General features: G+C 44.0%; 55 protein-coding genes (1 of these 55 cut by a window edge). 12 read left to right on the plus strand and 43 right to left on the minus strand.

Going from position 1 to position 57,671, the window contains the following annotated elements; translation table 11 throughout:
* The first annotated feature begins 199 nt into the window (after positions 1–199).
* Positions 200–1,477 (plus strand): sugar MFS transporter, encoded by a 1,278-nt coding sequence (locus SCB77_RS10025; protein ID WP_320186297.1) that lies wholly within the window; start codon positions 200–202, stop codon positions 1,475–1,477.
* A gap of 337 nt (positions 1,478–1,814) precedes the next feature.
* Here the strand turns inward: SCB77_RS10025 and SCB77_RS10030 are convergent, their stop codons facing one another.
* Together SCB77_RS10030 and SCB77_RS10035 are read right to left on the minus strand one after the other, a co-directional pair.
* Positions 1,815–2,492 (minus strand): hypothetical protein, encoded by a 678-nt coding sequence (locus SCB77_RS10030; RefSeq protein ID WP_320186298.1) that lies wholly within the window; start codon positions 2,490–2,492, stop codon positions 1,815–1,817.
* Between the two features lie 229 nt (positions 2,493–2,721).
* Positions 2,722–4,842: a carboxy terminal-processing peptidase gene (locus SCB77_RS10035; protein ID WP_320186299.1), complete on the minus strand. Its 2,121-nt coding sequence runs from the start codon at positions 4,840–4,842 to the stop codon at positions 2,722–2,724.
* Between the two features lie 384 nt (positions 4,843–5,226).
* Here SCB77_RS10035 and SCB77_RS10040 point away from each other — a divergent pair, with 384 nt between their 5' ends.
* Complete coding sequence (locus SCB77_RS10040; protein WP_320186300.1) at positions 5,227–6,339, plus strand: tetratricopeptide repeat protein; 1,113 nt, start codon at positions 5,227–5,229, stop codon at positions 6,337–6,339.
* Here SCB77_RS10040 and SCB77_RS10045 read toward each other — a convergent pair.
* Positions 6,329–6,976, minus strand: coding sequence for a 4'-phosphopantetheinyl transferase family protein (locus SCB77_RS10045; protein ID WP_320186301.1), 648 nt, complete (start codon positions 6,974–6,976; stop codon positions 6,329–6,331). The genes SCB77_RS10040 and SCB77_RS10045 overlap by 11 nt on opposite strands.
* 175 nt (positions 6,977–7,151) lie before the next feature.
* Between SCB77_RS10045 and dcd the strand changes: the two genes are divergently transcribed.
* Positions 7,152–7,688, plus strand: coding sequence for a dCTP deaminase (dcd, locus tag SCB77_RS10050; protein WP_320186302.1), 537 nt, complete (start codon positions 7,152–7,154; stop codon positions 7,686–7,688).
* Positions 7,689–7,751: 63 nt separating this feature from the next.
* Here dcd and prfB read toward each other — a convergent pair.
* A protein-coding gene (prfB, locus tag SCB77_RS10055; RefSeq protein WP_320186303.1) for a peptide chain release factor 2 occupies positions 7,752–8,835 on the minus strand; the annotation gives its coding sequence in 2 pieces (ribosomal slippage) (positions 7,752–8,774 and positions 8,776–8,835; 1,083 coding nt in all).
* A 133-nt stretch (positions 8,836–8,968) separates the two neighbouring features.
* Here prfB and pgi point away from each other — a divergent pair.
* On the plus strand, positions 8,969–10,615 hold the full coding sequence (gene pgi, locus SCB77_RS10060; RefSeq protein WP_320186304.1) for a glucose-6-phosphate isomerase: 1,647 nt from the start codon (positions 8,969–8,971) through the stop codon (positions 10,613–10,615).
* A gap of 247 nt (positions 10,616–10,862) precedes the next feature.
* Positions 10,863–12,443 (plus strand): M20/M25/M40 family metallo-hydrolase, encoded by a 1,581-nt coding sequence (locus SCB77_RS10065; RefSeq protein ID WP_320186305.1) that lies wholly within the window; start codon positions 10,863–10,865, stop codon positions 12,441–12,443.
* A gap of 5 nt (positions 12,444–12,448) precedes the next feature.
* Here SCB77_RS10065 and SCB77_RS10070 read toward each other — a convergent pair whose 3' ends face one another.
* The 25 genes from SCB77_RS10070 to SCB77_RS10190 form a co-directional block, all read right to left on the minus strand.
* Positions 12,449–13,492 carry an AI-2E family transporter gene (locus SCB77_RS10070; protein ID WP_320186306.1) on the minus strand — a complete coding sequence of 348 codons (1,044 nt, stop codon included), beginning with the start codon at positions 13,490–13,492 and terminating at the stop codon, positions 12,449–12,451.
* Positions 13,493–13,528: 36 nt separating this feature from the next.
* A complete protein-coding gene (locus SCB77_RS10075) occupies positions 13,529–14,305 on the minus strand; it encodes an enoyl-CoA hydratase-related protein (RefSeq protein WP_320186307.1) in 777 nt (258 codons plus the stop codon).
* A 4-nt stretch (positions 14,306–14,309) separates the two neighbouring features.
* Entirely contained in the window at positions 14,310–16,838 is a 2,529-nt protein-coding gene (locus tag SCB77_RS10080) for a DUF5686 family protein (protein ID WP_320186308.1), read from the minus strand.
* Positions 16,839–16,991: 153 nt separating this feature from the next.
* Complete coding sequence (locus SCB77_RS10085) at positions 16,992–18,377, minus strand: NADH-quinone oxidoreductase subunit N (RefSeq protein WP_320186309.1); 1,386 nt, start codon at positions 18,375–18,377, stop codon at positions 16,992–16,994.
* An 18-nt stretch (positions 18,378–18,395) separates the two neighbouring features.
* Positions 18,396–19,841 (minus strand): complex I subunit 4 family protein, encoded by a 1,446-nt coding sequence (locus tag SCB77_RS10090; RefSeq protein WP_320186310.1) that lies wholly within the window; start codon positions 19,839–19,841, stop codon positions 18,396–18,398.
* A gap of 63 nt (positions 19,842–19,904) precedes the next feature.
* Positions 19,905–21,824 carry an NADH-quinone oxidoreductase subunit L gene (nuoL, locus tag SCB77_RS10095; RefSeq protein WP_320186311.1) on the minus strand — a complete coding sequence of 640 codons (1,920 nt, stop codon included), beginning with the start codon at positions 21,822–21,824 and terminating at the stop codon, positions 19,905–19,907.
* Positions 21,825–21,858: 34 nt separating this feature from the next.
* Entirely contained in the window at positions 21,859–22,188 is a 330-nt protein-coding gene (gene nuoK / locus SCB77_RS10100; RefSeq protein ID WP_320186312.1) for an NADH-quinone oxidoreductase subunit NuoK, read from the minus strand.
* Positions 22,188–22,685, minus strand: coding sequence for an NADH-quinone oxidoreductase subunit J family protein (locus tag SCB77_RS10105; protein WP_320186313.1), 498 nt, complete (start codon positions 22,683–22,685; stop codon positions 22,188–22,190). Before SCB77_RS10105 ends, nuoK begins: the two co-directional genes overlap by 1 nt.
* Position 22,686: 1 nt before the next feature.
* Positions 22,687–23,211 carry a NuoI/complex I 23 kDa subunit family protein gene (locus tag SCB77_RS10110; protein ID WP_320186314.1) on the minus strand — a complete coding sequence of 175 codons (525 nt, stop codon included), beginning with the start codon at positions 23,209–23,211 and terminating at the stop codon, positions 22,687–22,689.
* A 74-nt stretch (positions 23,212–23,285) separates the two neighbouring features.
* On the minus strand, positions 23,286–24,326 hold the full coding sequence (gene nuoH / locus SCB77_RS10115; protein ID WP_320186315.1) for an NADH-quinone oxidoreductase subunit NuoH: 1,041 nt from the start codon (positions 24,324–24,326) through the stop codon (positions 23,286–23,288).
* A gap of 12 nt (positions 24,327–24,338) precedes the next feature.
* The gene (locus SCB77_RS10120; protein WP_320186316.1) at positions 24,339–25,352 is read right to left on the minus strand and encodes a 2Fe-2S iron-sulfur cluster-binding protein; all 1,014 of its coding nucleotides are present in this window, start codon (positions 25,350–25,352) and stop codon (positions 24,339–24,341) included.
* Positions 25,353–25,384: 32 nt separating this feature from the next.
* Positions 25,385–26,740, minus strand: a complete 1,356-nt coding sequence (gene nuoF / locus SCB77_RS10125; protein ID WP_320186317.1) for an NADH-quinone oxidoreductase subunit NuoF — start codon at positions 26,738–26,740, stop codon at positions 25,385–25,387.
* A gap of 2 nt (positions 26,741–26,742) precedes the next feature.
* Positions 26,743–27,267 (minus strand): NADH-quinone oxidoreductase subunit NuoE family protein, encoded by a 525-nt coding sequence (locus SCB77_RS10130; protein ID WP_320186318.1) that lies wholly within the window; start codon positions 27,265–27,267, stop codon positions 26,743–26,745.
* Positions 27,260–28,495, minus strand: coding sequence for an NADH-quinone oxidoreductase subunit D (locus SCB77_RS10135; RefSeq protein ID WP_320186319.1), 1,236 nt, complete (start codon positions 28,493–28,495; stop codon positions 27,260–27,262). Before SCB77_RS10135 ends, SCB77_RS10130 begins: the two co-directional genes overlap by 8 nt.
* 18 nt (positions 28,496–28,513) lie before the next feature.
* Positions 28,514–29,017: an NADH-quinone oxidoreductase subunit C gene (locus tag SCB77_RS10140; protein ID WP_320186320.1), complete on the minus strand. Its 504-nt coding sequence runs from the start codon at positions 29,015–29,017 to the stop codon at positions 28,514–28,516.
* A complete protein-coding gene (locus SCB77_RS10145; RefSeq protein WP_320186321.1) occupies positions 29,010–29,570 on the minus strand; it encodes an NADH-quinone oxidoreductase subunit B in 561 nt (186 codons plus the stop codon). The genes SCB77_RS10140 and SCB77_RS10145 overlap by 8 nt, the downstream gene beginning before the upstream one ends.
* Before the next feature lie 73 nt (positions 29,571–29,643).
* Complete coding sequence (locus SCB77_RS10150) at positions 29,644–30,024, minus strand: NADH-quinone oxidoreductase subunit A (RefSeq protein ID WP_320186322.1); 381 nt, start codon at positions 30,022–30,024, stop codon at positions 29,644–29,646.
* A 103-nt stretch (positions 30,025–30,127) separates the two neighbouring features.
* Positions 30,128–31,867 carry a tetratricopeptide repeat protein gene (locus SCB77_RS10155; RefSeq protein WP_320186323.1) on the minus strand — a complete coding sequence of 580 codons (1,740 nt, stop codon included), beginning with the start codon at positions 31,865–31,867 and terminating at the stop codon, positions 30,128–30,130.
* Positions 31,868–31,901: 34 nt separating this feature from the next.
* Positions 31,902–32,837, minus strand: coding sequence for a PstS family phosphate ABC transporter substrate-binding protein (locus SCB77_RS10160; RefSeq protein WP_320186324.1), 936 nt, complete (start codon positions 32,835–32,837; stop codon positions 31,902–31,904).
* A gap of 369 nt (positions 32,838–33,206) precedes the next feature.
* Positions 33,207–34,082 (minus strand): energy transducer TonB, encoded by an 876-nt coding sequence (locus tag SCB77_RS10165; protein WP_320186325.1) that lies wholly within the window; start codon positions 34,080–34,082, stop codon positions 33,207–33,209.
* 19 nt (positions 34,083–34,101) lie between these two features.
* Positions 34,102–34,653: an ExbD/TolR family protein gene (locus tag SCB77_RS10170; RefSeq protein WP_320186326.1), complete on the minus strand. Its 552-nt coding sequence runs from the start codon at positions 34,651–34,653 to the stop codon at positions 34,102–34,104.
* Positions 34,654–34,673: 20 nt separating this feature from the next.
* Positions 34,674–35,324 carry an ExbD/TolR family protein gene (locus SCB77_RS10175; RefSeq protein ID WP_320186327.1) on the minus strand — a complete coding sequence of 217 codons (651 nt, stop codon included), beginning with the start codon at positions 35,322–35,324 and terminating at the stop codon, positions 34,674–34,676.
* A 98-nt stretch (positions 35,325–35,422) separates the two neighbouring features.
* Entirely contained in the window at positions 35,423–36,253 is an 831-nt protein-coding gene (locus SCB77_RS10180) for a MotA/TolQ/ExbB proton channel family protein (protein WP_320186328.1), read from the minus strand.
* A 436-nt stretch (positions 36,254–36,689) separates the two neighbouring features.
* On the minus strand, positions 36,690–37,040 hold the full coding sequence (locus SCB77_RS10185; RefSeq protein ID WP_320186329.1) for a translation initiation factor: 351 nt from the start codon (positions 37,038–37,040) through the stop codon (positions 36,690–36,692).
* 2 nt (positions 37,041–37,042) lie between these two features.
* Positions 37,043–37,921: a diacylglycerol/lipid kinase family protein gene (locus SCB77_RS10190; RefSeq protein ID WP_320186330.1), complete on the minus strand. Its 879-nt coding sequence runs from the start codon at positions 37,919–37,921 to the stop codon at positions 37,043–37,045.
* Positions 37,922–38,276: 355 nt separating this feature from the next.
* On the opposite strand from SCB77_RS10190, the gene metK reads away from it, so the two are divergent.
* On the plus strand, positions 38,277–39,530 hold the full coding sequence (gene metK / locus SCB77_RS10195) for a methionine adenosyltransferase (protein ID WP_320186331.1): 1,254 nt from the start codon (positions 38,277–38,279) through the stop codon (positions 39,528–39,530).
* A gap of 84 nt (positions 39,531–39,614) precedes the next feature.
* Here metK and SCB77_RS10200 read toward each other — a convergent pair whose 3' ends face one another.
* The 6 genes from SCB77_RS10200 to SCB77_RS10225 form a co-directional block, all read right to left on the minus strand.
* Positions 39,615–40,799 (minus strand): DUF58 domain-containing protein, encoded by a 1,185-nt coding sequence (locus SCB77_RS10200; protein WP_320186332.1) that lies wholly within the window; start codon positions 40,797–40,799, stop codon positions 39,615–39,617.
* Positions 40,800–40,942: 143 nt separating this feature from the next.
* On the minus strand, positions 40,943–41,938 hold the full coding sequence (locus SCB77_RS10205) for an AAA family ATPase (RefSeq protein WP_320186333.1): 996 nt from the start codon (positions 41,936–41,938) through the stop codon (positions 40,943–40,945).
* Complete coding sequence (locus SCB77_RS10210; RefSeq protein ID WP_320186334.1) at positions 41,935–43,143, minus strand: DUF4350 domain-containing protein; 1,209 nt, start codon at positions 43,141–43,143, stop codon at positions 41,935–41,937. Before SCB77_RS10210 ends, SCB77_RS10205 begins: the two co-directional genes overlap by 4 nt.
* A complete protein-coding gene (locus SCB77_RS10215; RefSeq protein ID WP_320186335.1) occupies positions 43,140–43,973 on the minus strand; it encodes a hypothetical protein in 834 nt (277 codons plus the stop codon). The genes SCB77_RS10210 and SCB77_RS10215 overlap by 4 nt, the downstream gene beginning before the upstream one ends.
* The gene (locus tag SCB77_RS10220; protein ID WP_320186336.1) at positions 43,930–44,847 is read right to left on the minus strand and encodes an ABC transporter permease; all 918 of its coding nucleotides are present in this window, start codon (positions 44,845–44,847) and stop codon (positions 43,930–43,932) included. The genes SCB77_RS10215 and SCB77_RS10220 overlap by 44 nt, the downstream gene beginning before the upstream one ends.
* The gene (locus SCB77_RS10225; protein ID WP_320186337.1) at positions 44,838–45,800 is read right to left on the minus strand and encodes a stage II sporulation protein M; all 963 of its coding nucleotides are present in this window, start codon (positions 45,798–45,800) and stop codon (positions 44,838–44,840) included. Before SCB77_RS10225 ends, SCB77_RS10220 begins: the two co-directional genes overlap by 10 nt.
* 246 nt (positions 45,801–46,046) lie before the next feature.
* Between SCB77_RS10225 and SCB77_RS10230 the strand changes: the two genes are divergently transcribed.
* Positions 46,047–46,775 (plus strand): RDD family protein, encoded by a 729-nt coding sequence (locus SCB77_RS10230; protein WP_320186338.1) that lies wholly within the window; start codon positions 46,047–46,049, stop codon positions 46,773–46,775.
* A gap of 17 nt (positions 46,776–46,792) precedes the next feature.
* On the opposite strand, the gene trmB is transcribed toward SCB77_RS10230, so the two are convergent.
* Positions 46,793–47,443, minus strand: coding sequence for a tRNA (guanosine(46)-N7)-methyltransferase TrmB (gene trmB, locus SCB77_RS10235; RefSeq protein WP_320186339.1), 651 nt, complete (start codon positions 47,441–47,443; stop codon positions 46,793–46,795).
* Positions 47,444–47,500: 57 nt separating this feature from the next.
* Here trmB and fcl point away from each other — a divergent pair, with 57 nt between their 5' ends.
* Complete coding sequence (fcl, locus tag SCB77_RS10240) at positions 47,501–48,433, plus strand: GDP-L-fucose synthase (RefSeq protein ID WP_320186340.1); 933 nt, start codon at positions 47,501–47,503, stop codon at positions 48,431–48,433.
* Here fcl and SCB77_RS10245 read toward each other — a convergent pair.
* From SCB77_RS10245 to SCB77_RS10255, 3 genes are all read right to left on the minus strand, one after another.
* A complete protein-coding gene (locus SCB77_RS10245; RefSeq protein WP_320186341.1) occupies positions 48,430–48,945 on the minus strand; it encodes a hypothetical protein in 516 nt (171 codons plus the stop codon). The genes fcl and SCB77_RS10245 overlap by 4 nt on opposite strands.
* The gene (locus SCB77_RS10250; RefSeq protein WP_320186342.1) at positions 48,920–49,339 is read right to left on the minus strand and encodes a phage holin family protein; all 420 of its coding nucleotides are present in this window, start codon (positions 49,337–49,339) and stop codon (positions 48,920–48,922) included. The genes SCB77_RS10245 and SCB77_RS10250 overlap by 26 nt, the downstream gene beginning before the upstream one ends.
* A gap of 123 nt (positions 49,340–49,462) precedes the next feature.
* Positions 49,463–49,732 carry a YtxH domain-containing protein gene (locus SCB77_RS10255; RefSeq protein ID WP_320186343.1) on the minus strand — a complete coding sequence of 90 codons (270 nt, stop codon included), beginning with the start codon at positions 49,730–49,732 and terminating at the stop codon, positions 49,463–49,465.
* Positions 49,733–49,948: 216 nt separating this feature from the next.
* Here SCB77_RS10255 and SCB77_RS10260 point away from each other — a divergent pair, with 216 nt between their 5' ends.
* Positions 49,949–51,487, plus strand: coding sequence for a YifB family Mg chelatase-like AAA ATPase (locus tag SCB77_RS10260; RefSeq protein ID WP_320186344.1), 1,539 nt, complete (start codon positions 49,949–49,951; stop codon positions 51,485–51,487).
* A gap of 1 nt (position 51,488) precedes the next feature.
* On the opposite strand, the gene SCB77_RS10265 is transcribed toward SCB77_RS10260, so the two are convergent.
* From SCB77_RS10265 to rsfS, 4 genes are all read right to left on the minus strand, one after another.
* The gene (locus SCB77_RS10265) at positions 51,489–52,115 is read right to left on the minus strand and encodes a rhomboid family intramembrane serine protease (RefSeq protein WP_320186345.1); all 627 of its coding nucleotides are present in this window, start codon (positions 52,113–52,115) and stop codon (positions 51,489–51,491) included.
* A gap of 9 nt (positions 52,116–52,124) precedes the next feature.
* On the minus strand, positions 52,125–52,772 hold the full coding sequence (locus tag SCB77_RS10270) for a LutC/YkgG family protein (protein ID WP_320186346.1): 648 nt from the start codon (positions 52,770–52,772) through the stop codon (positions 52,125–52,127).
* A gap of 86 nt (positions 52,773–52,858) precedes the next feature.
* On the minus strand, positions 52,859–54,931 hold the full coding sequence (gene ftsH, locus SCB77_RS10275; RefSeq protein WP_320186347.1) for an ATP-dependent zinc metalloprotease FtsH: 2,073 nt from the start codon (positions 54,929–54,931) through the stop codon (positions 52,859–52,861).
* A 37-nt stretch (positions 54,932–54,968) separates the two neighbouring features.
* The gene (gene rsfS / locus SCB77_RS10280) at positions 54,969–55,343 is read right to left on the minus strand and encodes a ribosome silencing factor (RefSeq protein ID WP_320186348.1); all 375 of its coding nucleotides are present in this window, start codon (positions 55,341–55,343) and stop codon (positions 54,969–54,971) included.
* Between the two features lie 48 nt (positions 55,344–55,391).
* Here rsfS and SCB77_RS10285 point away from each other — a divergent pair, with 48 nt between their 5' ends.
* From SCB77_RS10285 to SCB77_RS10295, 3 genes are all read left to right on the plus strand, one after another.
* A complete protein-coding gene (locus SCB77_RS10285) occupies positions 55,392–56,165 on the plus strand; it encodes a biotin--[acetyl-CoA-carboxylase] ligase (protein WP_320186349.1) in 774 nt (257 codons plus the stop codon).
* A 114-nt stretch (positions 56,166–56,279) separates the two neighbouring features.
* The gene (locus SCB77_RS10290) at positions 56,280–56,729 is read left to right on the plus strand and encodes a protein-disulfide reductase DsbD domain-containing protein (RefSeq protein ID WP_320186350.1); all 450 of its coding nucleotides are present in this window, start codon (positions 56,280–56,282) and stop codon (positions 56,727–56,729) included.
* A gap of 78 nt (positions 56,730–56,807) precedes the next feature.
* Positions 56,808–57,671, plus strand: partial view of a protein-disulfide reductase DsbD family protein gene (locus tag SCB77_RS10295; protein ID WP_320186351.1) — the 5' portion only. 861 nt of this gene lie beyond the right edge of the window; only the first 864 of its 1,725 coding nucleotides appear in the window; the start codon lies at positions 56,808–56,810; its stop codon lies beyond the right edge, outside the window.

A 57,671-nucleotide genomic window follows, 5' to 3' on the forward strand; every position in this document is an offset into this window, starting at 1 on the left:
AATTGGTTTTATGATACGGTTTAGGTTTTAGCGAGACTCCGCCCAACGTAGTCTCGCTAACTTTTTACAGTAAGCAATCGTTTGATCCGCTTTTCCTGTTCAAAATGTCAATATATTTTATTAGTCTTGTATTACGATAGTAAAAGTGCAACTGCGCTCTCCGTATCCATAAACACAAAGACTAACAAATTAAAGAAAAATGACTTCAACACCAACTGGAAAAACAGAGTTTCGCCCCATGGCAATATGCTGCGCGCTATTCTTTATCCTCGGCTTTATCACATGGGCAAATGGAACACTTATTCCTTTCTTAAAAATTGCCTGTAACCTAGAAACTGATTTGCAAGCCTTTTTTGTCACCTTCGCTTCCTATATCGCTTACTTCTTCCTCGCCATCCCAAGCTCTTGGATACTGAAGAAAATAGGATTTCAAAATGGGTTGGTGGTCAGTCTAATAATTTTGGGATTAGGATCATTGGTTTTTATTCCCGCTGCTGATAACAGAAGCTATGGACTTTTTCTAGCGGGCATTTTCATTCAGGGTTCAGGCATGGCTTTACTCCAAACGGCAGTTAACCCGTATCTGAGTATTATAGGCCCTATTGATAGCGCAGCACAGCGTATATCGATTGCAGGATTTTTCAATAAGACGGCGGGTATTATCGTGCCGATACTTTTTGGTACGCTATTTTTAAAAGATGCAGGAAAGGTAACTGCACAGTTAGAAGCAGCCACGGATGTAAATGCTCAAAACGCAATTTTGGACGGCCTAATTGCTCGTGTGCACACTCCCTACATCTCTTTGGCTGTCATCTTTGTCGCGTTTGCGATTTTCTTGAAATTCACTAAACTGCCTGAAGTAGATGTCGATGCAGAAGATGAAAGCGATGCAACACAAGTTTTGGTACGTAAAACTAGCGTTTTTCAATTTCCACACTTATTCTTGGGCTCCTTAGCCATCTTCTTTTGCGTTGCCGTGGAGGTTATGGCCGGCGATATTATCGGTGTTTATGGTCGAGAATTAAATGTAAATAGCTTCTTTGTAACGTATGCGACCGCCTTTACATTACTATGTATGCTCTTTGGTTACATCGTTGGTATCATTGCCATTCCTAGATTTGTGTCGCAACAATTTGCGCTTCGAATATGCACTATCGTGGGATTACTCTTTACGACAATTTCTGTTTTTACGACAGGCACAACCTCTTTCATATTTGTTGCATTACTAGGCGTAGCAAACTCCCTGATGTGGCCAGCCATCTTCCCCCTTGGGATCAAAGGCTTAGGTCGTTTTACGAAAACTGGGTCAGCAATCATGATTATGGGTATTGCTGGTGGAGCTATTTGGCCTCTGATATACGGTTTATTAAAGGATACCTTGCATGTAGACTTTCAGCATGCCTTTCTTTATGCTATGATTCCGGCCTACCTCTACATCCTTTTCTTTGCTGTAAAAGGACACCGTTTAGGTAAATAGTTTTTTACGGTTCGACGAGAGTGACCTGATACAGGCGCTCGGAAAAGAATACTTTAAAGGCTTGTTCAGCTGCTTAATGCTAAGCGTTGAACAAGCCTTTTCTTTTTCCTTTACACAGCTATGTTGTTTGATTAGTCCGCCTCACTCCAACAGCGATAGCGTAGATTTCTCCAACAGGATCTCCCGATGCTCCCCTTCCCCTAGGTACAGAACGTTTATAAACAATCTAACTCTCGCTTTGTCTTATATGATCAAACATCCGGAAGAGAAAATCACCGTCGCTCAACTAACTGGCTGACGTAGCACAGCTCTCTCCATATCTTTTTTTCCGCAGCGCCTATGAAATGACACCACTGCAATACCTGACGTGCCCACGATTAAAGTAAGCTTCTTCGCTGTTAAAGAAGTCAACGAGCACGGTGGGCAACATCGTGCCCCAATTTGGCTTTGATAATGAGAGCGCTTTTATACATTTACTCAAAAGAATTTGGAATGACGCCAATAGCCTATCGGAGGGCGTTTGGAGAAAAGAACTCGAAAGCGAGTAAGTAAACAAGGGTTCTTGACGGGCCATAAAGGGTTCCTGACGAGCCGTAAAGGGTTCTTGACAGGCCATAAAGAGTTCCTGACGAGCCGTAAAGGGTTCCTGACGAGCCGTAAAGGGCTCTTGACGAGCCGTAAAGGGCTCTTGACGAGCCGTAAAGGGTTCCTGACGAGCCGTAAAGGGTTCCTGACGAACCGTAAAGGGTTCTTGATGAGCCGTAAAGGGTTCCTGACGAGCCGTAAAGGGTTCTTGACCAGCCGTAAAGGATTCTTGACCAGTCGTAAAGGGTTCTTGACCAGCCGTAAAGGATTCTTGACCAGCCGTAAAGGATTCTTGACCAGCCGTAAAGGATTCTTGACCAGCCGTAAAGGATTCTTGACCAGTCGTAAAGGGTTCTTGACCAGCCGTAAAGGATTCTTGACCAGTCGTAAAGGGTTCTTGACCAGTCGTAAAGGGTTCTTGACGAGCCATAAAGGGTTCCTGACGAGCCGTAAAGGGTTCCTGACGAGCCGTAAAGGGTTCCTGACGAGCCGTGAAGGGTTCCTGACGAGCCGTAAAGGGTTCTTGACGAGCCGTGAAGGGTTCTTGACGAGCCGTGAAGAGTTCCTGACGGGCGGTAAAGGGTTCTTTACTGAATAAACAAGGGGAGCTACTCGCGTTGAGCAGCTCCCCACATGACCAACATCGTGTTGGATAATGCTTATTTTTTCACCAATTTAATAAAATCGGCAACGACATTTAAACTCTCATCAAGAACGAAATCAAACTCGGTCTTTGGTTGTGGCTCTCCTTCTTTCCAAAGCGGAAGTCCACGAAGCTCCAAGCCCTTATTAATACGTGCTCTATTTTTTGCTTTCGCTTTGTCACGTTCTTTCTGCAACTCCACTTGGTTTAGGCTAATCTCCTGAATGGAATCAAGTTTCTTAAATTCGTCGATATCTTCCAACAAATATTTATATTCCGGCGATTTTTTCATTCGTGCCTGGTGGATGCTATTTAGCTTTTGATTTACACTAACTAAATCTGCTACACGCTTGAAAGAAGAAGCATTAATCTGATCCCAAGGTAAGGCAGACGGTTCCGAGCTTTCACCAAACTTCTCTGCTGTATACTGGGTTGGGAAAACCACATCTGGCGTAACACCCTTATGTTGCGTGCTACTTCCATTGACCCGGTAGAACTTACCCATGGTAATGTTGATCTGACCAAATTCTGGAGCACCATTCGGGGTATCTGGGTCTTTGCTGTCACCTTTTGCTTTCAACAACAGCTTGTTGGTGGCACTGATAAAGCGAGACATCTCAATAGCCGACTGCACCGTACCTTTACCATAGGACTGTGAGCCTAAAATTACACCACGTCCATAATCTTGGATCGCTCCCGCGAAGATTTCCGAAGCGGACGCAGAAAAACGATTGATCAAGACGCCGAACGGACCATCCCAAGATACACCTGCTTCTTCGTCGCTATCCACCTCTACGCGGTTTCTAACATCACGCACCTGTACAACTGGTCCTTTGTCGATAAACAGCCCCGTTAGCTCAATTGCTTCCTGCAAGGAACCGCCACCATTATTACGCAAATCAAGAACCACCGCATCCACTTTTTCTTGGCGTAGGGTATCCAAAATCAAACGCACATCACGTGTCGTACTTTTGTAGTTAGGATCGCGCTTGCGATAAGCATCAAAATCAATATAGAATTTCGGCAACTTGATCAAGCCTACTTTATACATCTTGCCGTCTTCACCTTTCACCTGTTTGATTTCTTTTTGCGCAGACTCTTCCGCCACAACTATTTTCTCGCGCTTCAATGCAACCACTTTAGGCTGTGCAGTCAACTCCTGCCCTGCGGGAATGATCTTTAAGCGCACCGTCGTTCCTTTAGGACCTTTGATTTTAGCCACCGCAGCATCTAGTCTCCATCCTATAATATCATCAAACTCACCATCGCCTTGCGCCACGCCAATAATACGATCATCCACATTGAGGCTTTTGTCTTTGAAAGCAGGTCCTCCAGCAATAATTTCTTTAATGGTAACCATTTCGTTTTCCATCTGCAAACGCGCCCCGATTCCTTCAAATGTATTGGACATGCCTTCGTTAAAAGCCTGCGCAAACGAAGGATTGTAATACGTTGTATGTGGATCTACGGCATCTGTCAGCGAGGTCATAATAAGCTGAAAAGCATCATTTGAGTTGGTTTTCTTCGCTTGAGAGATAATATTCTGATAGCGTTTGCGTAAGGTTTCTTTATGTTTCTCTACATCAACAGAGTCTTTCTCGGTACTCGTTAAGCGCAGGTTCAACAAATCATACTTCACCCGCTTGCGCCACTGGTCTTTCAACTCGGCATCCGTTTTAAAGTAAGGTAGCTTCTCGCGGTAAGCGATATAGTTCTCATTGACGCTAAAGTTATGATCCGCATCAATCTGCGTTAAAGCGTACTCCATTGCTTCGAGATAACGTTTGGAATACACATTAAAAATGTAAAATGGGGCAGAAAGATCCCCTTTTCTAAAATCTTGACTGATGGTATTTTCAAATTGCTTAAAGTCTTCAACATCCGACTCCAGTAAATAGTTACGCCCTTGATCCATAGACTTCAGCAAATTCGCAAAAACTATACGCGATAGCGAATCCGTCATGGGCACCTTCTTATAGCTGTAGTTCTCTAAGAGATTAGCGACTTCAGACGCAATCACTTCATGCTGGGCGGAAGGCTTCAACTCCAACATCCCTTCTTCCAAATTCACACGGGGCTTTGATCCACAGGCAACGACCGATATCAATGCCAGACCAAATACTATATTCTTAAACATATAAGAGATTTTATTTAAATACATTAACTGTTATCCTTTCAGTACACAAGCGTTGAGCCTTGTTTTGCTCGCGCTAAAAATACTGAAAACGAACTAGAAAATAAGAGCAACACGTAAAATAATCAACACACGCATCTTATTAAAAACTAAATTTACGTTTAGATAACCAAATATCCCGCCAAATATTGTGTAAATATATAATTACACGGAGGGGAAGCTCACATTTAATTCATCAAAAACAGAAAATGTTAAAGTTGGTTAAAAAACGGAACGGATGTTGTTTTAACTACGCAGCAGACGGTAGTGCCAGAAAGCTTTCGCTATACGCAACCAGCCTGTAAGAAAGTTTTTTATACATTTGATAAAATCGAAAAAGGACATAATATGCGCTCACCGAGAAAGTACAGTGCCGCCATCGGACTTGTTATGACATGCTTTGCCTACGCAAACGATAGCTTCGCTCAGGAGCAATCCCCATCACTCGATCCAGCTGGCTACGTTAATAAATACGACCGTAACTTTGCAGGCATAGGTCCAAAGGTCTATGTACTTCCCGCACCACGCAGCCGAGAAGAGCTTCTGATCGACTCTTATAGGGAGAAGACTGTATTTCAAGATAGCATCGACCGAGCATTGGATTTCCAACAGCTCCTACAAGAATTCAAACCCACAAGCAATGTTTCCAATGTTCAGTACCTGTTATCTCCACTCCCAGCGACATCATTGGCGTGGAATAATCTCGTCGAACGGGAAATTGACCGAGGCAACTACAGTACAGCTTATGGTTTACTTCATGCTTATGCAGCAATATCATTGCGTGAAGGTGCCACCCATCAAACGGCAGGCCTGCTGCAAAGTGCCCTTCAACATGCACAAAAGACGAACAATACATTGGATATCGCTACGATCCAGTATAATTTGGGCAATGTCTATCTGTTCGACAAAAACATTCAGCAAGCCGGCTTTTTCCAAGAGTCTTATTATAAAAATGCATTAAAGCAACAGAGTATCGTCGAACAGGCAAATTCATTGGTAAAGATCGCTTTAATCCAAGCATACGACAAAGATTACCGTTCCGCAGAGAGCAACATTATCAGAAAAGCTATTCCACTTCTAAATAGAGCAAAAGCCTACGACCGAAAAATTATCGCGTGGCAAAGCTTGGCTAAAATATACCAGTTGCAAAATAAGCACACCGAAGCGCAATGGTTTTTGATACAGGCCAGAGATCTTGCAAAGAACAAAAATTTCCCTAACGAGCTTGCCGAGATCGAATACATGCTGGCCTTCTCGAAATTTATTCAAAAAAACTATAAAGTCGCTCAAAAGGAATTTATACAGGCCGATGCCCTCGCTAAAACCGAAGACAATAAAATGCTTCAGCTGGCGATCATCGATAAACTCGGCGAAATCTACATGAGCCAACATGATTTAAACAAAGCAGAAGACGCCTTGTCAAGCTACGAAGAGCTGCGGAAGGAACTTTTTAAGGATTAGCTTGGTCGATTACATACCCGAGCATGTAATTTTGAAATTTTTCGTAGTAGACCTGAAAGGCATAGGTCTTCTTTTCTTTACGCAACATTAAAGTCATGACGCCCTGTGGACGATACTGAAAAGGTAAAATAGTCATGTCGTCCAAAAAAGAAACGCCTTTGTTGCCTTGCAATTTATATACCGCTTCCTTCGCACACCAACAAGCATAAAGCTGTTCAACGTTATTGTTCTGAATAAAGCCTAACTCTCCAGGCTTTAGAAATTTTTCTTTAATTCGCAGCACCTTATCTTTCACAATTTCCAAGTCAATGCCACATTCTCCCTGCTGGCTCATCAGCACCCCGGCATAATCATAAGAATGTGTCAACGAAATCTTGTAGGGATAGTCGGGCAGAAAAGGTTTGCCATTTTCGTCAGAAGGGCACGCGATATAGCCTTCAGTTCTTAACAGATAACGGAGTAAAACGCGCGTAGCCAACCAGTGTAAGGTGCGTTTCCCCTTAGAAAGACTCTCTAGCTTGGCCTTTTCACGTTCATCCAGCTGTAGGCGGCCAAGCAGCTCTTCTACCGACTCCTCAATCTTCCATATGGCAAATTTTGTTTCATTATTCAGTTCCCGGAGATATACTAAACCCATGTCGATAATATCAAATTAATTTTTTTACGCGTTCCTATAATCCTAAAATTACGAAGTTTAAGAATAATGCAAAGCCACTTGTAAAATAAAATATTAAAAGTTGCTGAAATTGAAGCAATAGTGTATTTTTGGAGTCCTCTTTCAAAACCAAGAAAAGGGATACGGAATACAGCACATGATATTATCAGATAAAAGAATTTTAGAGGAAATTGACAAGGGCACGATCGTTATCGAGCCTTTCGACAGAAAATGTTTGGGAACAAACTCCTACGATGTTCATTTGGGCAAATACCTCGCCACCTATATAGATGAGGTTTTGGATGCCAAGAAGCACAATACGATCAAACATTTCGAAATTCCCGAAGAGGGATTTATCCTTCAACCCGGCACTTTATATCTCGGCGTGACCTTGGAATACACCGAGTCACATGGGCACGTCCCCTTTCTGGAAGGAAAGTCCAGCACAGGTCGTCTCGGCATAGACATCCACGCAACGGCCGGCAAGGGCGACGTAGGTTTTTGCAACACATGGACCTTAGAAATCTCCGTTGCGCAACCCGTTCGTGTATATGCAGGGATGCCTATTGGCCAATTGATCTACTTTGTTGTCGAAGGCGATATTGAGACTATGTACAACAGTAAAGGAAATGCGAAATACAACAATAAAACCATTCGACCTGTCGAAAGCATGATGTGGAAAAACGCTTTCTAGTCGACCACATAAAAAGAGAGGGGTGAACAATATCACGCCTCTCTTTTATTACAGAAAGCTTGTCTAACCGCCGAATTCCATTAAATAAGATTTTAAAAACTCATCTAACTCTCCATCTAGTACCGCCTGTGTATTAGAAGTCTCTGTACCTGTGCGTAGATCTTTGATCAATTTATAGGGATGGAGCACATAATTTCGAATCTGCGACCCCCATTCAATTTTCTTCTTTGACCCCTCAATTGCCGCCGTTGCTTCTTGACGCTTACGCATCTCAATTTCGTAGAGCTGCGATTTGAGCAAGCGTAAAGCATTTTCCTTATTTTGGAGTTGCGAGCGCGATTCCTGATTTTTGATAATGATTCCCGTAGGCTTGTGATGCAAACGAACTGCAGTTTCGACTTTGTTTACGTTCTGTCCCCCGGCACCGCCCGAGCGGAAGGTATCCCATTCAATCTCCGAATCTTTTACATCGATTTCAATATTGTCGTCCACCAACGGATACACATAAACAGAAGCAAAAGAAGTGTGTCGCTTGGCATTAGAATCAAAAGGGGATATCCGTACTAATCGGTGAACACCATTTTCTCCTTTCAGGTAACCATAGGCGAAGTCACCAGAAAACTGTAAAGTAACAGTTTTAATCCCGGCTACATCTCCTTCTTGGTAATCCTGCTCGGTAACCTTGCATCCGTGTTTTTCGCCCCACATGATATACATACGCATCAGCATGGCGGCCCAATCGCAAGACTCCGTTCCGCCAGCACCAGCAGTGATCTGCAAAATAGCATCCAACTGATCCTCCTCGGCACTCAGCATATTCTTAAATTCCAACTCTTCAACCTGCGTCAATGCTTCCTGATATTGACTGTCCGCATCCTGTTCGGTGGCGTCACCAGACTGCATAAACTCATACATCACCCCCGCATCCTCTACAGCCGCACTTACCGCATCAAAATGCTCGGTCCAAACCTTCAGGTTCTTTATTTCATGCAGCACCTTTTCTGCCGCTTTGGGGGCATCCCAAAAATCGGCTTTCAATGTAATCTCGGTATTAGCAGCAATTTCTGCTTTCTTGGCATCAATGTCAAAGATGCCTCCTTAGGGAAGTTACTCTATCCCTCAAGTCCTGAATCTGTTCTCTGGTCATAACCAAAAGTAAAAAGTAAATATGTAAAAACGTAATAACCCTAGCTGATATCACGAAATACCTAGGTTTCAGGATAATTTTTTAGAATTAACTGTTTCAATACTTATCTTTGGTACAAACAACGTTAGACTTTATGTTTCCAAACATCGACTTTACCACCACCCAAGCGTACAAATATTTAGCCGACCATTACATCACGGTCAACGAAAAATCATTAAAGGAACTTTTCGCGGAAGATCCGGAGCGTTTTCAAAAATTCTCCACACAATTGGAAGACATCCTATTTGATTTTTCCAAAAACAGGATAACGGATGAAACCATTGCTTTACTCGTACAGTTGGCCAATGAGTGTCAACTCCAGGAAGCTATCACCGCCATGTTTGCCGGCGAAAAGATAAACGCAACCGAAGGACGCCAGGTTTTGCACACCGCGTTGCGCAACCAATCGAACGAACCAGTAATAGTCGATGGTGAGGACGTGATGCCAAAAGTCAAAGCTGTTCTTGAGCACATGAAAGACTTCACCAATCGTATCCTTTCGGGCGATTGGAAGGGTTTTACTGGCAAAGCCATTACTGACGTAGTGAATATTGGCATTGGCGGCTCCGATTTAGGTCCGGTGATGGTTACCGAGGCACTTAAGTCCTATAAAACGAGACTTAACCTGCATTTCGTATCCAATGTGGATGGCACACATATCGCCGAAACATTACAGCAGCTGAATCCTGAAACGACACTATTTTTGATTGCCTCAAAAACGTTTACCACGCAGGAAACAATGGCCAACGCACAATCGGCAAAAAATTGGTTTTTGGATGCCGGCGCTGCAGAGGCCGATGTTGCCAAACATTTTGCCGCACTAAGCACCAACGAAGAAGGTGTTGCTGCATTTGGAATAGATACCCAAAATATGTTCGAATTTTGGGACTGGGTCGGCGGACGCTATTCATTATGGTCGGCCATCGGCTTATCCATCTCCTTGGGTATCGGCTACGACAATTTTGAGGAGCTCCTTAAAGGTGCTCACCGTGCCGACAAGCATTTCCGCGAGACAGAATTCGAAAGAAATATTCCGGTTATACTGGCACTTTTGGGAATTTGGTACAATAACTTCTTCGATGCGGAGAGCCATGCCATCTTGCCTTACGACCAGTATCTACACCGATTTGCAGCCTATTTCCAACAAGGAGATATGGAAAGTAACGGAAAATATATCGATCGCAACGGGAACCGTGTAGACTACCAAACAGGACCAATCATTTGGGGCGAGCCAGGTACGAATGGACAGCATGCTTTCTATCAGTTAATTCACCAAGGCACAAAGTTGATCCCCTGCGATTTCATTGCGCCAGCAGTTTCCCTGAACCCTTTAGGCAACCACCATCAGCTTCTTCTGTCGAATTTCTTTGCACAGACAGAAGCCCTCATGAATGGCAAGAGCGAGGAAGAGGTAGTCGCCGAGTTGAAAAAGGCCGGCAAATCAGCGCAAGAGATCGAAGCACTAAAAAACTTTAAGGTATTCGAAGGCAATAGACCAACGAACTCCTTCCTCCTCAAAAAAGTTACCCCATACACGCTAGGAACCTTAATTGCGCTTTACGAGCACAAAATCTTCGTACAGGGCGTTATCTGGAACGTATACAGTTTCGATCAGTGGGGCGTGGAACTAGGTAAACAACTGGCCAATAAAATTTTGCCTGAACTGGTTAACGACGAGGCCATTGCTTCGCATGATTCATCCACCAATGGATTAATCAATCAATACAAAAATTGGCGATAATATACCTCGCAAAGGAGATATAAATACAAGGAGATATCACAAATCCCAGAGCCTAAAATGTTCTGGGATTTTTTTGTTGCGATATTTCCCGATCTCTCGCCGTTGACCACATCAAACAGCAAGCGAAAAGTATACTTTCCATGATTGGAGATCCCCCTATTTGCCTACACGCGTAAAATTGTAGTCACAAACTTCCGTTTTAGGTCAAAATTAGCGAGATTTAGCTTGACAACTAATCAACAGATACATGACTTTACAAAGAAAATTACGTTTTGCCCTATGTGCTGTTTCCATAACGGCCTGCGCAACTACATTTGCGCAATATGGTGGAACAAGAACACAACAGCTCGACCCCGTTGTCGAGAAAATAGTGAAAGAAGCCAATGAAAATTCGCAACTGGAAAACCTGGCCTTTCAACTATTAGATGTTGTAGGGCCAAGACTCGTCGGAACGCCACAAATGAACAAAGCCAACGACTGGGCCGTAAAAACTTTTCAAAGCTGGGGTCTAGAAGCAGAAAAGCAACAGTTTGGCGAGTGGCGCGGTTGGGAACGAGGCGTCTCTCATATTGACATGACGTCTCCTCGCTTGAAAACCCTTGCCGGCACGCAACTTGCCTGGAGTCCATCCACAAAAGGAAAAGCGATAGAAGGCGAAGTGATCGTCCTGCCAACATTTAAAGATTCGGCAGACTTTGTCGCTTGGCTACCAAAGGTCAAAGGCAAATACGTGATGACATCCATGTACCAGCCTACGGGCCGTCCTGATCATGACTGGGAAAAATACGCGCGACCAGAATCTTTCGAGCAGATGAAAAAAGAGCGCGATTCACTTGTACAGGTATACAACGGCAATATCAGCAAAACCGGCTACTCGGCAAACTCCATTCCGGGCAAACTCGAAGAGGCCGGCGCGCTAGGTGTTTTGTCCAGCTTTTGGTCTAGGGAATTTGGCGCCAACAAGATCTTCGGCGCAAGAACATCAAAAGTGCCTTCTGTAGACATCTCCTTGGAAGACTACGGGCTTCTTTACCGATTAGCCAAAAATGGCATTATACCGAAGGTAAAGATCGAAACGAGCTCTAAAGACTTGGGTACGGTGCCCTCCTTCAACACTATTGCCCAGATAAAAGGAACGGAGCTTCCGAACGAATATGTTATTTTGTCAGCACATCTAGACTCTTGGGAAGGCGGATCCGGCGCTACAGATAATGGCACAGGAACATTGGCTATGATGGAAGTTGCGCGCGTGCTCAAGGCCGTATTTCCAAACCCGAAGCGAACGATCTTGATCGGACTATGGGGCAGCGAAGAGCAGGGATTGAATGGTTCTCGTGCTTTCGTCCTTGACAATCCGGAAATTATAGAAAAAACCCAAGCGGTATTCAACTTAGATAACGGTACAGGACGTGTAGAAAACATCAATGGATCCGGCTTTGTGCATGCCTACGACTTTATTGGACGTTGGATGCAAGCGGTGCCCAATCATATTACGAAAGATATTAAGACCACCTTTCCGGGGAGCCCGGGCGGCGGAGGTTCCGATCATGCTTCCTTCGTTGCTGCAGGTATTCCAGCCTTTATGCTAAGTTCCCTTTCTTGGGGCTATTTCAACAACACTTGGCACACCAACCTCGATACCTATGACAAACTGGTGTTCGACGACTTGCGTTACAATGTAATATTAACGGCGGTTATGGCCTATAAGGCAGCCCAAGAAGATAAACTTGTGGATCGCGAACAACGCGTGATGCCTACAGGCGGTGGGCGCGGAGACAGCAGCTGGCCTGCCATCCGTCAGCCACGTCGCACAGGCGTTGGTTATTAAAAAATCTACTGTCTTTCTTCCAACTGCGCCTTTCTCAAAGAAAGGCGCTTGTTGTTTCTATAGATCTTAACGGTAATCAGGAAATAGGCCAAGAGCAGCGGTCCATATACCAACCCCATAATACCAAACAAGGGCAAACCTATAATGACTCCCACTACGGTGATCAAGGGATGGATATCCCCCACTTTTTTATTAATAATAAACCGCAACACATTATCGATATTGATTACCAAGCCAAAGCCCCAGATGAGCAGACCGATACCCGGCCAAGTTTGTCCTTGCGAAAGCAGAATCAAAGCCGCAGGCACAAAGATCAACGGAGGCCCCAGCAAGGGTATAAACGACAGTATGGCGCAAATAACACCCCAGAATAGGGCGTCGCGCACGCCAAAAATCCAAAAACCGATCGCTAAACATCCCCCCTGTACGATAGCAATAATCGTCTGCCCGACAACGTTGGAATAGGTAATATTCTTCAACTCCTGCCCGAAAACAGCAGATTGCTGCTTATCAAAAGGAAGATAATGAACGATTCCTTGTTCAAAACCGCGGTAATTGACGAACAGAAAATACAATATAAAATACATCACCGTAACCTCGATAAAGATATTCGCAGCGCCTCCAAGCACAGAGGTGAGCAGCTCGCCCAAGAAGGCCGCACTTTTTTCCACCTGCTCTGTGAGCAGATCCGGTTTTCCAAACGTATCGCCAGCAAACTTGTTGATGGCATCAATCATCTGCGTGATCCATGCCGGATCTTGCTGCAGCTTGATCGCCTTCTTCAACAACATACTGCCAATACCAACAAAAGGCAATACGATAATAAATATAGAGATGATAATTAGAAAAACGGCAGACAGCGCCTTCGGCCAATGCCAGCGTTCAATGAGGAAAATATTAAGCCGCCGGAAGAGCGTATACATCACCATGGTTCCTAAGATGGCTCCATAGATCCCACGCATAGCATACAACAGGATAGCACCGAGCGCAAGAACCAAGATAAGAATAATGATATTCCGTTCTTTTTGCGAAAATACGGGATTGTTCATACAGTCAATAGATCTATTACCTGTATGAACAATCGCCTAAAAATTTGGTTTTCGTTTTTCTAGAAATGCAGAAACCCCCTCTTTAAAATCGGGGCTTGAAAAGGCCGTACCAAAGGCATTTATTTCGGCATGGTATCCTTTTTCCGAGTCGGCCAAACCCGTGTTAACCACTTCTACGGCTCTAGCTATTGCCGAGGATGATTTCGCATACATTTTTTCCAATAGCATTAGGCAGGTCGGTATCAAACGATTGGCAGGAACCACATGGTTGACCAATCCCCATGCCAACGCATCCTCTGCCGTAACCATATCGCCCGTCATGATCATTTCAAGCGCTTTACCTCGACCAACAAGTTGTGGCAGCCGTTGCGTACCACCATAACCTGGAATCAGCCCTAGGGAGACTTCAGGCAAGCCTAACTTAGCATGCTCGCTTGCCACACGTAAATGGCAGGCCATCGCCAGCTCTAGCCCACCGCCTAAAGCAAATCCATTCACCGCAGCAATTACCGGCTTCGGAAAACTATAGATCACGTCCATCACCTCTTGATGTCCCCAAGCGGCTAACTCGCGCGCTTTATCTTCTGACAGTCCATTAAATTCTGCGATGTCTGCACCTGCAACAAAGGCCTTTTCACCAGCTCCAGTAAGTATAATACCACGCACAGCGGTATCCTCTTTTAGCCTCTTTAAAATCGTCGAAAGCTCGATTAGCGTTGCTCGATTCAGCGCATTCAGCTTCTCGGGTCTATTGATTGTTAGATAAGCCGTCTTATCCACTATGTCCAGTAAAAAATTGTCCAGTTTCTCCATCCTCTTAAAAATTTAAATGTAAACTAACCCGATAGGCGTCTTTTTGCACATCAGGCAAGTCCAAATAATTTAGGCGCTTCACATATTCAACGCGTAATATTCGGAAGATATTATCAATGCCTACCTTTCCCTCCCAATAAGGCGATTTATCCATCACATGTGTGAGAGTTTGCCCCTCGGCGTTCCGATCAAAGCGAATGACATTATCGCTCACATAGGGATTATTTCCATCCGTTAAGTTGCCATAGAACATCTTCACGCCCCATAATTCACGTAGGTTTAACCGTTTAATCAAGGGAATCTTGTTAAAGATAAAACCTTCCAACTTGTGTTCAACCGCAATCCGTACATATTCATCTGCTACAAACTCCGTGCTCCGCATCAATGTATAATCGATAACATGTCGATCTTCTTCACGGAACACGTCAGGAATCTCCAACAAAGGGTAAGGCAATGTGCCCCATATCTTCCCTCCTGCCAAAGTAAGGTCGGCGAAGCCCAGTTGCTTCAGAAAGAATCGTTTCGATACCGAAGCCCGAACTGCATCAAAGGCGTAATTGCCGCCGCGAAAGCCATCTAGACCACGATTGTACTGCAAATTGAATACTGGATATTTTTCGATAATGGTGTTCCGTGATAGATTGCGGTAGTAGAATTTCTCGTTGGGCGCCCAGCGCAGGATAAACTGCAATTCATTGGTATTAATCTCCGGCATGGAAACCGCGTTATCCGCCGACGATATAAACTGCAAATCCCCGATTGCACGCCGTTGATGATGAATAATAGAACTCGCCAAACTCACATGGTTGCCAAATTCGATCAAATGAGTCAGCTGATAGGCATCAGTATCCATCCACTTGGTGGGTCGGTTTCTGCGGATAGACTGAAAAAAGCTATCCCCTTTTCTAAATCCAAGGTTACGACCGGGATCAAAGATATCGTGCTGCACCGCCGCTTGAATATAGTGCGCCGGAAATTTAGCTACAGACTCTCCATTCAACGAAAATGTAGGCCTAACAAAGTACTTCAATGCCCCATCCCTTATTCCGTAGGCTAGATAACCTTCTATAAACAACTTTTCCGAAAAAGCGGCGGTCGTGCGTCCGCCTATACGTATACGGTCCCCTTCAATGTTGTTTCTCGAGTACAGGTATTCCAAGGGACCAAATTCTATCGGCCCAACAGGATAATACCCTAGCCCCAATAGATAACCCAAAGCCAACATGGTTTTGAAAGTCCGGTTTTCGTTCAAGGAATCAATATTCGTATATACACGGCTTTCAATAGGAGAAAGCTGTAAAGGTCGTTTTTGGTCAACCAATTCAGACTGTTCTTTAGCTACCGGCAGAATCTCTGTGGGTGCGCCCACAAATACATCGTCCGAAAAGGAGGGATCAAAATCATAGTCGTAGTTTAATGAAGTCTTGCGCCCATAAACAGCGTCCCGTTTACCGGTACCGAAAACAATGTTTACGGAGCTTTTCTCCAAAAACATGAAGTTGTCAGCATTGGGCTGATAGATCAGCTCTATATTGACATCGTTGACCCAATTCAGATTCGATTCTTTGTTGACACGAAGTTCGGCTAAGCGCACAGCAAAGCGGTCGTCCATGCTAATGTGCAAACGACCACTCAACAAGAGATCTGTCTTATTTCGCGGCTCAAAACTAACTTCGATGAACCTGCCAGCGTCATTCTGCACAGTATCTGTAAGATAATACTTATAGAATACCGGCGCGTTATTCGCTATAGGGCTCAAAAACAGCTTATCGATCAGAAAAATATTCTCATCGTATATTTCGATATCCTGAAAGAGGTAGGACAGATAGGATTGAATATTGTGATTGTTGACATAACGCGGATCAAAATCTGTTTGCTTAATCGATTTCACCCTTTTTTTAAAAGCCTTAGGATCATTTTTTGAGTACACGTCGCTCAACTGCTCTTGCATAAACATGGTAAGCAATTTATTTCCTGGTGAGGAGATCGTATCGACATTTTCAAAAACAAAACCGATACTCCCCAGCCCTTTGCTATAGCCCTGAGCCGGATTGACTAAACCAAATTGCAACTTATCATATTGCTTGAAGGTCAGTCGAGGTTGGTTCTCCAATCGATTTGTTCGCTTATGCTTAATCACTTGGTCTATAAGATCGACCGCAGGATTACGGTTCTTGTATTTCACCTTTCGGGACACTTCCACCGCATCCAACAGGTGTTCATTGTTCTCAAGCGCAATAGAGAGATCGCTTTCCTCTCCGCGATAGTCAAAAATACGATCTGTATATCCGACCGCAGAGATCAGCAGTTGAAAGGGAGCTTTACGATTTGTCAACAGTTGAAACCGCCCCTCAGCATCACAGGATGTTCCTTCTGATGCACCAACAATGGAAACACTGGCCTGCGCTATACCTTTAGTGGTAGCCCTGTCAACAATCATACCCTCAACCTTCTGCTGCGCATTACCCTGTTTCACGAAAAAACAGAGGGAGAGTAAGCATAAGATGATTGTTAACAACCTGAATTTCCGCATAATCAAAAGTGGTCTCGCATAAAGATACAATTTGTAATATAAGATAGAAATGAAATTAGAAAAAACAAACGAAAACCGCATTTCCAGTATCATGGAAAAAGAAAAGCTCGCCGGAGCGAGCTGTATGTTTATGGTGTAGCGATTAGTAGAGCGCTACAACAAGCCAATAATAAAGTCCGGGTAGATCCCAAATGCTAAGGTTAGCAACACCGCAATACCCAGCACCACCTTGTAGGTACCGGCAAGCTGCAGCCCCTGCTGGTTTGCTGTTGAACTATCTTTGAAATACATGTTGATAACAACATGTAAGTAATAATAAACCGCCACTGCAGCATTAATGGCTGCGATTACGAGCAGCATGACATTGTAACTGCCCATGACGTTATTGAACATCATAAATTTTCCAATGAAGCCCGCCGTGAGCGGGATCCCTGCCAAAGACAACATAGCAATGGTTAATATGATCGCTAGCAGGGGCTCTTGTTTAGCCAAACCGTTGAATGATTCAAACTGATCCGATCCGGTTCTGCGCTTGACCACAATTAGGGTGGCAAACGCAATAACGGATGCCAGACAATAGGCTGATGCATACATTAAGATACTGGAAGCCGAGGCTGCTCCGATAGAAACAATCGCAAAAAGCATATAGCCGGCATGCGAGATGCTGGAGTATGCCATCATCCGCTTAAAGCTTGTCTGCACCAATGCAGTAATGTTTCCAAGGAATAATGTAATGATCGTGATGGTTAAGAGCACCGGTGTCCAAAAGTCATTGAGCGGCACCAGCACCGTTCCAAATAGGCGAAAAAAACCAACGAAGGCGGCAACCTTAACCACCGTACTCATGAAAGCGGTAATTAGTATTGGGGCTCCGTCGTAAACATCCGGTGTCCAAAAATGAAAAGGCGCTGCTCCAATTTTGAAGCAGAGACCACACAGCATCAGTAGAATACCGCCATAAAACAAGGGAGATACCTGATCAGTAGCCAACACGTAGTCCCGCAAACCACTGAGGTCAAATGTGCCGGCCGCACCATACATCAATGTGATGCCGAACAGTAAGAATCCTGTTGAAAAAGCGCCCATTAAAAAATACTTCAGTGCCGCCTCATTGGATGCCGCATCATTTTTACGAATGCCCACCAGAATGTAGAGCGCCACCGACATAATCTCGATGCCTACGAAAAGCATGGCGAAATTATGATAGGCCGTTACTAACAACGCGCCCATCAAGGAAAGCACCAATAAGCAGTAATATTCGGCGACATGCTCACTAATTGATCGGAAGTATTCTTTGGAAAGCAGTAAAATCAATACCGTTACCAAAATACATAGGGCAGAAAATGCGATCGCATAGCGATCAAACAGCACCATGCCATGGTACAAAGGTTTGGCATCCAGATCCCACTGAAGAACTAAAAAACCTAACGCCACGAGCAGTCCGACTACAGTGACGGGAAGCAGCGCATTCTTGGCCTTATACAGCCCTAAATACAACAATAAAATTCCCAAGATGCCTAATGTAATGATCGCCCCCATAATATGTTCAATCGCTAATTAAAATTTTATTTGATTTAATAAGTTCGTAACCGAGGCTTCCGAAAGCCGCAATATTGCATTGGGGCAAACCCCTAAAAAGATCGTAAAAAAGCCAATGATAAGTAAAACCAATAGTTCATATCCCTGAATATCAACCATTGGCTTTGCCTCAACGGCAATCGGGCCAAGCATGGCTTTTTGGTAGAACCTTAACATATAGACCGCTCCTAAGATCAGCGTCAAGCCCCCAAATACGGCATACCATACACCATAACCGAAAAGACCCTTCAGCAACAAAAACTCGCCGACAAAGCCATTCGTTAACGGAAGACCTATAGCGCCCATCAGCAAGATCAAAAATAAGATCGCCAGCTTAGGCATAGGTTTTGCGAAGCCTCCCCATTCCGATAAATTCCTGCTGCCGGTTCTTCTTTGCAGCACATCAATCACCAAGAATATGCCCACAACGCTCAGCCCATGATTGAGCATCTGCAATACGGCTCCTTGCAAGCCCGTTGGCTGTAGAGAAAATACACCGCCCGCAATTAAACCTACATGGGCAATGGATGAGTAGGCCATAAGACGCTTCGCATCCTTTTGCTTAAAAGCAATAATCGATGCATAAACGATACCGATAACACACAAAATAAGAACGATATGCCCGTATGACAACACTGCAAAAGGTGTTATGGGCAACAACCAACGTAACAAACCATAGATACCCATTTTTAGCATCACGCCTGAAAGCAGCATAGTACCTGTTGTTGGCGCATGTGTGTAGGTATCCGGTTGCCAGGTGTGAAATGGAAAGATCGGTATCTTGATTGCGAACGCCAAGAAAAAAGCCCAGAATACCCAGCGTTGTGCATTTTCAGAAAGATGCAACTTCACCAAGGCATCCCACTCCAAGCTACGAATAATCCCTTGATGATAAAGATAGATCAGGGCTACCAGCATAAGAATACTCCCAAAAAAGGTGTATACAAAGAATTTTATATTGATGCGGATACGATCTCCCTCCCCCCACAGTGCACAAATAAAATAAATGGGGATCAAGGCTACTTCCCAACCTACGTAAAAAGAAAATGCATCTCTTGCCAAGAATACGAGCAATAATCCGGCTTGCATAAACGAGATCAGCGCGTAGAATGATCCTTTATGATCTTTCCCGAACGATGACAAAATGATGAGCGGCATCAGTCCATTGGTCAACAACAGCAACGGTAAGCTAATCCCATCCAACCCGATATGGAATTGAAGTCTGAGCAGATCGATCCACATCCAACTTTGCTCAAACTGGATAGAGGCATCCGGTACAAATCCCAACAAAAAGGGAACCGACAATGCTAACGATAACAAGGAGGTAAACAAAGCAATCCATCGCGCCGACTTGGCTTCTTTTATGAAACACAAAACAAGTGCGGAGACAACAGGTGCCAACAATAATATAAATAAGTTATCCATTAGATAATCAATAATTTAAACAATCTAAAAAGCCTAACAAACAGCATCAGGCACCAATTATAGTTAACTGTAAAACATTCCATACATCAGAATAGCGATGATACTGACAACCATCATGATGATATAGAACCCTACATGTCCGCTTTGCAACAACCGGATACCTCTTCCAGAACCCGTAAAGAAGTCCCCAACGCCATTCACAAAACCGTCGATACCCGTTTTATCTACATATTTAAAGAACACGGTCGACAACTTACCGAGAGGTTTTACAAACAGTGCATCATACAGTTCATCCACATAAAGCTTATAATAGGACAATCTATACAGCAAACTTTTCGGTTTTTCATCCGCTTCAGGCACCTGTGCATTTTTCACGTACTTTATGTAGGCGAAAACCGCCATGGCAATAGCGCCCACGACAGACAATCCCATCAATACATATTCGGTTGAATGACTCAAGGTCATCGTTGTGCCCGCTACCTCGCCCGCTTCAAGAATAGGCGCTAGAAATGCTTGAAGTTTATGCTGTCCACCTAACACCTCCGGTACGTTAATAAAACCGCCAACGACAGAAAGAATAGCCAGTATAATCAATGGCACCGTCATTGCCCATGGCGATTCATGCAAATGATTTTGCTGTTCGGCTGTTCCGCGAAACTTTCCAAAGAATGTCAAGAATACTAATCGAAACATATAAAAAGAAGTGAACAGGGCAGTGATTAATCCCAATACCCAAAATATAGGTTGATGCTGGAAGGCGTGGGCAAGAATTTCGTCCTTAGAGAAAAATCCTGCGAAGGGTGGTATACCGCTGATGGCGATGGTACCTATCAGCATCGTCCCAAATGTTAGCGGCAGCGCTTTACGAAGCCCCCCCATTTTACGCATGTCCTGTTCGTCGTGCACCCCATGTATAACGGAGCCCGCACCCAAAAAGAGAAGAGCCTTAAAAAAAGCATGGGTCAGCACATGGAAAAAAGCCCCGGTGAACGCACCTACCCCGAGGCCTAGAAACATGTATCCCAATTGGGAAACCGTAGAATATGCCAATACTTTCTTGATATCATTCTGTGTGAGCGCGATAAATGCCGCAACAAAGGCGGTAACAACACCCACAACCGCCATGATCTCCATAGATAGCGGAGCCAGCAAAAACAGCACATTGGAGCGCACCACCAAATAAATGCCTGCAGTCACCATCGTTGCCGCATGGATCAATGCGGAAACTGGGGTCGGACCAGCCATCGCATCAGGCAACCAAGTAAATAAAGGTATCTGCGCCGACTTGCCTGTTGCTGCTACAAAGAGTAGAAGTGTGATACCGACGACCATAGGCGTTCCTACCGACAATCCGTTCGCGGCTGCAAAAACCTCACTGTATTCTAAACTTCCAAAGGTTTCTAAGATAAAAAACATGGCAATCAAAAATCCAAGATCACCAATACGGTTCATGATGAAAGCCTTCTTTGCTGCAGCAGCATAGGACACGTTCTTAAACCAAAACCCAATCAACAAATAGGAACAAAGCCCTACACCCTCCCAGCCGATAAACATCACGAGATAGTTAGAACCCAGCACCAAAATCGTCATAAAGAAGATAAACAGATTGAGGTAGGCAAAGAATTTCCCAAACCCTTCATCATGGGCCATATAAGCGCAAGAATAGACGTGGATCAAGAAACCTACACCAGTAATGATGAGCAACATAATCGCGCTAAGCGGGTCAAGCAAGAAAGAAAGTGCAATCTTCAACGAACCTACAGCAAACCAATCGAAAAGATGCAGCGTAAAAGATCCCGAGGATCCAGCCTCACGGGCTGCAGAGACCTCCAGATAGGCAAGTATACTACATACAAAGGAGATCAGCACAACGGCAGACCCGATAACACCATTGACCATCTTCGGCACGCGATTTCTGGTTAGGCCATTTATGAAAAACCCTAGCAAGGGAATAAGAGGAATAAGCCAAATTAATGCAGACATACTATCTATTTAACGTAAAAAATCCCAAAATCTACTACCAACGAAGTTTGCTCAACGACTCTATATCTACCGATCTCGTGTTGCGATACACCATAATGATAATCGCCAAGCCAACGGCTACTTCGGCAGCCGCCAACGCCATGATAAAAAACACGAAAACCTGTCCACTGGCATCACCCCGATACGCCGAGAATGCGGCCAGCAATAAATTGACCGAGTTCAACATCAGTTCGATAGACATCATAATGATAATCACATTTCGACGAATAAGTACTCCCGTTACGCCGATTGCAAAAATGATGCTGCAAAAGATGATGTAATGGTTTAGCGGAACGCCTTGTATTTGTGTAAGAAAATTATCCATTATACTTTTCTCCCTTCCTTTTTGGCCAATAAAACTGCGCCTACCATTGCCGTTAACAATAAGATAGATGAAAGCTCAAAAGGCAATAAAAATTCATTGAACAACACTTTTCCCAAATTTTTGACCAAGCCCACTTCAGCATTGCCAATCACCATTTCGTTGTTTGGTGCTATCACTTTGAAAGCGCCCAAGAATGTAGCGATTAGGCACATCCCTGCAATAGCGCCCATAATCTTCACGAGATTGGACTTCATTGGTTCACTCTCTTCATTCATATTCAGCAACATGAGTACAAAAAGAAAAAGCACCATAATGGCTCCCATGTATACGATAAAGTTAACCACCGCTAGAAACTGTGCGTTCAGCAAAATATAATGTATCGTCAGCGTGAAGAAGGTGACCACCAAATACAGGACGCTATGTACCGGATTCTTCGTGAAAATGGTCATCAGGGCAAAGAAAATCGCTAAAAAAGCAACTAAATAAAATACAGACATCCTAACTGGTTTTATCTTGGATTAATTTGGTGATATCGAAGCTTGGCTCTACTAACTTATCTTTACCATAGATGAAGTCTTTCCGCAAATATTCTGCGGTAACATGTGGTCCATCAAGATAGATAGCCTCTTTCGGACAAGCCTCTTCGCACAGGCCGCAAAAGATGCAGCGCAACATATTTATTTCATAAACGGCCGCATACTTCTCCTCTCTATACAAGCTTTCTTCCCCTTTTTTCCGTTCCGCGGCAGTCATTGTAATAGCCTCTGCCGGGCAGGACAGCGCACAAAGACCACATGCGGTACAGCGCTCGCGTCCCTGTTCGTCACGCTTCAACGAGTGCTGGCCTCTGAAATTTTTGGAATACGGTCGTTTTTCCTCCGGATACTTCACCGTAGGAATTTTCTTGAAAAAATGTCGGATAGTGATGCCCAACCCTTTCGCTATCGCAGGAAGATACATACGCTCCCAAAAATTCATGGGTTTCTGTTCAATAACCTTTTTTCTATTTGATAATGACTGCATAGTTTATTCTTTTATTGCCCTGTCTGGCTACGTCAACGCTTCCGTTAATACTCCCATCAAAAATCGATCTGCCGCTAAGGAAAATAGGTATCCTTCACGATAGTAATCACGCCAGTTAAAACGATATTGGCAATCGCTAGCGGAATAAGCATCTTCCATCCCAAGTTCATCAGTTGGTCATAGCGGAATCGCGGCAAGGTCCAGCGTATCCACATGAAGAAAAAGATAAAACCGAAAATCTTTAGGAAAAATGCCAGCACACCTAACACGGTGATCCAATTTTGGGATAGCCCAAGATCGTTCATAAACGGAAAGTTGTAGCCACCGAAGTAAAGGGCAGCCATCAATGCCGAAGACACAAACATATTGATGTACTCGGAAAACATATACAAGCCCAGTTTCATCGACGAATACTCCGTATGGTATCCGCCAACCAGTTCGGTTTCACACTCGGGCAGGTCAAAGGGCACACGGTTACATTCGGCAAATGCACAGGTCATGAAAATCAAAAAGCCGAGTGGCTGCACCCAAATATTCCAATTCACAAAGCCCGACTGCTGCGCCACAATCTCACTCATCGATAAGGTTTGCGTCACCATTAGCAAGGCAATGATCGATAATCCCATCCCTATTTCGTAGCTAATGCTTTGTGAAGCCGCGCGAATAGCTCCCAGCAAGGAAAATTTATTGTTAGAAGCCCAGCCACCAATCATGATGCCATATACGCCTAGGGCAACCACGCCGAAGATATAGAGCACCCCCACATTGATATCAGCAACCTGTAGCACGATCTCCCGATTGCCAAAGGTCAGCGTTTGCCCCCAAGGTATCACGGCCGAGCTGATACAAGCTGTTATAATAGCCAGGGTTGGACCTAATATAAACAGCGGTCTATGCGCCCCAGCAGGAATAATCTCTTCCTTAAAAAAGAATTTACCTCCATCACATAAGGGTTGTAATATCCCTCCAAACCCAGCCCTATTGGGTCCGTGCCGGTCTTGCATAAAACCGGCTATCTTACGTTCGGCCAGTGTAGAATACATCGCTATGACAAGCGAAACCGTAAACACGATCACGACCAATATTAATTTCTCTAGAATGAATACTCCTTCCATGTGTTTAACTGCTTATTTTAAACGTTCTGTTCTTGCCAACTGCTCCACATTTGCTTCCTGCAACTTTGGATTATTTTTGATGACTGGCGGCGGCGTAAATACAGCATAGTGATTCGCGGTGATCACCGACTCCTTCTCTACAATGGTAGGCTCCTCCAACACCCAATCGGCAGTTTTCTTTTTCTCAAATCGACAGCTATTGCATATGAATTCGTCTACCTCATTAAACTCATCCTTCCGACCCGTTACGCGTAAAACTTCCTCTCCCTTGTACCAAAGCGTCACTTTGCCCGAGCAGGTTGGGCAGTCCCGATGGGCATCCACCGGCTTAGTAAACCAAACACGGTTCTTGAAACGAAAGGTTTTATCGGTCAACGCTCCGACCGGACATACGTCAATCACGTTGCCAATGAAGTCGTTGTCTAGGGCATTTTCTATGAACGTCGAGATCTCCGAATGGTCTCCACGATGAATAACACCATGTTCACGACCATCCGTCAGTTGGTTGGCCACATACACACAGCGGTAGCAAAGGATACAGCGGTTCATATGCAGTTGGATCTGCTCGCCGATATCGATTCGTTCGAATGTACGCCGTTCAAACTCATACCGTGTTTGATCTGCCCCATGCTCGTAGCCCAAGTCCTGCAATTTGCACTCGCCCGCCTGATCACAAACTGGACAATCCAAAGGGTGGTTGATCAACAACATTTCTACAACGCCTTTTCGCGCCTCAACCACATCCGGCGAGGTAATGTTTTGAACTTCCATACCATCCATGACCGTCGTGCGGCATGAAGCGACAAGTTTGGGCATTGGACGAGGATCCTTCTCGGATCCTTTGGATACCTTCACCAAACAGGTACGGCATTTTCCGCCACTTCCTTCCAACTTGGAGTAGTAGCACATTGCTGGAGGAACGATGTCACCACCAATCTGGCGGGCAGCATTCAATATCGTTGTTCCCGGCGCCACGTCCAAAGCAATGCCGTCTATTGTAACTCTAAATTTTCCTTCTTCAGCCATCGTTTTTTCCTTACATTACTATGTATAAAACTCTACGAAACAACAGGAGCTAATGGATCCGCATAATGTGCTAATCCAAAATTTCTCGTTTGGGATTCCTGAGGATTCAAAATGTGCCATTCAAACTCATCTCTGAAATGCCTTATGGCGCTAGCCACCGGCCAGGCCGACGCATCTCCCAGTGGACAAATGGTATTTCCATCGATCTTACGCTGAATATCCCAAAGCAGGTCGATATCGGCGATATCACCATGCCCGTATTCAATCTTGTGCAATACTTTCTCCATCCAGCCCGTTCCTTCCCGACAAGGAGAACACTGACCACAACTTTCATGGTGATAAAAACGGGTAAAGTTTAGTGTGTTACGCACGATACATTGGTCTTCATCGAATGCGATAAAACCGCCCGACCCCATCGCTGTACCTGTCACAAAACCACCATCGGCCAACGATTCATAGGTCATTAACCTTGCCTCTCCTTTTGCAGTCTTCGTCGCCAAGTTGTTCGGCAAGATCGGCACCGAAGATCCACCTGCGACCATGGCTTTGAGTCGTTTACCGTTTGCTATGCCGCCACAGTATTCATCAGAATAGATGAATTCTTCAACAGGCAAGCCCAACTCGATTTCGTAGACGCCAGGACGAACCAAATTCCCGGACGCCGAGATCAGTTTTGTTCCCGTACTGCGTTCTATTCCGATCTTAGCATATTCTTCTCCACCATCATTCACGATCGGCACCGTCGCAGCAATAGATTCCACGTTGTTGACCACCGTAGGGCAGCCATACAATCCAGCTACCGCGGGGAATGGAGGCTTTATCCGCGGATTGCCGCGCTTACCTTCCAGAGATTCCAGCAGGGCTGTTTCCTCGCCACAGATATAAGCGCCACCACCAGGCTGCACATAAACCTCGAGGTCGTAGCCAGAGCCTAATATATTTTTTCCTAGATAGCCCGCAGCTTTCGCTTCAGCGATCGCTCGTTCCACAATCCGTATCTGCGGCATCATCTCGCCGCGTATATAGATATAAGCAGTATTTGCTCCTAAGGCATAGCTCGAAACGATCATACCCTCCACGAGTGCATGTGGAATTTTAGTCATCAAAAAGCGGTCTTTGAATGTTCCCGGCTCCGATTCATCCCCATTACACACCAAATAGCGCGGTACGCCCTCCGGCTTCGCCAAAAAGCTCCATTTCATGCCTGTTGGAAAGCCAGCACCTCCGCGTCCGCGCAGGCCCGATTTCTTGACCTCCTCCACCACATCATCCGGCGACATTGTTTTTAGCGCCTTCTCTACAGCACGGTACCCCCCCTGTTTACGGTAAACTTCCAGTGTCTCGATTCCCGGAACATCAATATGTGTCAGCAATAACTTACGTGCCATATTTATTGATTTTTAGCCTTTTGTTTTAGATCGTCGATCAATTGATCAACGCTATCTTCTGTTAGATTTTCGTAGAAGGTGTATTCGGGGCCTATTTGCAACACTGGCCCGAAGCCGCAAGCAGCCACGCATTCAACACCTCGCCAAGAAAAGAGTCCGTCTGCCGTAACCTCACCTTCCTTAACGCCCAAACGCGTTTCGATATGTTGCATGATACGTTCGGCGCCTACTAGGCAACAAGGTCCTGTGCGGCAGATTTCCAGCACATACTTCCCTCTAGGCTGCAAAAAATACATCGTATAAAAACTCGCAACTTCGTAAACCTCTATTGACTTCAGCTGCAAATACTCGGCGACCTTGTCCATGGCATCGACACTTAGCCAGCCAAATTCGGCCTGCACCAGATGTAAGATAGGTAGCAATGCCGATTTCTGTTTCCCTTCGGGATAACGAGACACCACCTCTGAAAATCTGTCCAACAGTTCCGGCGTGAATGTCACAATCATATTTTCCTGAACACTAAGCATCTAATTCTCCTGCTATTACGTTTAAACTACTCATGTTTAAGATCGCATCAGATATCAGCATCCCACTACTCATGGGCGCAAACATCTGATAATTGATAAACGATGGACGTCTGAAATGCAGTCTATAAGGCGACCTGCCTCCGTCATGTATCATATAAAATCCCAATTCGCCATTGGCGCCTTCGACAGCATGGTAAACTTCCGATTGTGGTGTTTCCCATTCGCCCATCACGATCTTAAAATGGTAGATCAAGGCCTCCATATTGGTGTACACCTGCTCTTTGGGCGGCAAATAAAAAGCGGGCACGTCGGCATGAAAAACACCCTTCGGTTCACGAGCGATCTTTTCCAATGCCTGTTCGATAATGCGAAGTGACTGCCACATCTCTTCGTTACGCACCATAAAACGGTCATAGACGTCGCCCGTAGTGCCCACAGGCACATCAAAATCAAATTCTTCATAGGAGCAATAAGGCGATACAACACGGACATCGTAATCCACACCTGTTGCCCGCAATATAGGTCCCGACCAGCTATAGCTCAACGCCTCTTCCGGCGTTACTGCAGCGACGCCAGAAGTTCGCTCAATAAAAATTCTATTTCGTACAAAGAGGTTCTCGAACTCTTTTAAGACAGGCGGAAAACGTTTTAAAAACTCAGCGATCTTTTGAAAGGCCACTTCGTTAAAGTCACGCTCGAATCCACCGATACGACCAATATTGGTCGTTAACCGCGCTCCACAGATCTCCTCAAATATCTCATAGATAAATTCCCGCTCCTGCATCACGTACAGGAAGCCAGAGAAGGCGCCGGTGTCCACTCCCAAGATGCCGTTACAAATAATATGATCTGCAATACGAGCGAGTTCCATCACAATCACGCGCATATACTGCACCCGCTTCGGAATTTCTATTTCCAAGAGCTTCTCCACGGTCATATGCCAGCCCATATTGTTGATAGGAGCGGAACAATAGTTCAGGCGATCAGTCAACGGCGTAATTTGATAAAACGGCCGATGTTCAGCTATTTTTTCAAAAGCCCGATGTATATAACCAATCGTAGACACGCCGCTAACAATCCGTTCGCCATCGATCTGCACCACATTTTGAAACACACCATGCGTAGCGGGGTGCGTAGGACCGATGTTGAGTGTAATCAACTCGTCCTGCGGATCGTTATCGAAGTATACGGCGGCATTTGGTGTTATTTTGGTGATAGGTTTACTCATCGTCTCGGTCTATTTATATTAGCGTCCAAAATAAAAGTCTTTTTTATCCACGCGATTCGGGTCTTCTAACGGATACTCTTTGCGCATTGGAAAAACATCCAATTCATCCATGTTCAAGATCCTTCGTAAGTCGGGATGCCCCTCGAACACAATGCCGAAGAAATCGTAGGTCTCGCGCTCCATCCAGTTAGCGCCATGCCAAAGCGTTGTCGCCGTGGGAATGGTGGGATTGGGTCCAGCTATAGGCACCTTGATGCGCAAGCGCACGTTTTGTAGCATGTTGTGCACATGGTATACCACACAGAAATCCCTCTCCTGCTTGGGGTAATGTACCCCGGTAATATCCGTCAAATAGTTGAATCGCAATGTGGCGTCGTCCTTTACAAAAGCAAGAAACGCTATGATAGACTCCGCCTCAACCAGCAATGTCAATAATCCATGTGGCTCGCCCAACACGACGAAGTCATCTCCAAATTGGCTCTGAAGTGTCGTAATGATGGTTTGATTATCCAATTTATCCATTCCCATTATCGGTTATGATGCCATATTTCTCCAACAACGCTTTATATTCGGGTGTATTACGGCGGTTTAGCGACTCATTTTTAACGATCTCCTGCAGTTTCAACACGCCATCAAGGATAGCTTCCGGACGTGGTGGGCAACCGGGAACGTAGACGTCCACGGGAATAATCTCGTCAATACCTTGCAGCACGGAATAGGTGTCGAAGATGCCACCGCTGGACGCACAAGCACCAACAGCGATGACCCACCGTGGCTCAGCCATCTGCACATACACTTGGCGTAACACCGGAGCCATCTTTTTAGCAATGGTACCCATTACCAATAGCATATCTGCTTGTCGGGGAGAAAAGCTCGGCCGTTCCGCACCAAAGCGAGCCAGGTCATACGTAGAACCCATTGTCGCCATAAACTCGATACCACAACAAGAGGTTGCGAACGGTAATGGCCACAATGAATTGGCACGCGCCAATCCTATAGCTTTATCTAAAGTCGTTGCAAAAAATCCTGATCCTTCTACACCTGGGGGCGCTTCTGCCAATGTCACTTTACTCATGACTATCGTTTTTTGGTTTATACTAAAGTTTAAATTGGTGGAGGAGATCCCTTACGGGATGCGCAATGATGTTCTAATCCCAATCAAGGGCGCGCTTCTTGATGACATAGATAAAGCCCAATAGCAGCAAGCCCATGAAAATGAACATCTCTATCAAACCCTCTACGCCGAACTCGCGAAAGTTCACTGCCCAGGGATACATAAATATCACCTCCACATCAAATATGACGAACAAAATGGCAACCAAGAAATACTTAATGGAAAAAGGCTGTCGAGCATTACCAACAACTTCGACTCCCGATTCGAAAGCGCCCAGTTTGTTCTCCGTACGAACTTTAGGGCCAATCAAATGGGTTCCGATGATGGTTAACACACCGAATCCAACGGCTACACCTAATTGTATTAAAATAGGTATATAATCTACTGGAGTGCTACTTAGGTTTACACTTTCCATAATTACTAGTTTATTATCTGTTCTCAATAACAAATATATCATTTTTTACCAATAAAAAAAGGGACTGCAAGCAGTCCCTTCAAATTTTAATGATATTTTAATACTATAGCTGATCAACAAATTGCGTTGCAATTTCATCATCTGGTCTAACCTTCAACGTCTCTTGGAAATAGGTTTTCGCTTTCGCGTTATCTCCTTTGAAGTAGTAGTAATAACCAATGTAATTGTTACCATCCGCTACATAAGAATTGCTGGTTTCATCGGTTTTACCTGATGCTTTGATGATCGCCAACAATTTGTTGAACGAATCCAAATACAAGCCTTTTACGTTCTCCGGATCGTAAACAACATTATCCAACGCTAGCTCAGACAACCCTTTAAAGTAAAGTGCATTTACTTGGTATTTATCAATAACTTCTTGTTTCGTTGCCGCAGTAACATTACCTAAGGCTTTCACAGCTTCGTCCAACAGAGGTTTTGCTTCTGCCAATTTTTGCTGACCTAACTCTGGTGTCACTTCTTCATCCTCACCTGGAGAAATGATCTTCGATCCTTTTTGGTATTGACCAACACCCAAGTAGTAGTTCGCGTCGTAATAATAATCAGAAGCTGTATCTACCGCTACGACACGGAAAATCTTAATAGCATTGTCCACATCACCATCTTGGTATTTCGCGAACGCAGATTCTGCAATTTCTGTTTCCAAGTTATCGTCTTCTGTTTGCTTCTCTACAGCTTGTTTAAGCAACTCTCCAGCTTTAGCTTCATCGCCAGCGCTTAAGTTTGCCAAACCGGCGTACAAGTAGTCACGTGGAATCAAACGCTCTGGCTGCACTTTAGAGAACAAGGTATTCATGTACTCTGCTGCTTTTGCATAGTCTTTGTCTTGGTTGTAGGCAATGTACCCTAAGTAACGGTATACCTTAGCATCTACACCTGGCGCGTTCGCCAATTCTTGCGCTACGGTTTTCAACTCTGCATAGTTTCCAGAATATACCAAGAAATCCGCGTAACGTGTTTTTGCCTCTACAGAATTATCGCCTGTCAACTCTAAGTATTTCTTGTAGTTCTCTACACCTTTCTGGTTGATTTCGCGGTATTGATCTTCTGGAGCTTTCAAAGACGACAAATAATATGTCTCTGCAAGCTCGCGGTATAGCGGTGCGTAGTCTGCATGCTCTTGCGTCAAGGCTGTCAATTGCTCCAACACTACATCATAGGCCTGTGCTCTTCTAGAAATTACCGCCTGCCCAATTTTTGGAGCCAACAATGAAGGATCCATATATTCTGCATCGCGATAGTTTACATAAGCTTGGCTACTTTCACCCAATCCGGCATAAGCGTCACCTAATGCTACCAAAATAGTCGCATCTTTCGCGTTTTTAGCTTTTGCCTGCGTTAAATACTCGATAGCTTTGGTGTAGTCAGGCTTTGGTGCGTCGATATATCCTTCTCCGATATACAACAATGGCAAATAGTCCTTCTTACCCAATCCAGATACCGCTGTAGAGAACTTTGTCTCCGCTGCACTTTGATTGCCGCTCATCAAGTCGACAATACCCAACCCTACATTATTTAACTGTTCTTTCGGCGCGTTTGTCAAGCCTTGATTAAACACATAAGCTGCAGAATCCAACTTATCGTTAACCAAATGAACCTTACCTAGGTAGAAATAATTCTCCCCATCCTTCGCTTTCTTCTCCACCAAGTTCTGCAGAATAGTCTTCGCTTTATCGTACTGCTCCGCTGTCAACGCAGCTTTCGCATCTTTTAAGCTTTGGGCACCCGCAGAACCGATTGTTCCAGCCAATAATAGACTTAAAAATAATTTGCTGTTTGTCATAATCTATTTGTGTTCTATTTTATTCTTCGTTAAATTAAATATTATCCCGTACAATGATTTCGCGTCCGGGCATCGTTGCCGGCACCAAACCAGCCTTCAACACAATCCGCTGCCCACGATCTCCTGTTAGGAAGGCCGAGAATCCGATGCCCAAACCTAAATTCGGTTGGTAATTCAGCACATAAAATGTGCGTTGCAATGGATATTGTCCGGCAGCGATGGTTGATTGATTTGGCAAGTAAAACTTGTTATCAGCCTTTTCTCCAAGCGTATTCTGCACGCTCAAGATACGAATATTATTTTTATTTGGAAACGAGCTGATCAAATCTCTGTATTCGTTATATCCTAATATTCCAATACGATCGGAAGACTGTGACACCTGCTCCAACACGCTTGCAGCGCCACTTCCGGCCTCCACATAGTTGGAAGCGACCTTATCCAGCTTTCCAAGTTCCTGCAACAGCCTAAAGCTGCTGGAATTGATATTATCAAAAACGATCTTCCGCTTGTCCGAGCTCTGTCCGCGCATCGCTTCCGTCAAATACGTAATGGTAACGCTCGTATCGGCTGATTTAGTATTACCAACAACAACTATTCCATCCGACCAAAGTGGAAATAGGCGTGGCGTGATGGAACGCTTCTTAAAAGATGCTTCCTCTTGCTCGTTCAGCGGTCTTGCCAAAATAGCCACGCTGGCTTTCCCAGAAACGAGTTCACGTATGGCCAACACTTCCGGCTTCGCGATAAAATTTAGCTTTGCATTGGGATAAGCCGACAAAAAGACCTCTTCTTGCTCCCTCAACAGGGGTAGCGTGGATTCATCCACCGCAACAGCCAGCGTACCTACCAAGATATCCTCTTGAGATTTTTCTGTTTGCGCGGCGTCGGCGTTCTCCCCTCCACTTCTACTTCGTGAGCAGGAAGTCGCTAAGATGGCCAAAACCAAAAACAGCTGTATGATACTTTTCATTCGATCTAAAATATGTTTTCTGTGACTAAGTTTATTTCTAGCTCTCTTAAAATCTAACCGCGCGGCAATTGTTGTCTTGTATACTATTTAGAGTCTAAAAGATATCCGAAAGTTTAACGGCTCTGCAATTATTGTCTAAAATTATTTTGCCACAATCGCGCGAAGCGCATAAAGGAATATACAATCAACAATATCCCGAAAAGCTTCTTATATGTCGGATCTATTTCAATGGGAAAGCCGCTCCAAAAAATAATTAGAAGGCCCAAAGAGAAATAGAAAGCGAACATCGCTAGGCCTAAAATAGACAGAAATCGCTGGGTTGGCGATTTCTGACTAAATTTTCTTGTGCTGTTACGCAAACCGTTCATGTTACTGTTGTAGGTTTAACGTGATCGGCAATGTGTAGGCTACACGAACCGGACGACCGTTCTGAATACCCGGCTTCCATTTTTTCGCTTTCTTCAACACATTTACCGCAGCTTGACCTGTACCGTAGGACAAATCCTTCACCACCTTCACATCAGTTAAGCTACCATCACGCTCAACAACGAAAGAAACAACAACTTGCCCTTTCACGCCGGCATCGATAGCTCCTTGAGGATAGGTATAGTTATCACCTACCCACTTACGGAATGCGGCTAAACCACCAATTGGCTCTGGATTTACCTCTACTGCAGTAAAGATCTTATTTGACGACTCTCCGTCAGGATCACCAGTTGCGCTACCTGTAATTTGACCTTCAACTTTTTTAGGACCAAACTCACCAGTAGGTACACCTGCTGCGCCTTTTGTACCTTTCAAGGTAATACGGGCTGGAGTCTTATTTTCTTTTTTGATTTCCTCTTGGGAAACAACCTCTTCCTTCACTTGATTCTGAGGCACCACTTTAGGCTCAGGGAAACGCACCAAATCTTCTGCTGGTGGCTCCTGCGCGATACGTTGAGGTGGCTCTTCCTCCTGCGGAAGTGGTTCTTCTTCTTCTTCCGGCTCTGGAATATCCAAATCTTCTAGCGTTACCTCTGTGATTACCGGAGCTTCTTGCACAGGCTTATCTGGGAACACTTTGATGTTGAACATTTTTGGAGCACTCAAAACAAGAACGGTTGCGGTAATCGCGAGTAGACCAATATTAGTAGCCTTCGGCGCGTATTTGCGCAAGTCGTAGGCACCATATTCTCTATTTCTATTCGCAAAAACGACATCAAGCCATTCTTTTTTGAATATATCTAATTTAGAACCAAACATATCTTAATTAATTATGCGATTAGTCGTTAAATAGACCGTCGCGTTTTAAAACCTCTATTTCGTCACCGTTGATCTTTGAAATCATGTAGCGTTTGATGTCTACAATCTTCATCTCATCTAAGATATCGACAAGATTACGTTGTACAGACTTCTCGCTAGGTCGAATTACCACGATCAAATCTTTACCTCCAGAACGAGCTGGTACTTCTTTTTGCATCTTCAACAACACCTGACGAATACCTTCCTTGCTATAATCTATAGTTGCCGGCGGGTAGATCGGTTTTGCTAATTGCCCATAGTACCAAGAGATTTTGTTGTCCGATCCTAATAAAAGCGTAATGGAACGGTTGTCGGCAATTTCCAAATTGTCGTTCACATCCATTTTGTTCTTATCAGGCATAGCAACGTCCATCGCCTGTGGTTTATTGAGTGACGTGGTTAACATGAAAAAGGTAATCAACAGGAACGCTAAGTCAACCATGGCGGTCAAATCGACCTTACCACCGGCTTTCTTGGCTCTAACCTTGCCGCCTTTGCCACCTTTACCACTATCTTGATTTAATTCTGCCATTTTCTTTTGTAATTATACCCTTATTGCTCCGCTCTCAAACCGGTTACAAAACTGAATTTGTTTTGCTTTTGGTTACGTAGGGTTTCAATAATTAGATTAACAGTTGGATACTTCTCTTCTGCATCAGCTTTGATTGCAACTTTCATCGGTCCTGGATCAACGAAATCCTTCTCTCCTTCGCGTGAACGGTTGTATTCAATTGTTGCTTTACGAGCTTCCTGAACCCAAGAGTACAACTCATTCGACGCGGTCTCTGTACTATCTACAGGGATACCTGGTTGAATGCCTTCTTTACGTTGCTCATTGGCTAGAGAAAGTAATTGACGTAAATTTTTGATTGGCACACCGAACTCATCCAGTTGCTTGAACTTCTCGTAATCTTCCGCAGAAAAGTTTACACCATATTTCTGCGACATATTTTTCAACGTGATCTCGCGGACAGTTGGGTTCTTAACACCGAAGAAGATCTTGCCACTTGCGACCGAGATAACACCTAAGTTATCATCAGGAAGCTTATCGGGCGTAGTCGACTGTGGAGTATCCACAACCAACACTTCTGGCTGGCGAGCCGTTGCCGTTAGTACGAAGAATGTAAGAAGCAAGAACGAGACGTCACACATCGCCGTCATGTCGATGGAGGTACTGGCTCTTTTTACTTTTGCTTTACCCATTTTTCTTTACTTCTTTAATTAACAATTCTTATTCCTTTTCTTGATGATGATCTTTCCACACAAATTCCATAAAAGAATTTGAAAAAAATCATTTTTTCTTATTTGTGGTTCGCCGCGTACGTTTGTACGATAGAGAAACCAGCCTCATCGATAGAATAAGTTAAGTTGTCAATTTTAGCTGTCAAGATGTTGTACATGATGATCGCAAATGTAGAAGTAGCGATACCTGTTGCTGTGTTAATCAAGGCTTCAGAGATACCATTCGCCAATTTTGCTGAATCTGGAGCACCACCTGTTGCAAGTGCCGAGAAGGCCTTGATCATACCTGTTACCGTACCCAATAGACCTGTCAACGTACCGATAGAAACCAACGTAGCAATTACGTTCATGTTTTTCTCCAACATAGGCATTTCCAATGCTGTTGTTTCTTCGATTTCTTTTTGGATAGCTACAACTGATTTTTCTGCATCTAAACCTGTGTTAGCCGATACGTCTTTGTATTTCAATAAACCAGCTTTAACAACGTTTGCAACAGAACCTTTTTGTTTGTCACACTCAGCAATAGCTGAATCGATGTTACCGCCATTGATTAAAGATTGAATTTTTCTAACGAAGTTACCTACGTTACCTGTTCCAGCTGCTCTGCTGATAACCAAGAAACGCTCGATAGAGAATACCCATACCATCAAGAATAAACCGATCAAGACAGGTACAATTACACCAGCGTGGTAAACCATACCCAAGTAGTTTCCTGGTTTCGGTTGGTTTTCAGGATTATCTTCAAGGAAATTTGACGGGCTACCCATTACATATGCCCAAACAACGTAACCGATGATGAAACAAATGATGATTGCTAAACTCGCAAATAAATTACCTGAATTTCCGCCTTCTGTCTTAGCAGGAGTAGTAGTTTTTGGTGCGTTTGCCATTTTTTTACTAATTTTTAGATTTTTACTGTTGTTTAATATTAATGTTTAATTCAATTTGTGCAATTTATTGCCACCTATCTTGCCTTTAAGCAAAACAAATATACCATTTTGTGTTAAAAATAAAATTTTCTCTGCATTAATTTATACATCTTTCAATGGGCTCCATATTAGATAGACCACCAGCGGGTTCCTTTCCTTCCTAATTAGGTCATCGCCTCATGCTTTAACGCCGTTTAGGGCGATATATTTTACAATGAAAACTATTTTTTTTGGTTTATGCAAATTAAAAAATCATTAACTCCCAAAAATAAGTAAGTGTTCACTCATCGAAAAACAAAGCCACTGAATGTTCTAACATGTTCCAACTAATGTCAAAATATGCCGGTATGTCGTCAGGGAAGCGTCATATTTGGTTTATGCAACCGATTGTAAGTGTTTATCCGCCAACCAATTTCACCGAATAACCTTCTGCACGAAGCAAATCAAAAATCTTATTTTTAAAATCCCCTTGAATTATTATAATTCCATCTTTGGCTGATCCACCCACACCACATTTCTGTTTAAGAAGCTTAGCTAAATCATTTAAGTCATCATCCCTTCCAACAAATCCATCCACAATTGTAACAACTTTTCCCTTTCTAGCCTTTTTATCCAAGGAAACTTTCAAACGTTGCTGGTTCGACGGTAGGGTATCTTGCTCAACAGCGGAATCGGATTCCGTATAGTCGAAGTCGCTCGCTGTGGAATAGACAATACCTTCAAATCGTTGCTTTTTTTGCTTTGCCATGCTTAACAGATAATTTTTAAAGATTTATGTTTTATGGTAATATCAAGTGTGGTTCCCATTTCTACCGGCTCGCCATCCACGTGTACCGGTCCTTTCTCATCCCGAACAATACGAATAGATTTACCCGGCAGTATTTCCACGTAATCGGATTGATCTGCGCTTTTTGTAAAAAGGTGGAATACCATTTTAGGCAAGAGGTACAGGGGAAACTTCTGAACAACGCAAACATCCAAGATACCATCCGTAATGGAGGCCTGTGGGGCGATATAGGCATTATTTCCATATTGCGGCGAATTTGCCACACTAATCATAAAAGCTTCCTTTTGATACTTCTTGCCATCAATAATCAAGGTATACGTGCTGGGCTTAAAATTGCTCAGCACATTTACAGCCGAGCGCAAGTAGCCTATTGGTCCCCGAATATTCTCTGTCGCGAAATGATCACTTACTGAGGCATCAAAGCCCAAACCGGCGATATTGAAAAAATGACGACCGTTGATCTCCCCCGTATCCACTTCCACGGTTTCAAACCTGTTGATCCGTCGGATGGCTGCCGACTCATTTAAGGGAATACCAAGATACAAGGCCAAGCCGTTTCCAGATCCTTCCGGGATAATGCCCAAGGGCATGTCTGTGCCCATGATCGCAGACCCCAGCTCGTTGATCGTACCATCACCCCCCACTGCAACCACCGCATCATAGCCTTCCTCAATTGCCGCCTTTCCCAATTCAAATGCATGATTGGCGTGGTCGGTAATCTTAAAGGTAGGGTCAAATTTTTCCAGATCAAGGACTTCCAGTATCTGTTTATTAAAGGCCGTCTTTTTCTTACCTCCAGATATCGGGTTAACCACAAACAAAATCCGCTTTCGTTTACGCATGTTCTACATTCGATTTTAAGGTGATAAAGATAAAGATTTGCAAGCATCAATTCATCGTCAGGCCGATTAAAATAACCATAAAAAACTACCCAATTAACATCGACCACAAGCTTTAGGAGGCGTGATGCACAGCAAGATGTGGCACAGCTTTTACAAAACATTTTCTTTTTCAGCTTTCTTTATCAAGGAAAGGTTTGTATTTTTGTCTACGAAAAAAATGTGGACTGATTTGCGTAAGATACCCTGCCGGATATCTTGGGAGATTGCAACCACAGTAAAAAAGTGCTAAAACCAACAATTCCGTTTTTCCACTTACGTTGCACGTCTCTTCCAACGCGATCTTAAAAAACGCTCAATGGCATATTTATTTACTTCAGAGTCGGTGTCAGAAGGGCACCCAGACAAAATTGCAGATCAAATTTCTGACGCTTTGATCGATAATTTTTTGGCGTGGGATGAAGATTCCCGCGTAGCTATAGAAACACTGGTAACCACAGGACAAGTGGTGCTGGCGGGTGAAGTGAAATCGAAAATCTACTTAGACGTACAGAAAATAGCACGATCTGTTATTCAAAAAATTGGTTATACAAAATCGGAATACATGTTCGAAGCCAATTCTTGTGGCGTGTTGTCGGCCATACATGAACAGTCGGCAGAGATCAACCAAGGCGTTGATAGAAAAACAAAGCAGGATCAAGGCGCTGGTGACCAGGGCATCATGTTTGGTTATGCGAACAACGAGACAGAAAACTATATGCCTTTGGCATTGGATTTAGCACACCGTTTGCTGTTTGAACTCGCCGTTTTACGCCGCGAAAATGCAGATATCACCTACCTTCGCCCCGATGCGAAATCACAGGTTACATTGGAATATAGTGATGATCATAAACCACTACGCATAGACACCATTGTTATTTCAACACAGCATGACGATTTTGCTCCTGAAGCAGCGATGCTCGAAAAGATAACACAGGATGTAAAAAACATTTTGGTACCTAGAGTAAAAGCACAGCTGAAACCAGAACTTCAAGCGCTGTTCAACGACGACATCAAGTTCCACGTGAACCCCACTGGAAAGTTCGTTATTGGCGGACCACATGGTGACACCGGACTCACTGGACGCAAGATCATTGTCGATACCTACGGCGGCAAAGGTGCTCACGGTGGTGGAGCTTTTTCAGGAAAGGATCCTTCGAAGGTTGACCGTTCAGCAGCCTACGCAACGCGCCATATTGCCAAGAATCTCGTTGCCGCAGGCGTTGCAGATGAAATCTTGGTACAGATTTCTTACGCTATCGGCGTGAAGGATCCTATGGGAATCTATGTAAACACCTACGGAACAAGCAAGGTAGGTCTGAGTGATGGCGAGATTTCCAGCAAGATTGCTACAATCTTCGATATGACACCTTATGGTATAGAAACACGCCTTGGATTGCGCAACCCGATTTATTCGGAAACCGCAGCCTATGGTCATATGGGCAGAACACCACAAACCGTGAGTAAAACCTTCGAAAGCTCAACAGGCGAAACGAAAACCGTCGAGGTAGAACTATTTACTTGGGAAAAACTAGACTACGTGGATAAAATAAAACAAGCATTCTCGCTTTAATACGACGCGTACCACCATAAAAAAATCCCGTTTCAGATGAAACGGGATTTTTTTATGGTATAACTTTATGCCTTTTCCTAAATATCAAAGTAATCCTCTAGCTTTAATCTCCAAGTATTTGTTGATGGCATTTATGGTCAAATCTTCCGGTGCCGTATAGATTGTCTGTATCCCTTGTCGATGCAACTCCTGAATCACCAATCCTTTATCGTATACAAACTTCTCGGCAATAATTTGATTATAAACATCAATCACTCGGGGTCCGCTTTCTTTGGACATAGCGACTAGCTCGGTATTTTTAAACACCACCACTACCAATATATGCGTTTTCGCTAGCATGCGTAGGTAGGGCATCTGCCTTGCCAAAGCGTCCGTTGTTTCAAAATTGCTGTACAACATCAACAGCGAACGTTTGTTGATATGCCGGTTGCAGAAAGCATAGAGGTTTCCAAATTCCGATTCCTTAAAATCTGTCTCAATACCATACAGTTTGTCTGATATCAGCCGCATCTGATTATTCCGCTTTTCGGCAGGAATATGGTTGCCGATTTCGTTTGAAAAAGTCAACATTCCTGCCCTATCCTGTTTAAGAATCGCCGCGTTGGAGAGCACTAAAGTCGAGTTAATGGCATAATCCAACAAGGTTAGTCCTTTGAATGGCATGCGCATCACTCTTCCGGTATCGATAATCGAGTAGATAGGCTGTGATTTTTCCTCTTGGTATTGGTTGATCAACAACTTCTGATGTTTAGCTGTAGCCTTCCAGTTGAGATGCCGAAATTCATCGCCCCTCACATATTCACGAATATGATCGAACTCCAAGGTAGCCCCAATCTTTCTTACACGTTTTACGCCAAGTTCTACCAAACGATCGGTCGTTGCCAGCAACTGATATTTACGCATCTGGATAAATGAGGGATAGCAGGGAATACTTTGTGGTTCTTGTAGCGAAAACTTACGCGCGAAAAACCCCAAATGTTGCACCAAGGCATGGCAGCGATTAAAGGTGTATAGGCCTCGACTGGTAGGCCTAATATTATAAAGCACACGTTTCTCTTGTCGAGGTTTCAATGGAAAAGCGAAATCGACCTCCCGCAGCTGCAATTGTTCTGGAAATTCTTCCAACAGACGCAGGCCTATTTTCACAGGATAATAGCTCTGCACTATAATCGACAATTCATTTTCGTCTCCATTCGATAGCTTTTCCGGATAGTCTCTTATCAGGGCTACTTTCCCTTTTCCGACAAATAGCACGGCAATATCCCACATGCAAAAAGCAAGGAATAGCCAAAACAGCACACTTACCGGCAGCAGTAAAACTCTTATAAAAAAGGCCAGCACGAAGCAAGTGGCAAGGAAAAGGATGCCATAAAAAAAACGGTTCGTCAGGTATAAGCTCCGAAGAAATTGCATTATCGAGGAATTTCTATAGCATCCACAATTTGTTTAATGATAAAATCACTGGTGAAGCCTTCCATCTCCTTCTCCGGAGTTAATAACACCCGGTGCCCAAGGATATTAGGTGCCACATACTTGACATCATCCGGCGTTATAAAATCTCGCCCCTGCAGCGCTGCGCTAGCCTTGGAAGCTTCCAACAATGCTATCGATGCACGAGGGGAAGCCCCAAGACTCAAATTTGGATTCGAACGGGTATTAAAAATCACCTGCACGATATAGGCAAATACATCTTCATGTACATACAATTGCTTCACCAGCTCTTGGAAGCCTATGAGCTCCGCGATACCGACGACGGGCTGCACCAAATCCTCTTTATCGCCTGTTTTCTGGGCATGATGCTCCCGCAGGATTTCCATTTCCTCTTCCAAAGCCGGATAGCCGACATTGATTTTGAAAAGAAATCGATCGAGCTGTGCCTCCGGTAATCGATAGGTGCCTTCGTGCTCAATCGGGTTTTGCGTGGCAAAGACAACAAAAGGTCGCGGCACCGGATAGGTCGTCCCATCGACGGTCACTTGCCGTTCAGACATACATTCAAAAAGCGAAGACTGTGTCTTGGCCGGCGCTCGGTTTATTTCATCAATCAAGACGATATGCCCAAAGATAGGACCTTGCAAAAATTGAAATTCATTGCTCTTAAGATCGAGGATAGAAGATCCCGTCACGTCGGATGGCATAAGATCGGGTGTAAACTGTATACGCTTAAAGTCGCCCTGCACGCTCTTAGCGATCAGTTTTGCCGTTAACGTTTTTGCGACACCTGGCATCCCCTCGATCAAGGAATGCCCGCCAGCTAATATAGCGATGAGTAACTTTCGAATAACATCGTCTTGCCCCACAATAACTTTCTTCACCTCCGATTTCACGGCATCCATCTTTTCCTGCAACACACTTAAGTCGATCCTATTCTCGAAATTAGGCTCATATTTACTTGCTAGTTCACTCATAATATATTGGCTTTACTTTTAAATTCTTCAATTTGTTTATGTACCTCCATAAGTTCGCTATCTGTGGAGTAGGTAATCTTCCGATATTTGTTTACCAAGGCCACAATTCGTTCGCAATCGGCACGTGGAACACCAGTTTTCTTCGACAACTGTTCTGCAAATCCGGCATCTTCCAACTGCAGCGTATCAATAAAGAACTTCGTGCGCAGATCGTATAGAAAGTATTCTATTTTCTTTTGCAAGAGATTGCTGTCGTTACCGTTTTCGTAATACAAGGTCGCAATGGTTCTCGCAAACTCCTTTGACAGATTTTTCTCGGCCTCGACAACAGGAACAGCCATCTGCTCCCGCTTGCTTCTGAACAGCAAAAGCAGCAACAGCCCGAAGAGCAACAAGTACCACGCTTGTCGAAGACCTTCATTTTGGAGCAATACCCGCAAAGGCGTCCTCGCGATCTCTTTACTTTGAAACAATGCATCATACCAAAAAACACGCTTGCGCGCTATCAGTTTTAATGCCGCGGCGCCGTACAAAAAGTTTTGTTCTTGCAGCATGTAGTAGTTTGTAAACATAAGAGGCTCCAAATGAATTAAAAAGCGTCCCTTTTTACGCCGCACTTCCACAAAATTGGGCAGTTGACGTCCCCCCGCCTCAAAATATCCGGCCGAGCGCACGCCAGTAGAATCTATCCCGTAAAATAGTCCAGGGTATTCCAAGTCCTTGTAAAAAGCCTGTCGCCCATTGCTCAACGCGAACACCCTAGCATTTAGGTCAACGGTTTCGCCAAAATCCTGTGGGTAATAATAATCTTGACTTAAGCCCAAACTATCCAATAAAACGGGAGGTAGACTATTTGATGAAATAAAGACCTCACCTCCTCTTTCGACAAACGCCAGAAGCTCAGCAATAGATTCCTTCCCTTCATAAAACTGGTCTACGACGAAAATAAGACTGGCATTTTCCTTACCCGGCAGAAATCGTTTCAGATCATCATAATTTGTAGATGTGAAATCCTTCACCTCACTGCTATCTGCCAGGATATGCGGCAGTTCGGTGCGTGTAAAATATAGTCCAAACGGTATTTTATCCCGTTGATCGTAACTTCGCGACCAGTCAATCTGACTATCTTTGGTGAGATCGATGAAGACAATTGCCAGCAAGGTGACAATCAGCAGCGCAATACCTAATTTTCCAGTCCCCTTCATGCCCATTTCGATTGAAAGTTTAAGAAATAACCCGAAAATGATGCGTATTGTGCAGCATCCATGGCCACATTACCATACCATACACGATTAAGAATAGTCACGTTCCCGGCAAATTCCTTTTTCAAGGTCTCATCCTGCAATTCATCAATAAGCTCCACATGTGACTTGGAATGTTTCCAATCTATCCAGCCTTTTTTTGCCAACAGCTGTATGTTAAGCAGGTTGAGGTAACGGATCGCCCTCACAAAGTCTTGCTCTTTCTCGGCTTGCGCAATATAGCCGGCCAAATCGACGTCCATCAGGTTTCTTTCGACGAACTTGATCTCATCGCCTTCTTCACGTTCCTCCTCGCTAGGGCTCAACCAACGTTGTCTTGAAACAATGATACGATAGACAATCCACACCAATACAGCCACGGCCAATAACGCTAATATCTTATATACAAAATCGGAAAATTCAAAATAATTGATGTCAGGAAATAGTCCTTCTAGCCAGCGGCCAATTCTATCGAATATCTTCTTGAACAACCCAATCTGCTGTTCGCGTACCTGATCATAATCAAACTCCTCTCCTTGATAGTCTTTAGAAAGTCGATGGAACGTCGCTGTATCAACTACAGGAATATCCGTTAATTGAGGTACGTGATCGTAGTATCCTTCTTCCAAAAAGTCGTCTACCGGCGCCTCTGCTACTTCCGGCAGGCTATCGGGCAGGATTTTTGGCGAAATAGAATCCTGTGCCAGCGAGAAAAAGGGCAGAAGCATGAACAATGCTATTGGAAAGAATCTAAAGCTCATTAGCCGGCCCTCCCAAGCGATCAATCTTTTCATAAATATTCTCGCCGTATTCTATTTCTTTGATGGTCTCGTAAATAATGCCGTAAACTAGCACAGAAAACATATAATATACAATGTAAAGTAGCACAATGAGGGTCGCGCCGAAGGAAACCAACATTCTACCAAAGATGCTATCAAAAAAGGTGTTGTCAAAACCGATGGTGTTATAGGCAATAATCCCTAAGATCAAGGTCGGCATCAAGGACAGCATCATCAAGAGCACTTGAAAAACAAAACTGACCACATAAGAAGATACGCTATAATCGATCATTTTCTTGCGAAGCATGGAAAATGTCTTCTGCAAGCTTCCACCCGCATCCACATAGTCTTCCCTGTACAACAAGAATGCACAAAAAAACCAAACGCCAACGAATGTTCCTAAAATACCCATTGCGAAACTGCCTACTAAGGGAATAAATGCCAAAATAAGCATCGCCACAGCGATAGGAATGATGAGGATAAACATCGCCACTATCGCGACAACTAAAAACGTCAGATATTTGCTTAGATGCTGTACGAACGATTGCCATACGTCCCGCGAACTAAAATCGGTATTCCTATTATTTTTAAGCAAGATGAAATACTCGATTGCCAAACCAAAGAACACCATACTCACCAACATCAATCCGAAAAAGGCAGATATCGCGATTCCTATGATATCGAGCGATTCCGAGAAATCCTGTGTCGTACTTAAGTTAATCCGTGTGGTACCGTAATAAATCAACACCAACATGCAACATAGCGGGATAACGGCTAACTTAAATATCGTTTGGAAAAAATGCCGCAGCACCAAGCGCAATAGGTTAATGAAATCTTGGACAATTTCGCCAAGTTTTCGTTCTTTTCGAAATTCAAAGTCTATTTCCATCCGTAAATCTTGGCCATTTTATAGGGACGAATCACATAGAAGTAGAGAACCGCCACGAAAGAAACCGTTATGATCAGCGCACACATCCAAATGGAAACTTGGTAATGCCGCGTGACGAAGCCTTCCAAAAAACCAGCGAGCACAAAAAAGGGAACCGTACTGACCAACACCTTGGCAGCTGTTCTAATACGTCGCTTAAAGGATTCTATCCGTGTATACGATCTTGGAAAAAGGATACTATTACCAATAGCAAGACCACAGCCCCCGGCGATCACAATAACAGAAAGCTCAATGGCACCATGTATCCAAATGGCTGACATCGCCTCACCCATTACGCCATGTTGATAGAACATGTAGTGAAATGCGCCGACCATAATACCATTGTTGAACAGGATATACCCCGCTCCTACACTGTAAAATATGCCGAAAGCAAATCCCAAAAAAGCTACGCGAACATTATTAATGGTGATGGCCAAGGCTGATCCCATTTCACTGCCTCCGGCATAAACCCCCGCCGGATTGCCACTTTCAATATTCTTGATGCTCATATCTACATAGTGGTCTCCAAGAATAAGTCGGACAAAATCGAGATCGTAATAGGCAGATACGAAACCGATGGCAATGGAAAAACAAAAGATAAGTAAAGCGTAGAACAACGGACGCCTCAACTCCCAAATAGCCTCGGGTATCTCCCGCTGAAAAAAAATCTTGATCTGGTTCTCGGACGATTTTTGGTCGCGATAAAGCTGCTGGTGCGCTAGGATCGCCAGTTCATTTAGGTAGTCTTTCGTTTTGGAATGCGGGTAGAATGTCTGCGCATAAGCGAGGTCGTTGGTCAATTCCATATAGTTAGCGGCCAATAGATCCGGCTCTACATTCATTTTATTACGCAAATTGCCCTCGATCAAGACCCACTTCTCCTTATTCCTATCAATAAAGGATGCTTCTCTCATCTGTTAAGTATGTAACCTCGATACCAAACTTAACGAAATTTGACCGCAATTGCAATTATATTCTTATTGAAAAAAAAGCAACCGAATCAATAGAACCGGCTGATTACTGCAGGCCTATAAATCGTTGAAAATAGCACCAATGCATAACCCCGCGGTCCTACAATAAATGCACAATAAAAGATCTTTGTCGTTGAATAATTGTAGGCGTCAAAACTATTTCGTAAATTTCGCTAGTAAGAGACCACAATGAACAGATTGTTGATAAACACACCGCAAAACGTAAAGTTCGAGTACAAACTCGCTTCTTTGGGCTCCAGAATTATTGCATTTGCTATCGACTACTTTATTATTGTTTGCTATGCTTTACTGATCTTTTTCTTCCTGAGCCAGATCGGCCTGTTCAATGCGTCGGATAATTGGTTGATGATGGGGGTATACATGCTTTTTCTTCTACCAGCGTTCTTCTATCCATTTTTAATGGAAACCTTTTTTAATGGACAAACGGTCGGAAAGCTCATCATGAAAATAAAAGTTGTCAAGGTTGACGGCACGCGAGCCAATATCTATCAATATTTTGTACGTTGGGTATGCACAATCGTCGATATTTTTCTGTGCGTCGGCGCGCTGGGGATCAGCAGCATCATAGCCACCCGCAATGCACAACGGATTGGAGACATCGCCGCCGATACGGCAGTGATCAGCACCAAGCAGGATATGTTTATTCAACAAACCCTATTTGCGGAGATTACCCAAGAACACCATGTTACCTTTCCGCAGGTATTGCAGCTCTCGGATGAAGATGCCAACATTATCAAAGAGGTGTATAGGAAAGGATATGAGCGTAAAGACTACAATATTATCCTTGCCTTAAGCAATAAACTGGTCGAATTGCTGGACGTGAAGCCACAGATGCGCCCTGAAGAGTTTATCGATATCGTTATAAAAGACTACTACTACACTTTTCGCGATAGGTAATCGCTGAAATTAATCTGCTATTTGAAGGTCCACTCGACGTAATTGATATTCTTACTATCGGCAAGATACTTCCGTTCATAATAGGTCTTGATCGCCAGCACATCATCGACTAGATTAGATTTATAAAGATCGGTGGTTTCTCTTTTCTTTTGCAATTTAAGCCCTTCAATCTGTTCGAGGGTATACGCATAAAAGCCATCATTATCCGTTTTCAGATGCATAATCCCAGCATCGGATAGCAAAGTCTTATATTTTTCCAAGAATTTTGGGTGTGTCAACCGCTTTTTTTCGCGACTAATCTGGGGTTGCGGATCGGGAAAAGTAATCCAAATTTCGTCAATCTCTCCTGCGGCAAAGTATTCTAAAATTGTTTCGATCTGAATGCGTAGAAAGCCTACATTCGTTATTCCTTCTTCCAGTGCAGTTTTGGCACCACGCCAAATTCGGTTTCCTTTGTAGTCAACGCCAATAAAATTTTTCTCCGGGAAGAGCTTCGCTAGATTAACCGTGTACTCCCCTTTTCCACAGGCCAATTCTAAGATCACTGGTTGCTCATTCTTAAAGAACGTGTTAGCCCATTTCCCCTTAAATGCTTGTCCAGCTTCCAATTGTACAACGTTTGCAAAGGTCGCCACCTCCGCAAATTTCCTTAACTTGTCCTTACCCATTTTTTGATGTTTTGTGGGCAAAAATAACCTTATATTTGCAGTATTCAATAGATTGATGTGGAAAAAGACGCTAAAATATTTGTAGCTGGTCACCGCGGAATGGTGGGATCAGCAATTGTTCGGACACTGGAGAAAGCCGGTTACCGCCATATTATCAAACGCACGTCGAAGGAACTGGATCTCCGCGACCAACAGGCTGTATCTTCATTTTTCGAAGAACAACGCCCGGATTATGTTTTCTTGGCAGCAGCAAAAGTTGGTGGCATCGTCGCCAATAATACCTACCGTGCGGATTTCATTTATGAAAACATCGCTATCCAGACCAATGTCATCCATCAGTCCTATGTAAATAAGGTTAAAAAATTGCTGTTCCTCGGCTCTAGTTGTATCTACCCTAAATTAGCTCCACAACCACTAAAAGAGGACTACCTGCTCACTGGATTATTAGAACCAACAAACGAGCCCTATGCCATTGCAAAAATTGCTGGAATAAAGATGTGCGAAGCGTATCGCACACAATACGGCTGCGATTTCATATCCGCTATGCCGACAAACCTCTATGGTATAAATGATAATTACCATCCCGAAAATTCACATGTTCTCCCGGCACTTATTCGGCGATTCCATGAAGCAAAAATACAAGGTGCGGAAAGCGTTACAATTTGGGGAACGGGAAGCCCGTTAAGGGAGTTTTTGTATGCAGACGACCTAGGCGAAGCATGCCTTTTCCTAATGGAGGCCTACAGTCAAGATCAATTTATTAATATCGGTGTCGGCGAGGATCTTAGCATAGGATCATTAGCGTTACTGATCAAGGAAATTGTGGGATTTGAGGGAGCGATTTTATTCGATTCCAGCAAACCTGATGGCACGCCACGTAAACTCATGGATGTCACAAAAATCAGAGAATTGGGCTGGAAGCATAAGGTTTCACTAGCTGAAGGCATTAAATTGGCTTATGCCGATTATATAGCGAAGCATACAAATTAGTATGTTTCGCTATTTGTAGGGAGCCCAAAATCGGGGCTTTCATCTTCCACAACAAACCCAGCAGGAAGGTCTTTTTTCTTCTTTTTCTTTCCACCTTTCGGTTTGATAAAATTCGTGATCTTACCGATAATAGAACTTATTTTACTTTGATTAACCTGTCCCACAGCTGTTTCAGAAGCCAACAAAACGACCGCTTTTTTTAGCCAGCCTGCATTACGGAGCAAGGTCGAGTTCAATACTAAAGGGGTTCCAATTTGCAAAACATTCGTTAACCAATCCGCGTCTTTACCTTTCATGGCCTTTCCGATGTTGTTTGCTACGCCTTTCACAATGCCGGCTCCCGGAACAACCGATGTGATATTTTTCACAAAGCGTATCGGAGCCTCTATTTTGTTTTTTAATAGGCTATATTGATCCAATAAATAAGCTTCCTGCTCCCGCTTTCGCACATTAACACGTGCGATCTCAGCTTTCAGCTCTTCTAGATTATTTATTTTTTGTGAACTCTTCATGTATATTCGTTTTTACTTTCTCTTCAATTACATCATCGTCTTCATCGCCATCCCATTTGTTAGCCAATTTTCGGATTGTCACATTCATAAAAATAGACTCCAATTTCGGCTCGAAAGCGCGAATGAGCAACAAAATCACAAAAAATATTACGCCTGTAAGCAGAAAACCCAAAGCATTGCTGTGCAGCAACTCACCAAGAAAAAAACCGAGAGCCAACGAACAGAAGAAAACGATGAATAACGTAAGAATGACTTTGGAGACATCGAGCACCAACGATCCTGCAATGCGGGATCCCTTAGCCAGAGCGCGCAATTTTAATAATTTGATCTGCGTATCGACGTATTCCTTTCCTTTTTGGAACGTGCCACTAAATGAAAATTTTTCTTCTTCCATGAATCCCGTTTTGCGAAGGGTTACCAGCACCGATCTGTCTGCATGCAAACATTTCCAGCGCGAGCCATTCCCCCCTCTAAAAGTTAATTTTAAACGGGGCTACCTAAAGCAGCCCCTGCTATATTATGCATGCTCTTCGATCTCGTCGTCGATAATCGATTCCGTTTTAGCGACTTTCGATTTTACGACGGCAACTAATTTTTCTTTCAGATCTTGCAACTGATCCAGCTGCTCCTCAGCACGTTCTTTTATCGCATCACCAAGGTCTGCCAATGAGTCTTGGATCTTGTCTCTTGTTTCCGATCCCTTATCGGGCGCAAACAATAGACCCAATACTGCACCAGCTGCTAAGCCTGCTAACAACGCTGTAACTATTTTACCGTTTTCGTTCATAAGATTTGTCTTTTAATAATACTAAAGTTATACAGACGATATATGTTTAACAAATGATCGTTCTAATCGTTTTAAAAATACAAAACTATTTTGGCCTATAACGACCAACATATCGATTAACAACAAAAATCTATCCAAACTTCAGCATGTCAGTTCGATGGAATTTGATTTTACTTTCTTAATCTTTATCTTTAAAGCAACCATTTGTAAATCAATATGCTCGTCAAAACATTTAGCAGTGCCGTCCATGGCATCGAGGCTACTTCCATCACCGTTGAGGTACACATTTCTACCGGTACTAAGTATTATATTGTCGGTTTACCGGATAACGCCATCAAAGAAAGTTGGCAACGCATTGAGAGTGCAATCGCGACGATTGGCTTTCGTATGCCACGGCAAAAGATTGTTGTCAATTTGGCACCAGCAGATATTCGCAAGGAAGGATCTGCATACGACCTATCTATGGCCATCGGGATTTTGGCGGCCTCCAATCAAATGTCTGCACATCTCCTCAGCGACTACCTGATCCTGGGCGAGCTCTCGCTAGATGGCGACATACAACCCATCAAGGGAGCGCTTCCCGTTGCCATCCAAGCCGAAAAAGATGGCTTTAAAGGGGTGATTCTTCCTGAACTAAATGCTCGGGAGGCGGCTGCCGTTCAAAATCTACAGGTTCTACCAGTGAACAATCTACGTGAGATCGTAGCTTTCTTCAACGAGGAGGAGAAAATTGAACCGCTTAAGATCGATATTGAAAATGAATTCCTCCATCATATCAATAATTATGAAGTCGATTTTGCAGATGTGCGGGGGCAGGAAAATATAAAACGTGCTCTTGAAATCGCTGCCGCAGGAGGGCATAATGTCATCTTGATAGGTCCGCCAGGGGCGGGCAAAACCATGCTAGCCAAACGACTCCCTACCATCCTCCCTCCGCTTACACTATCCGAATCCTTGGAAACAACAAAAATACATTCGGTGGCAGGCCAATTGCATACGCAAGCCGCGCTCATGACCACGCGCCCCTTCCGCGCCCCACACCATACTATATCCGATGTGGCCCTGGTAGGTGGCGGTTCCTATCCACAGCCGGGAGAAATTTCCCTCGCCCACAATGGTGTTCTTTTTCTCGATGAGCTACCGGAATTCAAACGATCCGTCCTAGAGGTGATGCGTCAACCTTTGGAATCCCGTAACATTACCATTTCACGCGCGCGATTTTCTGTCGACTATCCCGCAAGCTTTATGCTTATCGCCGCCATGAACCCATGCCCATGTGGCTACTACAACCATCCGGAAAAAGAATGTATCTGTGGTAGCGCTGTGGTGCAACGTTACCTCAGCAAAATATCTGGGCCTCTACTAGATCGTATTGATTTACATGTGGAGGTTACGCCCGTTGAATTCAATGAACTGGCCGGCAAAAGCAGCTGTGAAAAGAGTATGTCGATTCGCAATCGTGTGATGCAGGCTAGAATGGTTCAGGAACAACGATTTGACCATGTCGACCACATACACTGCAATGCACAGATGAACAGCAAAGCGGTACGGGAGCTCTGTCAAATATCGGAAGAAGGCACGCTGCTACTGAAGAGGGCCATGGAAAAACTTGGTCTATCGGCGCGCGCTTACGACCGCATTCTTAAGGTGGCGCGTACCATTGCGGATATGGATCAATGTGCAGCTATTGAAAACCAGCATCTCGCCGAAGCGATACATTTTCGAAGCCTAGATCGGGAAAACTGGGCCGGTTGAGTTAAAAACGGCTCAAGAAATGACTAAACGCCCAAGGGTAGGCCAACAAGGTTAATACAACTCCGGTCAAGGCACCGAAAAGATGTGCATCGTGGTTAATACCATCAGCGGATTTCTTGGCTGCCCATATGCTGTATCCTACAAAAAGAACAGCGAAGAGATATGCAGGCATCGGAATGATCATAAAAACCCCCAATTCAACCTTCGGCTCAAAAAGAATAAAACTGAATAAAACCGCACAAATTGAGCCCGAGGCACCCAAACTATAATAGCCCGGATTATTCTTTTGTTGTATAATGGTGGGAATATCGCTCAGAACCATACTCACCAAATAGAGCAGTGCGAAGTACAGATGACCTAGAGGACCGCTGAACTGCACAAACATTTCTTCGAGGGGGAAGCCAAAATAATAGAACGTCACCATATTGAATAGGAGGTGCATCCAATCCTTGTGGATAAGTCCACTGCTTAGCACCATATAGTAGCGAGATCTGTCGCGAAATATACTATAGGGGTGAAGCATCAACTTCCCGTACCATTGCGGATTTGAAAAAACAAAAATACTGCAGGCCAATGTCAAAACAAAGATTATAGAGGCTACAGGTGTGTTATAGAGATTTTGAATCATATCTATCTTTTAAAAACGGTCTTCTAGCAAAAAAACGTATAAAGCCTTCGTCCCATGCGAACCGACAACTGTCGTATTTTCAATGGCATTGGAACGACTCGGCCCCGTTACGAGCGTAATCATCGAGGGTTGTTGATCTGCATATTTTTCTTGTATCCGCCGTAGACCATGTTTAATATCCATGACTAACTGGGAGGTCTTTGCCACCACAATATGTATCGGAGGGTAGGAAGAAAGTCGCCGTCCGGAAGCTTCAGCATTGCTGATTAGTACACTACCACTTCGAGCAACAAGCGCTTCGCAGCTCGTTATTCCTGCCTCGGCATCCAGGAATTGATGTGCTGTGGTGTACACCGGAAAACCATACTGTTCCAACAGTTGTTGGATACCTGATTCCCAAGCAAATATCTTTTTGAGTTCTAGGGTCTCGGCTAGCAGAATTAGATTCTCAATGAGGCTAATTTCTCCGTCGCAATACACGAAATGACCACCGACCTGTGTTAGCTCACGGGCGAACGTAACATCTAAAGGTTCCTCTTCATCTTTGTAAAGCGGCGAATCCTCGAAATCGGCGTAGGGATTATCTCTTTTCTGAAGCAAAGCCTGACGAATCCTCTTCAACATCCGCTCTTTGGCCGTCGTATTTCTAATATTCATCTTTATCTCCGAAAACGTAGTCCCTAATTAAAAAAACTTCCCCCGCCACTGGCGAAGGAAGTAATATCTATATGCGCAAAAGGATATTAACCTTTGAAGTCGTTTTTATCCGCGCTATTTACATCACTGTTACCGCTATCAGGAGGTAAGTCCAGGGGCAGATCCGTTTGTGGAACACCGCCTCCATCAGCGCCTCCATTGACGAATTCATCGTAGGTAGTACGGTTATCGAAAGGGCGCTTGCCCAAGATCTCTTCTAGATCCGTTTGGAACAAAATCTCCTTCTCGAGCAATTTTTCCGCAATCTTGATTAAGCCGTCTTGCTTTTCAAGTAACAACTGTTTTGTACGTTCGTATACCGCGGCGATCAAAATGCGCACTTCCTCATCAATCAACTCTGCAGTTTGATCGGAGTAAGGTTTCTGAAACTGCGAATCGCCAGAACTATCGCGGAATGACACATTACCGACCTTATCATTCATACCGTACACGGCGGTCATGGCATAAGCCAATTTAGTAATACGTTCCAAATCGTTCTGTGCTCCTGTACTGATGCGTCCAAAGGTGATGTCTTCGGCAACGCGACCACCCATGGTCATAGACATACTATCCAACAGTTGCTCTGTTGTGTAAAGGAACTGCTCCTTTGGAAGATATTGTGCATAGCCCAACGCTGCGACACCGCGCGGCACAATGGATACTTTAACCAAAGGATCGGCATATTCCAAAAACCAGCCTGCGATAGCATGTCCCGCCTCATGGTAGGCCACGATTTTTTTCTCGTCCGGAGAGATAATTTTGTTTTTCTTCTCCAAACCGCCAATAACACGATCGATCGCATCCTGAAAGTCCTGCATGTCAATCGCCTTTTTGTTTTTGCGTGCAGCAATAAGCGCAGCTTCGTTACAGACGTTCGCAATTTCCGCTCCCGCGAAACCAGGTGTCTGTGCCGATAATTTCTTGGCATCCACTTCTTCGGATAGTTTTAACGGCTTAAGGTGCACGTTAAAAATATGCTCACGACCTAAAAGATCGGGTTTATCAATGGAAATCTGTCTATCAAAACGTCCCGGACGTAACAACGCTGAATCTAACACATCCAACCTATTGGTTGCGGCTAATATAATAACGCCTAAGTTAGTCCCAAAACCATCCATCTCGACGAGCAGTTGGTTTAACGTATTTTCACGCTCGTCATTTCCCCCCATAATCGAGTTCTTGCCACGCGCACGACCGATAGCGTCGATCTCATCAATAAAGATAATACATGGCGCCTTTTCCTTTGCCTGTTTGAACAAATCGCGTACACGAGACGCACCGACACCGACAAACATCTCTACGAAATCCGATCCGGATAGGGAGAAAAATGGCACTTGTGCTTCACCTGCAACAGCTTTGGCCAATAAGGTCTTTCCAGTACCCGGAGGGCCTACTAACAACGCTCCTTTTGGAATTTTACCACCTAGATCTGTATATTTCTTAGGATTTTTCAAGAAGTCTACAATCTCCATGACCTCCGTCTTAGCCTCCTCTAAACCGGCCACATCATTAAACGTGATATTGATCTGCGATTCCTTATCAAATAATTGCGCCTTTGATTTGCCAATATTAAAAATAGCACCGCCACCACTTCCGGCACCACCGCCCATGCGACGCATAAGCAACATCCAAATGGCAACGATGATCAACAGCGGAAGCATGAACGAAATAAACCAACCGGCCCAAGGGTTTGATCGGTCCTCGTAGCTAACCGTTATTTTCGTTTGCCCTGTTTGCACGCTATCCTGCGATGCCTGCAACTTCTTGTCCAAAATTTCGGCAGATGGTTCGGTAAAAACATATTGCGGCCCTACCGAAGGACTGAGCAAAAGCGAGTTGGCATTAGGCGCTACCTCTTTATATTTTTCTTCACTTAATTTATCCTTTTTGATATATACTTCGACGTCAATCAAATCGTTATTTTTGAAAGCAACGAGCTTTTCCACATCACCGGGACGAAGCATTTTCTCTTCAAACTCGGCATACGTGATTTTTTTTGTAGACTCGCTACTAAAAAAATACTGTAGCCCGAAGAAACCAAGGATAATCAATATCCATAGCCACATCATATTAAACTTCGGCGGAACAGGTGTCACTTTCTTACTTGGGATTTTCTTCATTATAATCTGTTATGTCTTTCCTTCTTTGTTAAATTTTTCAAGCACTTTGGTAGGACTGCACCTGCGCATCACCCCATAGGTCTTCTATGCCATAATGGCTTCTTTTTTCGGTTTTGAAGATATGCACGACCACGTCGACGAAGTCAAGAAGAATCCATTCGCCATTTCCATGCCCTTCTTTGTGCCATGGCTCTTGTCCAAAAGCCTTGTAAACTTCTTCTTCCACACTTTTTGCAATGGCGTTAACCTGTATCGTGGAGTCAGCATGGCAAATCACAAAATAATCTGACAGGGTTGCATTAACCGTTCGCATGTCCATCCGCACGATCTCGTGTGCCTTCTTCTCCTGCATGCCCAAGACTACCACCTCTGCGAGCTTGCCCGACAATTGTGTTTTCGTACTTTTACTCATTAAAAAACATTAGTTTTGAACAATATTTACGCTTTTAAATATTCTCTCTTGCAAAATAACACATTTTCCCGACTTTCCCTGAGACAAAATTTAATTGTTCTGGATGAGTTATCGTCTACCAACGATTATTTGAAAGAACTTTTGTCAAATATTAAGCCACTTACCGAAGGTACTGCCATTATGGCAAGGTACCAAACAAAAGGCAGGGGCCAACGCGGGAGCACTTGGCTTACCACGAAAGACGAGAACCTCACCTTCAGCTTTCTGCTTTACCCTGATAACCTCGCTGTGGAAGAAACGTTTCGTTTAAATATGCTTATTTGTTTAGGCATACAAGAGGCCTTGGCGCAATACCACATCAAGGCCACCGTCAAATGGCCCAACGACATCTATGTACAGGACAAGAAGATTGGTGGACTATTGATTGAAAATAAACTGAAAGGAGGCTTGATACGCTCTTCTATTATAGGGATCGGCCTCAACGTTAACCAGCAATCTTTCCCGGCAGCCATTGCACACAAGGCGACTTCCCTACTCTTGGAAACGCAAGCAGAAACCCCGTTCCTCATCGAAGAGTTTTGCGTCAACATACTGCATGACATTATGCTGTACTATCAAAAACATACCGCACAAGACACAGCAGAGATCCTCTCGGCATACAACAATGGATTGTACAGAAAGGGCATTGCGGCCAAGTTCTTAGTTCAAGGACAAGAACAAATAGGATGCATAGCAGGAGCCAATGCGCAGGGGAAACTTGCGGTATACATGGGAGAACAGTTTGTGCATTTTGATCTCAAGGAAATCAGCTTTATAATATAACCGTAAATTTACGGGCTGTTGCCGATTGCCCTATATTCTTTTACCAAATGTTTCTTAGCTTTGTTTAAACTTTAGAATAAATTTTAAGTCCATCATAGAAAGTAGGATTAATAGATGAAAAAATTAAGCTTAGTAGTTGTTGCCGTATTATTTACGGTTTTTGGCGCGGTTGCGCAGATTTATAACCCTGTAAAATGGTCCGTTGCATCAAAGAAATTAAATAGCAAGGAGGCTGTTGTTTTTGTTAAAGCCACTATTCAAGAAGGCTGGCACATTTATGGTTTAAACGTTCCTGACGGAGGACCGATTTCGACGAGTTTCCAGTTTACGGCGTCCAATGACTATGCTTTAAATGGAAAAGTTGCGGCGCCCACGCCACAGTCGAAATATGAGAAAGATTTTAAGATGAACGTTCCATTCTATGCAAAAGAGGTAACGTTTCAGCAAAAGGTTAAATTAAATAAGAATCAGACGACCGTAAAAGGTGTAGTGGAATTTATGGCTTGTGATAAGAGCCAATGTCTTCCACCCGATGAATATGCGTTTAACGTCACAATTAAGTAGTATTTGTGCAGATAAGAAGTATAAAAGGCAGTTTGTTTACTGCCTTTTTTTTATTTTAGCACCTTATCAATTTCAGGCATGCGTTTATTAACAAAGTACGTTGTACTTTTACAACTATTAACATACTCCTTTCTTCCTACAGCGTTCGCTCAACAGGACAGCCTTATATCCTTAGAAAACGTGGAGTTTGTCGACGGAAGCACGGCGACAGACACGAGCTCATCAAGCACAGATAGCGACAGCTTGCTCAGCGTCCCGGAAGACCTAGTTTTCAGCGATGGCGCTACCGACAGCTTAAGCCAAGATAGTGTTTCTACAACAAATACAGCTTTGCAGGGAGGAGAAAACCAAGAAAAGCAGTCCCTTTGGGGTATTTTTATTGCCGGCCTGATTGGTGGTTTTGCTGCTTTCATCATGCCCTGCATCTTCCCGATGGTACCTCTTACCGTTAGTTTCTTCACTAAGCGATCTGGCTCTCGCAGCAAGGGTATTTCGCAGGCTTTGCTCTACGGACTGTTCATCATCGTGATCTATGTAGCCTTGGGCATGTTCATTTCCATCACCTTTGGTAGCGACGCACTCAATGAGTTCTCCACCAATGGGGTATTCAATTTTATATTCTTTTTGGTGCTGCTGCTGTTTGCCGCTTCATTTTTTGGCGCTTTCGAGCTTACGCTGCCCAGCAGCTTTGTCAACAAGATCGACGCCAAGTCGGATCAGGGCGGATTGACCGGACTGTTTTTCATGGCCTTCAGTTTGGCTTTGGTATCGTTTTCCTGCACAGGTCCCATCATCGGTACGCTGCTTGTTGATGCCGCATCCAAAGGCGAACGCATGGGGCCAGCCATTGGTATGCTCGGATTCTCCGTTGCATTGTCTTTGCCGTTTGTGTTGTTCGCTATGTTTCCTTCCATGCTGAAGTCCTTGCCCAAATCTGGCGGA

This window comes from Sphingobacterium bambusae (genome assembly GCF_033955345.1).
In the GTDB taxonomy this organism is placed as follows: domain Bacteria; phylum Bacteroidota; class Bacteroidia; order Sphingobacteriales; family Sphingobacteriaceae; genus Sphingobacterium; species Sphingobacterium bambusae.

Coding starts and splice junctions, on each gene's coding strand:
- trmB (WP_320186339.1), bottom strand. CDS start 47,443: ATGGGTAAGGACAAGTTAAGGAAATTTGCGGAGGTGGCGACCTTTGCA.
- nuoH (WP_320186315.1), bottom strand. CDS start 24,326: ATGGAAGGAGTATTCATTCTAGAGAAATTAATATTGGTCGTGATCGTG.
- SCB77_RS10225 (WP_320186337.1), bottom strand. CDS start 45,800: ATGAGAGAAGCATCCTTTATTGATAGGAATAAGGAGAAGTGGGTCTTG.
- dcd (WP_320186302.1), top strand. CDS start 7,152: ATGATATTATCAGATAAAAGAATTTTAGAGGAAATTGACAAGGGCACG.
- SCB77_RS10220 (WP_320186336.1), bottom strand. CDS start 44,847: ATGGAAATAGACTTTGAATTTCGAAAAGAACGAAAACTTGGCGAAATT.
- SCB77_RS10065 (WP_320186305.1), top strand. CDS start 10,863: ATGACTTTACAAAGAAAATTACGTTTTGCCCTATGTGCTGTTTCCATA.
- SCB77_RS10045 (WP_320186301.1), bottom strand. CDS start 6,976: ATGGGTTTAGTATATCTCCGGGAACTGAATAATGAAACAAAATTTGCC.
- SCB77_RS10160 (WP_320186324.1), bottom strand. CDS start 32,837: ATGAAAAGTATCATACAGCTGTTTTTGGTTTTGGCCATCTTAGCGACT.
- nuoK (WP_320186312.1), bottom strand. CDS start 22,188: ATGGATAATTTTCTTACACAAATACAAGGCGTTCCGCTAAACCATTAC.
- SCB77_RS10205 (WP_320186333.1), bottom strand. CDS start 41,938: ATGAGTGAACTAGCAAGTAAATATGAGCCTAATTTCGAGAATAGGATC.
- SCB77_RS10155 (WP_320186323.1), bottom strand. CDS start 31,867: ATGACAAACAGCAAATTATTTTTAAGTCTATTATTGGCTGGAACAATC.
- SCB77_RS10265 (WP_320186345.1), bottom strand. CDS start 52,115: ATGATTCAAAATCTCTATAACACACCTGTAGCCTCTATAATCTTTGTT.
- SCB77_RS10210 (WP_320186334.1), bottom strand. CDS start 43,143: ATGAAGGGGACTGGAAAATTAGGTATTGCGCTGCTGATTGTCACCTTG.
- SCB77_RS10130 (WP_320186318.1), bottom strand. CDS start 27,267: ATGCTTAGTGTTCAGGAAAATATGATTGTGACATTCACGCCGGAACTG.
- SCB77_RS10080 (WP_320186308.1), bottom strand. CDS start 16,838: ATGCGGAAATTCAGGTTGTTAACAATCATCTTATGCTTACTCTCCCTC.
- SCB77_RS10290 (WP_320186350.1), top strand. CDS start 56,280: ATGAAAAAATTAAGCTTAGTAGTTGTTGCCGTATTATTTACGGTTTTT.
- SCB77_RS10230 (WP_320186338.1), top strand. CDS start 46,047: ATGAACAGATTGTTGATAAACACACCGCAAAACGTAAAGTTCGAGTAC.
- SCB77_RS10105 (WP_320186313.1), bottom strand. CDS start 22,685: ATGTCTGTATTTTATTTAGTTGCTTTTTTAGCGATTTTCTTTGCCCTG.
- ftsH (WP_320186347.1), bottom strand. CDS start 54,931: ATGAAGAAAATCCCAAGTAAGAAAGTGACACCTGTTCCGCCGAAGTTT.
- SCB77_RS10180 (WP_320186328.1), bottom strand. CDS start 36,253: ATGGCAAACGCACCAAAAACTACTACTCCTGCTAAGACAGAAGGCGGA.
- SCB77_RS10140 (WP_320186320.1), bottom strand. CDS start 29,017: ATGGATAAATTGGATAATCAAACCATCATTACGACACTTCAGAGCCAA.
- SCB77_RS10270 (WP_320186346.1), bottom strand. CDS start 52,772: ATGAATATTAGAAATACGACGGCCAAAGAGCGGATGTTGAAGAGGATT.
- SCB77_RS10175 (WP_320186327.1), bottom strand. CDS start 35,324: ATGGGTAAAGCAAAAGTAAAAAGAGCCAGTACCTCCATCGACATGACG.
- SCB77_RS10035 (WP_320186299.1), bottom strand. CDS start 4,842: ATGTTTAAGAATATAGTATTTGGTCTGGCATTGATATCGGTCGTTGCC.
- SCB77_RS10090 (WP_320186310.1), bottom strand. CDS start 19,841: ATGGATAACTTATTTATATTATTGTTGGCACCTGTTGTCTCCGCACTT.
- SCB77_RS10245 (WP_320186341.1), bottom strand. CDS start 48,945: ATGAAGAGTTCACAAAAAATAAATAATCTAGAAGAGCTGAAAGCTGAG.
- SCB77_RS10070 (WP_320186306.1), bottom strand. CDS start 13,492: ATGAACAATCCCGTATTTTCGCAAAAAGAACGGAATATCATTATTCTT.
- SCB77_RS10165 (WP_320186325.1), bottom strand. CDS start 34,082: ATGTTTGGTTCTAAATTAGATATATTCAAAAAAGAATGGCTTGATGTC.
- metK (WP_320186331.1), top strand. CDS start 38,277: ATGGCATATTTATTTACTTCAGAGTCGGTGTCAGAAGGGCACCCAGAC.
- rsfS (WP_320186348.1), bottom strand. CDS start 55,343: ATGAGTAAAAGTACGAAAACACAATTGTCGGGCAAGCTCGCAGAGGTG.
- pgi (WP_320186304.1), top strand. CDS start 8,969: ATGTTTCCAAACATCGACTTTACCACCACCCAAGCGTACAAATATTTA.
- SCB77_RS10075 (WP_320186307.1), bottom strand. CDS start 14,305: ATGGAGAAACTGGACAATTTTTTACTGGACATAGTGGATAAGACGGCT.
- SCB77_RS10260 (WP_320186344.1), top strand. CDS start 49,949: ATGCTCGTCAAAACATTTAGCAGTGCCGTCCATGGCATCGAGGCTACT.
- SCB77_RS10040 (WP_320186300.1), top strand. CDS start 5,227: ATGCGCTCACCGAGAAAGTACAGTGCCGCCATCGGACTTGTTATGACA.
- nuoL (WP_320186311.1), bottom strand. CDS start 21,824: ATGTCTGCATTAATTTGGCTTATTCCTCTTATTCCCTTGCTAGGGTTT.
- SCB77_RS10185 (WP_320186329.1), bottom strand. CDS start 37,040: ATGGCAAAGCAAAAAAAGCAACGATTTGAAGGTATTGTCTATTCCACA.
- SCB77_RS10170 (WP_320186326.1), bottom strand. CDS start 34,653: ATGGCAGAATTAAATCAAGATAGTGGTAAAGGTGGCAAAGGCGGCAAG.
- SCB77_RS10250 (WP_320186342.1), bottom strand. CDS start 49,339: ATGGAAGAAGAAAAATTTTCATTTAGTGGCACGTTCCAAAAAGGAAAG.
- SCB77_RS10030 (WP_320186298.1), bottom strand. CDS start 2,492: ATGGCTCGTCAAGAACCCTTTACGACTGGTCAAGAACCCTTTACGACT.
- SCB77_RS10025 (WP_320186297.1), top strand. CDS start 200: ATGACTTCAACACCAACTGGAAAAACAGAGTTTCGCCCCATGGCAATA.
- SCB77_RS10190 (WP_320186330.1), bottom strand. CDS start 37,921: ATGCGTAAACGAAAGCGGATTTTGTTTGTGGTTAACCCGATATCTGGA.
- SCB77_RS10150 (WP_320186322.1), bottom strand. CDS start 30,024: ATGGAAAGTGTAAACCTAAGTAGCACTCCAGTAGATTATATACCTATT.
- SCB77_RS10110 (WP_320186314.1), bottom strand. CDS start 23,211: ATGCAGTCATTATCAAATAGAAAAAAGGTTATTGAACAGAAACCCATG.
- nuoF (WP_320186317.1), bottom strand. CDS start 26,740: ATGGCACGTAAGTTATTGCTGACACATATTGATGTTCCGGGAATCGAG.
- SCB77_RS10215 (WP_320186335.1), bottom strand. CDS start 43,973: ATGAAAAGATTGATCGCTTGGGAGGGCCGGCTAATGAGCTTTAGATTC.
- SCB77_RS10200 (WP_320186332.1), bottom strand. CDS start 40,799: ATGTGGGATATTGCCGTGCTATTTGTCGGAAAAGGGAAAGTAGCCCTG.
- SCB77_RS10085 (WP_320186309.1), bottom strand. CDS start 18,377: ATGGGGGCGATCATTACATTAGGCATCTTGGGAATTTTATTGTTGTAT.
- SCB77_RS10255 (WP_320186343.1), bottom strand. CDS start 49,732: ATGAACGAAAACGGTAAAATAGTTACAGCGTTGTTAGCAGGCTTAGCA.
- SCB77_RS10135 (WP_320186319.1), bottom strand. CDS start 28,495: ATGAGTAAACCTATCACCAAAATAACACCAAATGCCGCCGTATACTTC.
- SCB77_RS10120 (WP_320186316.1), bottom strand. CDS start 25,352: ATGGCTGAAGAAGGAAAATTTAGAGTTACAATAGACGGCATTGCTTTG.
- SCB77_RS10145 (WP_320186321.1), bottom strand. CDS start 29,570: ATGAGTAAAGTGACATTGGCAGAAGCGCCCCCAGGTGTAGAAGGATCA.